The sequence below is a fragment of the Paenibacillus xanthanilyticus genome (assembly GCF_042682185.1).
Lineage (GTDB): Bacteria > Bacillota > Bacilli > Paenibacillales > Paenibacillaceae > Paenibacillus_Z > Paenibacillus_Z xanthanilyticus.
This window is the reverse complement of sequence record NZ_JBHUHA010000002.1, coordinates 2,220,001-2,274,658: the sequence shown is the minus strand read 5'-3', so window position 1 is coordinate 2,274,658 and position 54,658 is coordinate 2,220,001. Positions and strand designations below refer to the sequence as shown.

The window sequence follows — 54,658 nt, the reverse complement described above, 5'->3', positions numbered from 1 at the left end:
TCATCGGCGCAGGCGGCGCGGAAGGCGCAATCGACGCATCCAACATCCTAAAGCCATCCCTGGCTCGCGGCGAGCTGCAGTGCATCGGGGCGACGACATTGGATGAGTATCGCAAATATATCGAGAAGGACGCTGCGCTGGAGCGCCGTTTCCAACCGATTACGGTCGACCAGCCATCGCCGGAAGAAGCTATTCAAATTTTGACCGGCTTGCGTGACCGTTACGAAGCGCATCACCGCGTGAAAATCACGGACGACGCAATCGAAGCGGCGGTCAAATTGTCCGACCGTTACATCACGGACCGTTTCCTGCCGGACAAAGCGATCGACCTGATTGACGAGGCTTCCTCCAAAGTAAGACTGAAAACTTATACTGTACCGCCTAACCTCAAGCAGCTGGAGAACCGTCTGGAGGATATCCGCAAGGAGAAAGACTCCGCGGTGCAAAGCCAGGAGTTCGAAAAAGCAGCGGCGCTGCGTGATACGGAACAGAAGCTTCGTGAAGAACTGGATGTAACGCGCAACCAGTGGAAAGAAAAGCAAGGCCGCACCGATTCTGAGGTAACGCCTGAAGATATCGCGCAAGTCGTGGCAAGCTGGACGGGTGTGCCGGTCAGCAAGCTGGCGGAGGAAGAAACCGAGCGTCTGCTCAAAATGGAGGATATCCTCCACGATCGCGTTATCGGTCAGACAGATGCCGTCAAAGCGGTTGCGCGCGCGATCCGTCGCGCCCGCGCCGGTCTGAAGGATCCGAAGCGCCCAATTGGGTCGTTCATCTTCTTGGGTCCAACAGGCGTTGGTAAAACCGAGCTTGCCCGCGCGCTTGCGGAAGCCATGTTCGGCGACGAGAATGCGGTTATCCGTATCGATATGTCCGAGTACATGGAGAAGCATTCCACGTCCCGTCTGGTTGGTGCGCCTCCGGGATATGTCGGTTACGAAGAAGGCGGCCAGCTGACCGAGAAAGTGCGCCGCAAACCGTATTCGGTCGTCCTCCTCGATGAGATCGAGAAGGCGCATCCGGAAGTGTTCAACATCCTGCTTCAGGTGCTCGAAGACGGCCGCTTGACCGATTCCAAAGGCCGCGTCGTCGACTTCCGCAATACGCTTATCATCATGACGTCCAACGTCGGGGCGGATCAAATCAAACGCAATTCGTCGCTCGGCTTTACGGCCGTGCACGATGCGGGCCGCGATTTCTCCCAGATGCGGGAAAAGGTCATGGGCGAGCTGAAGAAAAGCTTCCGTCCGGAGTTCCTGAACCGGATCGACGAGACGATCGTGTTCCATTCGCTGGAGCAAGAGCATATCGCCGAGATCGTCACGCTCATGTCCGAGGAGCTTCGCAAGCGTCTGCGCGAGCAGGAAGTCGACTTCACGCTGACGGATGCGGCGAAGGCGTTCCTAGCGAAGGAAGGCTTCGATCCTGCGTATGGCGCGCGTCCGCTGCGCCGCGCGATTCAGAAGCATATCGAGGACCGTCTGTCCGAAGATCTGCTGCTCGGCAAAATCAGCAAGGGCGACACGCTCGTCATCGACGAGAAGGACGGCCAATTGACCGTCACGCATACGACGCCTGCGCAAGAAGAGCCGGCAACGAAATAAGAACGCACGAAGAGGACTCTCCCGCTCCAAGCGGGGAGAGTCCTTTTTGCGTTTTTTGCGTTAAATTGGATCAACTGATAAACTGGTACGGGACGGGAACGTATGATCGTGCCCTCTGTATATGAATCGAAGTTTAATGCGAACCGTAATAAAAAGTAGCACCATGGTTGCATCCAATGGTAAACTTTGAGATGTACCCTTGCACATGAGAAGGAGCCGAAAATGGCAAAACTTAAAGTGAAATTCGCTTGTACCGACTGTGGAACAGAGTCGCCGAAGTGGCTGGGCAAATGCCCGGGCTGCGGCGCTTGGAACACGATGGTGGAAGAGAAAGAAACGGTCGTCAAGACGCAGGGCATGGGCTCTTCGCTCATTCAGACGAAAGAAAAGCCGCGTCCCATCATACACATAGAAAGCGGGCAGGAGCCCCGAATCGAGACCCGGCTGCAGGAGCTGAACCGCGTCCTTGGCGGCGGCGTCGTGCCGGGATCGCTTATTCTGGTCGGCGGAGATCCGGGCATCGGCAAATCGACGCTGCTGCTCCAGACCTCCCACGCGTTAGCCTCTAAAGGATTGAAAGTGCTTTACATTTCGGGCGAGGAATCCGTACGCCAAACGAGACTGCGCGCGGATCGTCTCGGCGCGCTTACCGATAAGCTGTACGTGCTGTGCGAAACCAACATGGATCAAGTGAACGAAGCGATTGAGGCGGTGGCACCCGACTTTCTCGTCATCGACTCCATCCAGACGGTGTACGACCCGACCGTACAGTCCGCGCCGGGAAGCGTATCGCAGGTGAGAGAGTGCACGGCGCATTTTATGCGGGTCGCGAAAATTAAAGGCATCGCTACCGTCCTCGTCGGCCATGTGACCAAAGAAGGAGCGATCGCCGGACCGCGGCTGCTCGAGCATATGGTAGACTGCGTTCTTTATTTCGAGGGCGAGCGCCATCACAGCTATCGGCTGCTGCGCGCCGTGAAGAACCGTTTCGGTTCTACGAACGAAATCGGCATTTTCGAAATGGGCGAATCCGGTCTCCGCGAAGTAAGCAATCCGTCAGAGCTGTTCTTGTCGGAGCGGCCGCTTGGCGTATCGGGATCGACGGTCGTAGCGAGCATGGAAGGCACCCGTCCCGTATTGGTTGAGCTGCAGGCGTTGGTCGCGACTACGAATTTTCCGTCGCCTCGCCGGATGTCCACGGGCATTGACCATAATCGAATGGCGCTCATTATTGCGGTGTTGGAGAAACGGATGGGCATGTTTTTGCAGACGCAAGACGCTTACCTGAACGTAGCCGGCGGCGTGAAGCTCGATGAACCGGCGGTGGATTTGGCCGCAGCCGTTAGCATCGCTTCCAGCTTCCGCGATGCGCCGACAAGGCCGTACGACGTGATTTTCGGCGAGATCGGATTGACGGGCGAAGTCAGGGCGGTGGCGCGAGCCGAGCAGCGGGTGAAGGAAGCGCATAAGTTAGGATTCAAACGTGTAATCATGCCGGAGAAAAGCCTTAAAGGCTGGAGTCCGCCGTCCGGCATTGAAATTATCGGCGTCGAAACGGTTTCGGATGCGCTGAAGGCAGCGCTTGGGTAGAGGGGGCAAATAATGAGGGAGCCGAGTCAACAGGAAATAATGAACCAGCTGCTGCAGATGGTTGCACCCGGCACGGCATTTCGGGACGGGTTGGAGAATGTGCTTCGGGCGAAGACAGGCGCGCTCATTGTCGTCGGGTATAGTCCGGAGGTGATGGAAGTCGTCGATGGCGGCTTTTCGATCAATTGCGATTTCTCCCCGAACTATTTGTACGAACTGGCGAAGATGGACGGCGCGATCATCCTCAGCGAGGATCGCAAACGGATTCTATATGCGAACACGCAGCTGATCCCGGACAGCTCGATATCGTCGAGCGAGACGGGCATTCGGCACCGGACGGCAGAGCGGGTGGCCAAGCAGACGGGGAAGCTGGTTGTATCGATCTCCCAGCGGCGCAACGTTATTACGCTCTATCAAGGACAATTGCGCTATTCGCTGAAGGAAATGGGCGTTATTTTGACGAAGGCGAATCAGGCGATTCAGACGCTGGAGAAATATAAGGCCGTGCTCAGTCAATCGTTCACGAACCTGTCGGCCTCCGAGTTTGAAGAGCTCGTCACGCTGCAAGAGGTTGCCCATGTCATTAAACGGGTAGAAATGGTTATCCGGGTCAAGATGGAAATCAAACGCTATGTGAATGAGCTGGGGACGGAAGGCAGACTGATCTCCATGCAGATGGAGGAACTTGTCGGCGGTGTTGAGGAAGAATTGTGGTTTCTGCTGAAGGACTATGCCAAGGAAGCCAGCGAGGACCGAATCCGGGACATTCGCAATAGCATCCGCAAGCTGACGAGCGAGGATTTGCTGGATGTGCCGCCAATCATCAAGCTGCTTGGTTACGCCGGAACCGGGGCAGAGGACATGTTGGCACCGCGCGGGTATCGATTGCTGAGCAAAATTCCGCGGCTGCCGTCGGTTATTATGAACAACCTGGTGGAACACTTTGAACATCTCCCGCACGTCCTGATGGCGACGATCGAGGAGTTGGACGCTGTAGACGGGATCGGCGAGGTTCGCGCCCGCGCGATCAAAGAAGGACTCAAGCGGATACAAGAGCAGATGTTCATTGACAGGCAAATTTAAATCCCATACAATGTGAAGATGCGCCATAATGGTTGGATTTTACAGGTGAATAGACGCGAGCGTTTGTTCACTTTTGGGGCATAGTAAAGATGAGGTGGAGCATAATGTTTACGAAATCGATACCGAGTCTTTTCACCGTGGCGAATTTGTTTCTAGGCATCGTCGCGATTATCCTCATCTTCCCGGAGAATGCGCGGTACGATTTGGCTGCGATGATGGTCATCATCGCCATGCTCATGGACGGGGTAGACGGACGGGTCGCCCGCGCGTTGAACGCGCAGAGCGAATTCGGCAAAGAACTCGATTCCTTATCCGATGTTATATCATTCGGCGTAGCGCCGGCTTTCATTATGTACAGCGTAGCCTTTCAGGAATTAAGCGCGGCACCGGCTTGGATCATCACCGCGTTGTTCCCGATCTGCGGCGCGCTCCGCCTGGCTCGCTTTAACGTCATCACCAGTCACGCGGGTTACTTTATCGGTCTTCCGATCCCTGCGGCGGGCGGCGTACTCGCGACGCTCGCGCTGTTTCACAAAGAGATCCCGGTCGTCGTGCTCATGGTTAGTACGCTCGTGTTGTCGTTCCTGATGGTCAGCACGGTGAAGTATCCGAATTTCAAGAAGGTGGGCATCCCCCGCAATGCGGTTTGGGTCGTACCGATCGTCGTGCTGATCTCGGTCGGATTAGCGCTCTGGCTGCCGCAGCATTTATCCAAAATCATATTCGTGCCGCTCGTGCTCTACGCGCTGTACGGCCTAAAAAAAAACGTTGATCGCCGCCTCCCTTGGCGAAGTCGCAAACAACGCAAAGAAGCGCAGGAAGACGTTCAGTCGGAACACAGCGCTTAAGCGAACGTGGATCAACGGTTTACAACCCGGACATAGTCGAACCGCCCTGCTCATCCTGAAGGATGAAGCAAGGCGGTTCTTTGCGTTGCGACAAGATCAACGTGACCTTCTTATCATGAGTCCGGTAGATGTAGAAGAAAGGATCGGGTAAAGCTTAGGTTAAATTGAACAAGCCCAGCGTGGCGCATTTGTTCGATTCGTGCGACACGACTTCGTCGAGCTTGATGTCCAGCAAGTTGCACATGGCGGACATGTAGAACAGATTGCGGCCGAGCTCGTTCTTGATGGCGTCCTTGCAATGCTCGCACAGCTCGCCGGAAATATGGTGATGCAGCTTCGTCTTTGCCTGTTCCAAATTGACGTCGTCGGGATATTCCTGTTTGCGCGCGTTCAACTCGATACATCCACATTCGGTTACGGATTTCGCAACGGCACGGTTAACGGCCGCGCCGGATTGGCCGTACTTCGATAACACATCCAGCAAGCTCCGGTGCCGCAGCAGAAGTTCGGATACTTGCTGCTGAAATTGCTCCAGCGTCGGGGTGCTCATCGATTCCACCTCATTTCGGGATTGGCAGTGCTCCCCTCTATTATAAGGCCCGCGAGCAGTCATTTCAAAAGACTTTTATCACGTTGACTTTCCTCCAAAAAGTGTAAGTCGCCTACGGTTAACCTGAGAAATATTGGCGCATAATTGTAATGGAGGTGGATTCATGTGATGAAAAGAATTATTCAAACCCTTGGCTTGGTGTTCGGCGCAATGGCCGGAGCACAAACGTATGGGTGGATGAATGCGGGCGCGGTGTGGGCTTCCCAATCTTACGGCATGCTCCAACGGTCCGGAAGTTATTATTTGAATGCCGGCATCGGCGCGTTGTGCGGTCTTGTCTTGGCAACCATGCTGTCGGGCACGATTATTCGATTGGTGGAACGGGGTGCGGAGCGGACGTCTTCGCTGCCGATGGGACAGCTTCTCTCCGGCGGGGCTGGACTTGCAGGGGGACTTGCATTGTCGGCGTTGATTTACCCGGCCGTATCGGGCTTGTCTGGCATCGGGCTATTCATACCGGTATGCATGACGTTATTCTTCGGTTACTTCGGCTTGCGGATTGGACTGAGCAAACAAGCGGAGCTGGAAGCGGGCGTAGGGGCTTTGCTTGCGCAGCGCGCAAAAGCTTCGGATCCAAGCGAGGACAGCACCTACGAGGAACATAAAATTTTGGATACAAGCGTCATCATCGACGGCCGGATCGCCGATATCTGCAAAACCGGTTTCATCGAAGGGACGCTCGTTATCCCGGAGTTCGTCTTGGAAGAACTGCAGCATATCGCGGATTCATCGGATTTGCTCAAGCGCAACCGGGGACGGCGAGGCTTGGACATTTTGAATAAAATCCAGAAGGAACTCGACGTCAAGGTGCTGATTTACGAGGGCGATATGGAAGATGGCGAGGTCGACAGCAAGCTCGTTAAGCTGGCGAAGGCGCTCCACGGTAAAGTCGTGACCAATGACTTCAACTTGAACAAAGTGTGCGAGCTCCAAGGCGTATCGGTGCTGAACATCAACGATTTGGCCAATGCGGTCAAGCCGGTCGTGCTGCCGGGCGAAGAGATCGTCGTACAGGTGATCAAGGATGGCAAGGAGCACGGCCAAGGCGTTGCGTATCTGGACGACGGTACGATGATCGTCGTCGAAGGCGGCCGCGACTTCATCGGCACGACGATGGAAGTGCTCGTGACGAGCGTACTGCAGACGTCGGCGGGACGGATGATATTTGCGAAGCCGAAATTGTTGGAAAAAGCGCTGTAACACGGTATGATAGTAATCGTGCGATGCTGTACGTGAGGCATGGCAAGTTTACAGCGAGGCGGTTGAAGGGAATGCCGGTAACGAAGGCGCAATGGGGCGTCGTCATCGTGGCTGCGGGTCGCGGCACGCGGATGGGGACCAAAGAGAGCAAGCAATACTTGCTGCTGCAGGACAAGCCGGTGCTTGTACATACGATGGAGCTGTTCCAAGGCATGGACGAGATCGCGGAGATCGTGCTGGTCGTCGGCGGCGATGACGTATCCCGCTGCGAGGCGTTCGCGAACGAGTATGCGCTCTCGAAGGTAAAGGCGGTCGTGCAGGGCGGAAGCGAACGTCAGCATTCGGTGCTGCGCGGCTTGCGCGCTATCGGGACGGAATGGGTCATGGTGCATGACGGCGTAAGACCGCTCGTCACCGCCGAAGCGGTGCGCCGGTGCATGCGCGAGGCGGAGCGCTCCGAGGCTTCCGTGCTGGCCGTTCCCGTTAAAGATACGATCAAACAAGTCAATGAAGCCGGCGTGATCACGGCGACGCCGGACCGGAGAAGCTTGTGGGCGATTCAAACGCCGCAAGCTTTTCGGCATGTACGGCTCGTGGAAGCGCACGAGCGCGCGGAGGCGGATGGCTTCGTCGGCACGGACGACGCGGTCGTGGTGGAACGGTATGGCGGCATAGCGGTCACGGTGGCGGAAGGCGAGTACACGAACATTAAGATTACGACGCCGGAGGATTTGCCGTATGCGTCTTTCCTGCTTGGCCAGCGGGGCTAAGCGGAACGATAGGAAGCGGGAACAGCCGCGCCAGCTTATAACGGTATAAGGGAGAGGACGAACATGATTCGAGTGGGACAAGGCTTTGACGTGCATCAATTAGTAGAGGGGCGTCCGTGCATTATCGGCGGCGTCACGATTCCGTATGAAAAAGGGCTGCTCGGTCACTCTGACGCGGACGTGCTGCTGCATGCGATCAGCGATGCGGTGCTCGGCGCGCTGGGCTTGGGCGATATCGGCAAGCATTTCCCGGATACGGACGAAGCGTTCAAGGACGCGGACAGCTTGAAGCTGCTCCAACATGTGTGGAGCTTGGCGAAAGAGAAGGGCTACAAGCTCGGGAACATCGATTCGACGATCATCGCGCAGCGTCCGAAAATGGCGCCGTATATTCCGCAGATGGCTCAGGTCATCGCCGATGCCCTCGAGGCGGAGGATCTCTCTCAGGTGAACGTCAAAGCGACGACGACCGAGCAGCTCGGCTTCACCGGACGAGGTGAAGGGATCGCCGCGCAGTCGGTTGTCTGCCTTGTGAAGAGTGTGCTATGATCGTGGGATAAAATGAGGTAGAAACGAAAAGGAGCTTGAGCGCGATGTCTGATCAAATTCGGGTGCGTTACGCGCCGTCGCCGACGGGGCATTTGCATATCGGCAACGCAAGAACGGCCTTATTCAACTATTTGTTCGCCCGCAGCCGCGGCGGCAAGTTCATCATACGGATTGAAGATACCGACCTGAAGCGCAATATCGCAGGCGGCGAAGAGAGCCAGCTGACTTATCTGAAATGGCTTGGCATCGACTGGGACGAGAGCGTCGATATCGGCGGCGGTTATGGACCGTACCGCCAGACAGAGCGTCTGGACATTTATAAGGAATATTGGCAGGACCTGCTTGATCGCGGCTTGGCGTACAAGTGCTACATGACCGAGGAAGAGCTGGAGCGGGAGTTCGAAGAACAGAAAGCGCGCGGCGAAATGCCGGGCTATTCCGGCGCGCATCGCAATCTGACGGACGAACAGCGTCAGGCGTTCGAAGCCGAAGGCCGCGTGCCGACGATCCGGTTCCGCATCCCGACAGGCCGTACATACACGTGGGACGACATGGTTAAAGGAACGATCAGCATCGAAGCCGAAGGAACGAACGATTTCGTCATCGTGAAGCGCGACGGCATCCCGACGTATAACTTCGCCGTGGCGGTGGACGATCATCTGATGGCGATCAGCCACGTGCTCCGCGGAGAGGACCATATCTCCAATACGCCGCGTCAGCTGATGATCTACGAAGCGCTCGGCTGGGAGCCGCCGCTGTTCGGCCATATGACGCTCATCGTCAACGAGAACCGCAAGAAGCTCAGCAAACGCGACGAGTCGATTATCCAATTCATCGAGCAGTACGATTCGCTTGGCTACTTGCCGGAAGCGATGTTCAATTTCATTACACTGCTCGGCTGGTCGCCGGAAGGCGAACAGGAGATCTTCACCCGCGAGGAACTCATCCAAGCATTCGATCCTTCCCGCCTGTCGAAGAGTCCGGCCGTGTTCGATACGAACAAGCTTAGCTGGATGAACAACGAATATCTCAAGAAACTCGAACTGTCGCGTGTGGTCGACCTTTGTCTGCCGCATCTGCAGAAGGCTGGCCGTTTGCCGGAGCAGCTCGAGCAAGAGCAACGCGAATGGGCTAGCGCGCTGATTGCGCTGTACCAGGACAAGCTGCGTTCGGGCTCCGATATTGTACCGCTCACCGAACTGTTCTTCCAGCCGCAGGCAGTCGACGAGGAAGAGGCGAAGACGGTTCTGGCGGAGGAGCAAGTGCCGGCGGTGCTGCGCGCGTTCGCGGAGCAAGTCGCGGCCATCGAAGTCTTTAACGCGGAATCGATCAAGGCGGCGATCAAGGCAGTCCAACAGTCGACCGGCTTTAAAGGCAAGCAGCTGTTCATGCCGATTCGCGCCGCGCTGACTGGACAGACGCATGGGCCGGACCTCAACGAGACGATCGCCCTGCTTGGCCAAGCCAAGGTGCAGACTCGTCTTCAAGCCAGACTGTAAGCTTATTAGGGAGCGCTGGCCCTTGTGTAAGAGGGAGGTGCTCCCTTAATTTTTGTTGCAGGCCTTCTATAGAGGGGAGAAGCCGGACGCTCCGCTCACTGGATCTTCCGTGGCTAAACCTTACCCACTTGTCAGGCGGAAGCGCCTCCGCTATACTTGAGATACTTATTTCTTATCGGTTAATGGCATTGAACAGGAAGTTCATTTCGTGAAAGCAAGATTTCGCACAGAGAGGGCGACCTTTCGCATGGAGCCGCTGCCTGGTTATTTGGCGGTCCGTCCGAATGGCTGGGAGTCGGCCGGGAATCTGGAGATGAACATTGCGCCTGGGAGCCGCGCGTTCCGATCCGGTCCGTCCATGTGACGGCAGGGGTAGGGGGTGCCGTCCGTCCGCGTTAAGGACATGAAGAAGGAGACCTGCGCCCCCGAAGCGCGGCGATCCAAGCAGAGTGGAACCGCGTGCTACGCCTCTGCAGCCTTAACGGGCTGCGGAGGCTTTTTTGCATCGTAAGAGACGTACTTCCCGGATTACAGCCTCGCGTACATCTTAATCGTGGCGAGGATGTTGGACCAGGGGATCGTCGTGCTTCAAGCGGTCACGTTGGAGAGGAGCTAACCGCCATGTTTCGCCAGATGAGAATCGATATTGAGACGGTGCTGGATAACGATCCCGCAGCCCGAAGCAAGTTTGAAGTGATCTTTACCTATTCGGGTCTGCATGCGATATGGGCGCATCGCGTCGCGCATAAGCTGTATAAGCGCAAATGGTATACGCTGTCCAGAATCGTATCGCAGGTGAGCCGCTTTTTTACGGGAATCGAAATCCACCCCGGCGCGCGCATCGGCAGTCGGTTGTTTATCGACCATGGCATGGGGGTCGTGATCGGAGAGACTTGTGAGATCGGCGACAACGTCGTCATCTATCAAGGCGTTACGCTGGGCGGTACGGGCAAGGAACGCGGCAAGCGACACCCGACGATCGGCAATAACGTCGTCATCGGTTCAGGTTCGAAGGTTCTTGGATCGTTCACTGTTGGCGATAATGTAAATATCGGGTCTAACGCGGTCGTGCTTCGTCCTGTGCCTTCTAACAGTACCGTCGTGGGCAATCCGGGGCGGGTCGTCAAACGCAACGGCGAGCGGGTCGGCGATCGTCTGGATCATACGCAGCTGCCCGATCCGGTCATCGAGATGCTTCGCGACATGCAGCGCCAAATCGACGATTTGAAATCCGAGCTTCGCGCCGAACGGGCGTTAAGACGGAGCAGCACCAATCCAGAATTAATACCTGAAGGAGAACCTACGCTATGAGCTTGCACATTTACAATACGATGACGCGCGAGAAGGAAGAGTTCGAGCCTCTCGTCCCCGGCAAGGTGAACATGTACGTCTGCGGCCCGACCGTGTACGACTACATCCATATCGGCAACGCGCGTCCGGCGATTTTCTTCGATGTCGTCCGTCGTTACTTGGAGTCTTCCGGCTACGAAGTGAACTATATCGTCAACTTCACGGACGTGGACGATAAACTGATTCGCAAGGCCGAGCAGATGGGGACGACGGTTCCCGACGTGGCGGAGCGATTCATCGCGGCCTTCAAAGAAAACATCGCCGGCATGGGCGTGCACGAAGCATCGCGCAACCCGCGCGTAACGGAGCATATCCCGGAAATTCTCTCGTTTATCGAGGAACTGGAGCGCAAAGGCTATGCGTACGAAAGCGGCGGCGACGTTTATTTTCGGACGAACAAATTCGCTGAATACGGGAAGCTGTCGGGACAGAATATCGAAGAGCTTCAGCTCGGCATCCGGATTGAAGTGGATGAGCGCAAAGAAAATGGTCAGGATTTCGTGCTCTGGAAAGCGGCGAAACCGGGCGAAATCGCTTGGGATAGCCCTTGGGGACCGGGGCGTCCGGGCTGGCACATCGAATGCTCCGCTATGGCTCGCAAGTACTTGGGCGATACCCTCGACATTCATGGCGGGGGGCAAGACTTGCAATTCCCGCATCACGAATGCGAAGTAGCCCAGTCGGAGGCGTTGACCGGCCAACCGTTCGCACGCTACTGGATGCATAACGGCTATATTAATATCAACAACGAGAAGATGTCGAAGTCGCTTGGCAACGGGATTACCGTCAACGAGCTGCTGAAGCGGGTCAAACCCGCAGCCATCCGCTACTTTATGCTGTCGTCCCACTATCGCAATCCGCTTAACTTCAACGACGAGACAATCGCGCAGGCGGAGAATAGCGTAGAACGCTTTGCCAACGGTTACGGCAATTTGAAGCACCGTCTTCAAGTAGCCGGCGACGTAGCGGACGAGGATTTCGGCATGATCGAGGAGCGGGTCGAGACGATCATAGCGCAGTTCCGCGCCAAGATGGACGACGATTTCAATACGCCGGACGCGATCACGGCGATGTTCGAGCTGGTCAGCGAGGCGAATCAGTACCTGCAGCGCCCGGTCGTGACCGCGCAGACGTTGAATATTTTCTTGGCGGCGTTCGAAGTGATCGACGACGTGATCGGACTGTTGCCGGGCGAGACGGAAGACGGATTGCTGGATGATGAGATCGACGCTTTAATCGTCGAGCGGACGGAAGCGCGCAAGTCCAAGAACTGGGCGCGCGCGGACGAGATTCGCGATTTACTGGCGGAGCAAGGCATCGTGCTGGAAGATACGCCGCAAGGGATACGGTGGAAACGCAAATGAACAAATGGAATGAAGAGACCGTGGTTTCCGAGGCGGTACGGGCCGAGGATGGTTTGTGGATGCACGAGCCGTCCAAGACGCCTCAACTTTTGAACCCGGTCGTGCTGGCTTACATGGGCGACGCGGTTTTCGAGATGATGGTGAGGCAATTCTTGATCGCGCAAGCCAATCACAAGCCGAACCATTTGCACAAACAAGCGACCCGCTATGTATCGGCGAAAGCCCAGCGACAGCTGTTAGAGCGTTGGGCACCTCTGCTGACGGAGGAAGAGGCGGACATCGTGCGCAGGGGACGCAACACTAAGTCCGGCACGCCGCCGAAGAACGCCGATCCGGCCGATTACCGGCAGGCCACGGCGCTCGAATGTTTGGTCGGGTATTTGTATTACGGGAGACAAGTGGAACGTTTGCGGGAATTAATGACCGTCGCGTTCGAGACGAACGAAGGTTAAGTGCTTCGCATTAGGAGGATACATCAATGACGGAACGGGACGACGCGCAGCAAGAATGGATCGCGGGGAAGCACCCAGTTATGGAGGCGCTGCGGTCAGGGCGCGAAATCAATAAAATTTGGATTGCCGAACAAGCGCAAAAAGGCGCCGGCGCGATTATCGCGGAAGCGAAAAAAGCGGGCATCATCGTGCAGATGGTCGACAAACGCAAGCTCGATCAAATGGTCGAAGGCGTGCCGCACCAAGGGATCGTCGCACAGGCGGCGGCATACCGCTATTTTGAGCTGGACGAGCTGATCGCCCGCGCGAAAGAAAGCGGGGAGACGCCATTTTTCTTGCTGCTCGACGAGATCGAGGATCCGCATAATCTCGGCTCAATCTTAAGAACGGCGGAATGCACGGGCGTACATGGCGTAATTATACCAAAGCGCCGTTCGGCGTCATTGACCGCAACGGTTGCCAAAACCTCCGCAGGCGCGGTCGAATACGTGCCGGTGGCCCGCGTGACGAACTTGGCGCAGACGATCGACCGGTTGAAGGAAGAGGGCATCTGGATCGCGGGGACGGATTTGCAAGCCGAGCAGGATGTGTACCGCTCCAATTTCGATTTGCCGCTCGGCATCGTAATCGGCAACGAAGCGAAGGGGATCGGACGCCTTATTCGCGAGAAATGCGATTTTCTCGTGAAGCTGCCGATGCACGGCCAGCTTAATTCATTGAACGCGTCGGTCGCAGCTGGCGTTCTCATGTACGAAGTGGTGCGGCAGCGGCGGAAGGGCTAATGAAACGGCGCGACGACGTCCTGCTTGTGGACGGTTACAACATGATCGGCGCGTGGCCGGTGCTGGCCCGGTTGAAAGACGACAATCTGGAGGATGCCCGGGACAAGCTGCTTGATATGCTCGCCGATTACCAAGGTTATACCGGCATGGAGATTGTCGTGGTGTTCGACGCCCATCAAGTGCCAGGTTCGGGGGCCATGTTCAAGCAGCACCGCGTCACGGTCGTATATACGAAGGAGAAAGAAACCGCCGATGCTTGCATTGAGCGGCTTGCGGTCGAGAAGGCGAAGCGAAGCCGTAATTTGTTCGTCGCGACGTCGGATCTGGTCGAGCAGCACGTGGCGTTCGGCAAGGGAGCGCTTCGCATTTCGGCAAGGGAGCTGCTAACGGACGTGCAGCAGAACCGCAAGTCGATCGAGAAGGCGCTGGAGCGGCCGCTGTCCAACCACCGGAACGAACTGGACAATGCCTTGAGTTTAGATGTGAGGATGAAATTGGAGCGGATGCGCAGAGGCGAGTCATAGCGCGAATTTTGCTTTATTGCGTCGCGAGTGTTAATTATGTTGACATCAGCAGGCGGAAAATGCCATTTTTTCTATATAAATATAGTGTATCGCCTCTCAAATTCGTTGACGCTCTAAGATTGCATCATGTATACTGAAACTATGTCTTTAGACAGGTACGTGTGTAATCGTCTTTTATCGATTGGTCTTGCCAAGCCGCTCTGTTACGGGTTGATTGGCCGATTCCGTCATCCTCATTACTTTACTAATGCACGCCTTTCGAACCGGAGGGATTGTTCGTGAGCATCGACCTCAAAGAGTGGAAAACGCTGGACTATGACTGCAGAACGGACGAGGACGTAGTAGAGGCGGTTCGTGAAGGTGATGGCGAAGCGCTCGAATATTTGATCAACAAATATAAGAATTTCGTCCGGGCTAAAGCACGCTCCTACTTCCTCATCGGGGCCGACCGCGAAGATATCGTGCAGGAAGGCATGATTGGCCTTTACAAGGCGATCAGGGATTTTAAAGGAGACAAGCTGGCGTCATTCAAGGCTTTTGCCGAGCTGTGCATCACCAGACAGATTATTACGGCAATCAAGACCGCGACCCGTCAGAAGCACATCCCGCTTAATTCTTACGTTTCGCTGGACAAGCCGATCTATGACGAGGATTCCGACCGGACATTGCTTGATGTCATCTGCGGAACTAGAGTTTCCGATCCAGAAGAACTCATCATTAACCAGGAAGAGTTCGTCGGGTTGGAAGACAAAATGTCCGAGATCCTAAGCGACCTCGAGCGCAAAGTGCTCATGCTTTACTTGGACGGACGCTCCTATCAGGAAATCGCGGTTGATTTGGATCGTCATGTGAAATCGATCGACAATGCCCTGCAGCGCGTCAAACGCAAGTTGGAACGTTATTTGGAAGTTCGCAATATCGGAGGCTAAACGCCATTATCCCTGGAGCGCCAATCGGTGCTCCTTTTATTTTGGGCCATTCGCAGGTTTGAATTACCTCAATTTGGACGATACTGACGAGTGCCAATCGGTGAATAGGGGAATCGCGTGAAAAGGCGGAAGAATAAAGGGTTTAAGGGTGATTGCGAGCACGCCTCGGGGGCCGTGGAGCGCGCGATTCGATAGGAGTTTATCATTGACACTGCTATATCGCTTGTGATAAAGTGTTTTGAGTAGCCCTAAATAGAGGTGTTTATTTATGGTGGGCTTTGAATCACCTTGTCGAATCGGTATGATTCTTGCTTTATCGCATAAAGAAAGCATCGAATTTAGGTTCGCGTAACGGCTTTCTTTCCCGATGATAAACCTACCTTGTCGTCGCGATCGTAATGGTCACGATATGGGGTTTATGTGAATTGCTAGCTCAGGAGGTGTACCAGAATGCGGGTTATTATTACGTTGGCTTGCACAAGCTGCAAACAAAGAAACTATGCGAGCTCCAAAAACAAACGCAATCATCCGGACCGCATCGAGATGAAGAAGTTTTGCAAGTTTTGTAACGAGCATACTCCTCATCGCGAAACGAGATAGGATCTGGAGGTGTTGACATGGCATTTCTGGCTAAGATGAAGCAAAGCTTCGGGTCGACGTTCTCCTTCTTCTCCGACAGCTACGCAGAACTTAAGAAAGTTCGCTGGCCAAGCCGTAAAGAGCTGACAAGCTATACGCTCGTCGTGCTTTTCACGATCGTGGTGATAACAGTTTACTTCTGGGTTCTTGACATCGGGATCTCCGAATTGGTCGAACTGATTGTGTAAGAAGAGTCAGAAGGTGGCTTGTTATGGAAAAGAGATGGTATGTAGTTCATACTTACTCCGGCTATGAGAACAAGGTTAAAGCGAATTTGGAACGTCGTGTCGAATCGATGGGCATGGAGGACAAGATTTTCCGCGTGCTCGTGCCAATGGAAGAAGAAGTGGTGAACAAAGACGGGAAGAAGAAGACCGTCATGCGTAAAGTTTACCCCGGCTACGTCCTTGTCGAGATGATTCAGACGGATGATTCGTGGTATGTTGTTCGGAATACGCCGGGCGTGACCGGATTCGTCGGTTCGACTGGTTCGGGCTCAAAGCCGACTCCGTTGCTGCCAGATGAAGTGGATCAGATCCTCAAGCATATGGGCATGGAAGAGCCGAAGCCGAAGATCGAGTTCGAACTGAAAGAAACGGTTCGCGTTATGGTAGGTCCATTCGCCAACTTCGTTGGAACGGTGGAAGAGATTTTGATCGACAAGAGCAAACTCAAGGTTCATGTCAACATGTTCGGCAGGGAAACGCCGCTTGAGCTGGACTATACTCAAGTGGAGAAGGTATAATATCAAGTTTGTAGGTCGTCTACATAGGCGTCTTGCGTTTGAGGTTTACCGTTCTTGCTGCGGTTGATTATTTGTTGGAGGAGGTGTACAACATGGCAAAGAAAGTCATCAAGTTGGTCAAACTGCAAGTACCAGCAGGTAAAGCGAACCCGGCACCGCCGATCGGTCCTGCGCTTGGTCAAGCAGGCGTTAACATCATGGCGTTCTGTAAAGAATTCAACGCGCGTACAGCTGATCAAGCTGGCCTGATCATTCCGGTCGTTATCACTGTATTCGAGGATCGTTCCTTTACGTTCGAAACGAAAACGCCTCCGGCTGCCGTTCTCCTTCGCGTTGCCGCGAAAATCGAGAAAGGTTCCGGCGAACCAAACAAGAAGAAAGTTGCTACCGTTAAGCGTGCGCAAGTTCGTGAAATCGCGGAGCAAAAAATGCCTGACCTTAACGCAGCTTCCGTTGAATCGGCAATGCGTATGATCGAGGGCACTGCGCGCAGTATGGGCGTTGTCATCGAAGACTAATTCTTCGAAGGCAGTTCATGGGCATGCATAAGGCACGCCAGAGTGCGTTGCCTGCCGCGCGAGCGGCAAGTGGGAGGATCTCCGCAACATGGGAGCTTTTCCGTTAAAACCACATAAGGAGGAGAACTTCAAATGGCTAAACACGGCAAGAAATACAACGAAGCTGCTAAGCTCATCAATGGCGAAGCAACTTATGAAGCAGCAGAAGCGATTGAACTCGTGAAAAAAGCCGCGACTGCAAAGTTCGACGAAACGGTCGAAGTTGCTGTTCGTCTGGGCGTTGATCCGAAGAAACAAGACCAAGCCGTTCGTGGCGTCGTCGTACTTCCACACGGAACTGGTAAAACGAAGCGCGTTCTCGTTTTCGCGAAAGGCGAAAAAGCCAAAGAAGCGGAAGCGGCAGGCGCAGATTATGTTGGCGATGCTGACGTAATCAACAAAATCCAACAAGGCTGGTTCGAATTCGACGTTTGCGTCGCAACTCCGGACATGATGGCTGAAGTTGGTAAACTCGGACGTATTCTCGGTGGTAAAGGTCTCATGCCGAACCCTAAAGCGGGTACAGTAACGTTTGACGTTACGAAGGCTGTTCAAGAGATCAAAGCCGGTAAAATCGAGTACCGTCTCGACCGCGCAGGTCAAATCCACGCTCCAATCGGTAAAGTATCGTTCGACGCAGAGAAGCTTGGCGATAACCTCAAAGCGCTTATCGACGCTCTGAACCGTGCTAAACCGGCTGCGGCTAAAGGGGTTTACCTGAAAAACATTGCAGTATCCTCGACAATGGGACCAAGCGCTCGCGTGAACGCGGCAGCATTCCGTTAAGAGATACCGCTACTCAACATTCGAATATGCATACCGTAGACAGTAGGTGCCTATTGCAGGCTTAATTTCCTACCGAGGTGTTATGATAAAGCGTTTGTATTGGATTTGGATCGCAAGATTCGAATGCAGTGAACAGACCGTCATGGCCTTCGCTACTTGCTAGAAGCGAAGGCCTTTCTCATGCATCGAGGAAGAAGGAATTTGTCGCTACACGGGATGCCTCACAATCTTACAGGAGGTGTACAGTTTGGCAAACGCAAAGATCATCCAAGGCAAACAACAAGCCGTTGATGAGATTACGTCGAAACTGCGCGAGAGCGCTGCTACTGTAGTAGCAGACTACCGCGGTCTGAACGTTGCGCAAGTAACCGAGCTCCGTAAACAGCTGCGCGAAGCAGGCGTTGAGTTTCAAGTCCTGAAAAACTCGCTTGTTCGCCGCGCGACTGCAAATGCAGAGCTGACGCAACTGGATGACGTTCTGACGGGTCCAACAGCTGTCGCGTTTAGTAAAGACGATGCCGTAGCACCGGCAAAAATCTTGAACGACTTCGCGAAAAAGAACGACGCGCTGAAACTGAAAGGTGGCGTAGTAGAAGGAGCTATCTACAACGCAGACCAAATCAAAGCACTGGCAGAACTTCCTTCCCGCGAAGGCTTGCTCTCCATGCTCCTCAGCGTACTCCAAGCGCCTATGCGCAACTTCGCCCTTGCGGTTAAAGCTGTCGCAGAGCAAAAAGAAGCTTAAGCAACGCATGCAATGCCAAGGCAGCAGTGCTGCGGCATAAACCAAAAATAAACCAATCTATGGAGGTTCAACCATGAGCAAAGAGCAAATCCTTGAAGCCATCAAAGGCATGAACGTTCTTGAACTGAACGATCTCGTTAAAGCAATCGAAGAAGAATTCGGCGTTACAGCTGCTGCACCAGTAGCAGTAGTAGCAGGCGGCGCAGCTGCAGTTGAAGAGCAAACTGAGTTCGACGTTATCCTCAACAACGCTGGCGCTTCCAAAATCAACGTTATCAAAGTCGTTCGCGAAATTACAGGTCTCGGCCTGAAAGAAGCGAAAGACCTGGTAGACAACGCTCCTAAAGCGCTGAAAGAAAAAGTAAGCAAAGAAGAAGCAGAAGCTGTTAAAGCGAAACTCGAAGAAGCAGGCGCTTCCGTAGAAGTGAAGTAATAACACGCCAACGCGTACGGTCGAACCCCTTGAAGCGATTGCTTCAGGGGGTTCGCTTTATTGCAACGGTCATGGCTATAAACGTTCGCCATACCGGTTAATTGACAGCGCTGCTACGACGAACGTTTATCGTGTTGAATGACTAAAGGATGTGGAGGGCAGCTCGTGGCAGATCATTATTATGAGAAGGCGCCGACGGCCAAACATGATCGACAAATGCACGAAACCGTTCTGCGCGGACAGAAGTTTCGTTTCATGACGGATGCTGGCGTATTTTCGAAGACGGGGATCGATTACGGGAGCCGCGTCTTGATCGATAACGTTGAAGTGCCGGCGAACGCAGAAGTGCTAGATGTCGGCTGTGGGTATGGACCGATCGGGCTTACGATGGCAAGACTTGTGAATCAAGGGCATGTCACGATGGTCGACATCAACGAGCGCGCAATCGAGCTGGCGTCGGAAAATGCTAAGATTAACGAAATATCGAACGTAACGATTGTTCAAAGCGATGTGTTTGAAGCTGTGCGGGACCGGAAGTTCGATATCATCGTTACCAATCCGCCGATTCGAGCAGGCAAAGCAATCGTGCATCGGATCTTGGAGGAAGGCGCCGAGTTGTTGAAGCCTGGCGGCTCGATGTGGGTCGTAATCCAGAAGAAACAAGGAGCTCCATCGGCGGAAGCAAAGCTGGAGACGGTATTCGGCAATGTCGAAGAAGTGACCAAAGATAAGGGATACCGAATATTAAAAGCGGTTAAGGAATAAAAGTGCTGCTGGTATCAAGTTGACTTGATTTTGTCGATGTGGTATCATTATAAAATGTCAGTATAAAATGGGCTCAATCTCTTTAGTTAACTAAAATGTCAAGCGGAAATTTTGATGAATAGATTTCTTGCTAATGACGTATAATGTTTACATTTTGGGCAAAATTACTTGATAAGAGACTTTCGCGCTTGTGCGGAAGAGGACTGACGGAAGCACGCTCTTTTTTCGAAATTTCGATAAGGGCTTTTCTTTATTGGATCAGAATTTGCATGCTGCACATCGTTTCCGGCAAAGGGTAAAGCTCGCGGCGCGTTGAACTGCGAGGAATTACGCATGCCGGAAATATGTCGCGTTCATTTCTGTGAAGTAGACATGAGGGGTGAGGTTAAGTTGGCAGGACAACTTGTTCAGTATGGTCGGCGCACGCGCAGAAGCTATGCTCGTATCAGCGAAGTGCTCGAAGTTCCGAACCTGATTGAAATCCAACAAAAATCGTACGAAAAGTTTTTGGAGAAGGACTTGCTTGAGCTTTTCCAAGACATTTCGCCGATTCAGGATTTTACAGGCAACCTGATGCTCGAGTTTATCGACTATTCGCTTGGCGAACCAAAATACTCCGTCGATGAATCAAAAGAACGCGACGTTACTTACGCGGCTCCGCTGCGTGTCAAAGTTCGGCTGATTAACAAAGAAACGGGCGAAGTCAAAGAGCAAGAAGTGTTCATGGGCGATTTTCCGCTGATGACCGAAACCGGAACTTTTATCATCAATGGTGCGGAACGGGTTATCGTCAGCCAATTGGTTCGCTCGCCTAGCGTATACTTCAGCACGAAACTGGACAAAAACGGCAAGCGTGCATATGGCGCTACTGTTATTCCTAACCGTGGCGCATGGCTGGAACTCGAGACCGATGCTAAAGACATTATCTATGTTCGTATTGACCGTACGCGCAAAATTCCGGTGACGGTACTGCTTCGTGCGCTTGGTTTCGGTACGGATGCGGAGATTCTGGATCTGCTCGGTCATGACGAATATATCCGCAACACGCTCGACAAAGACAATACCGACTCTACGGAGAAAGCGCTCATCGAGATCTATGAACGTCTCCGTCCGGGTGAACCGCCAACGCTCGATAACGCGAAGAGCTTGCTCGTCGCGCGCTTCTTCGACCCGAAGCGGTACGATCTCGCGAATGTCGGTCGTTATAAAATAAACAAAAAGCTGCACATCAAAAACCGTTTGTTCAACCAACGTTTGGCTGAGACGCTTGTGGATCCGTCCACGGGCGAAATCCTCGCCGAAGCTGGTCAAATGATCGATCGCCGTTTGCTGGATGAAATTCTTCCGTACCTGGAGAACAACGTAGGGTTTAAGACCTATCACGTTGCGAACGGCGTTCTGGATGCGGATAGTATTCCACTGCAAACAATCAACGTATTCTCTCCGGTCGAGGATGGCAAAGTGACGAAAGTCATTGCAAACGGAATGATCGACAAAAGCGTGAAGCATATCACGCCAGCGGACATTATTGCCTCGATCAATTATTTCATTAACCTGCTGCATGGCATCGGCAGCACGGACGATATCGACCACCTTGGTAACCGTCGTCTGCGCTCGGTAGGCGAATTGCTGCAGAACCAATTCCGGATCGGCTTGTCCCGTATGGAACGCGTCGTACGCGAGCGCATGTCCATTCAGGATGCGAATGCAATCACGCCGCAAGCGTTGATCAACATTCGTCCGGTTATCGCATCGATTAAAGAGTTCTTCGGCTCCTCCCAGCTTTCGCAGTTCATGGACCAAACGAACCCGCTCGCAGAACTGACGCACAAACGTCGTCTTTCCGCGCTCGGCCCAGGCGGTCTGACACGCGAACGCGCGGGCATGGAAGTTCGAGACGTCCACCATTCGCACTATGGCCGGATGTGTCCGATCGAGACGCCGGAGGGACCGAACATCGGTTTGATCAACTCCCTGTCGACGTTTGCACGGATCAACGAATACGGCTTTATCGAAGCGCCTTACCGGTGGGTCGATCCGAAGACGAGTATCGTAACCGAACAGATCGCGTATCTGACGGCGGATGAAGAAGATAACTACGTTGTCGCGCAAGCGAATGCGAAGTTGACCGAAGAGGGCAAATTCGCGGAAGATATGGTTATCGTTCGATATAACAAGCAAGCCGATAACATCCTGACCATGCCGAGCGATCGTGTCGACTACATGGACGTATCGCCGAAGCAGGTCGTGTCGGTTGCAACGGCGCTCATTCCGTTCCTCGAGAATGACGACTCCAACCGCGCGCTCATGGGTTCGAACATGCAGCGGCAAGCGGTGCCGCTTCTCATTCCGAAGGCGCCGTTTGTTGGTACGGGTATGGAGCACAAGTCGGCGAAGGACTCAGGCGTATGCGTCGTGGCTAAACATGACGGCGTCATTGAGCGCGTCACGGCGAACGAAATTTGGCTGCGTCGCATGGAGCTCGTCGACGGCAAGCCGGTAACGGGTGATCTTGTCAAGCACAAGCTTCACAAGTTCATGCGTTCCAACCAAGGGACGTGCATCAACCAGCGTCCGATCTGCCAGAAGGGCGAGATCGTCAAGAAAGGCGATATTCTCGCGGATGGTCCTTCCACGGAGAAAGGCGAATTGGCGCTGGGCCGCAACGTCGTCGTTGCCTTCATGACATGGGAAGGCTACAACTACGAGGATGCGATCCTGCTGAGCGAGAAACTCGTGAAGGAAGACGTGTATACGTCCATCCACATCGAGGAGTACGAATCCGAAGCTCGTGATACGAAGCTCGGACCGGAAGAAATTACGCGCGACATTCCGAACGTCGGCGAAGAAGCGCTCCGCAATCTTGACGAGCGCGGCATCATTCGCGTCGGTGCGGAGATCAGCGCAGGAGATATTCTCGTCGGCAAAGTAACGCCGAAAGGCGTAACGGAACTGACGGCGGAAGAGCGTCTTCTCCACGCGATCTTCGGTGAGAAAGCGCGCGAAGTGCGCGACACGAGCTTGCGCGTACCACACGGTACGGACGGTATCGTCGTCGACGTGAAAGTGTTTACCCGTGAGAATGGCGATGAGCTGCCTCCAGGCGTAAATCAACTCGTTCGTTGTTATATCGCCCAGAAGCGTAAAATCTCCGAAGGCGACAAAATGGCCGGACGTCACGGTAACAAGGGTGTCATCGCGCGCATTTTGCCGGAAGAGGATATGCCGTTCCTGCCGGATGGCACGCCAGTTGAAGTCGTGCTTAACCCGCTGGGCGTACCATCTCGGATGAACATCGGTCAGGTGCTCGAGGTTCACTTGGGCATGGCGTGCAAATACCTCGGTTTCCACGCGGCAACGCCGGTTTTCGACGGCGCGCGCGAGTACGACGTATTTGATACGATGGAAGAAGCCGGCATGCAGCGCAATGGCAAAACGGTTCTCTACGATGGACGTACGGGCGAAGAATTCGAACGCGAAGTAACCGTAGGCGTCATGTATATGATCAAACTGGCGCACATGGTCGACGATAAAATCCATGCTCGTTCGACAGGCCCTTACTCGCTCGTTACGCAGCAGCCGCTGGGTGGTAAAGCGCAGTTCGGCGGTCAGCGTTTCGGCGAGATGGAAGTTTGGGCGCTTGAAGCATATGGCGCGGCATACACCCTGCAAGAGATTCTTACCGTCAAATCCGACGACGTCGTCGGCCGGGTGAAGACGTACGAATCGATTGTCAAAGGGGAGAACGTGCCTGAGCCTGGTGTACCGGAGTCGTTCAAAGTTTTGATCAAGGAGCTTCAATCGCTCGGTATGGACGTCAAAATCCTGACCGAAAACGAAGAAGAGATCGAAATGAAAGAGATCGACGACGAGGATGACGGCCAAAGCGACAAGCTGAACCTCAACCTTGAAGGCGCCGAAGTCGGAGCCGAGTAATCAATCGTTTGAACAACGCCGAGCCTCTTGCGGGAGGCGAGAAGATCCGTGATTTGATGCAGATCAGATCACGGATTTTTCCGGCATTACAGTATAACGCCTTTCAATCATCGCTTGTCTGCAACAAGTGAACCATAACGAAGGAGGGTTGCTCCTTGTTGGACGTGAACAACTTCGAGTACATGAAAATCGGATTGGCGTCTCCGGACAAAATCCGTTCCTGGTCCCGCGGTGAAGTCAAGAAGCCCGAGACGATCAACTATAGGACGCTGAAACCAGAGAAGGAAGGCCTGTTTTGCGAGAAAATTTTCGGGCCGACGAAGGACTGGGAGTGTCATTGCGGCAAATACAAACGCGTGCGCTATAAAGGCGTCGTGTGCGATCGCTGCGGCGTCGAGGTTACTCGCGCGAAAGTTCGTCGCGAACGCATGGGCCATATTGAACTGGCAGCGCCGGTTTCGCACATCTGGTATTTCAAAGGCATCCCAAGCCGCATGGGCCTGGCGCTCGACATGTCGCCTCGTTCGCTTGAGGAGATCATCTATTTTGCATCCTATGTGGTGACGGATCCAGGTGATACGCCGCTCGAGAAGAAACAGCTCCTCTCCGAGAAAGAATACCGCAGCTACCGTGAGAAATACGGCTACGGGTTCCAAGCTGGCATGGGTGCGGAAGCCGTCAAGAAGCTTCTTCAAGACATCGACGTTGAACGCGAACTGGAGACGCTCAAAGAAGATCTTCGTACCGCGCAAGGCCAGCGTCGTAACCGTGCGATCAAGCGTCTGGAAGTCATCGAGGCATTCCGCAACTCCGGTAACATGCCGGAATGGATGATTCTCGACGTGCTGCCGGTCATTCCGCCGGAGCTTCGCCCAATGGTGCAGCTGGATGGCGGCCGTTTCGCAACGTCCGACTTGAACGACCTGTACCGCCGCGTCATCAATCGCAACAACCGTTTGAAGCGTCTGCTCGATCTGGGCGCGCCTGACATCATTGTGCAGAACGAGAAGCGGATGCTCCAAGAAGCTGTCGACGCTTTGATCGACAATGGTCGTCGCGGCCGTCCGGTCACAGGTCCGGGTAACCGTCCGCTCAAATCCCTCAGCCACATGCTGAAGGGTAAGCAAGGCCGTTTCCGTCAGAACTTGCTCGGTAAGCGCGTTGACTATTCCGGCCGTTCCGTTATCGTCGTCGGACCAAGCTTGAAGATGTACCAATGCGGTCTTCCGAAAGAAATGGCGCTTGAGCTGTTCAAGCCGTTCGTCATGAAAGAGCTGGTCAACAAAGGGCTGGCGCACAACATCAAGAGCGCTAAGCGCAAGGTTGAACGTGTCAGCGCGGAAGTATGGGACGTTCTTGAAGAAGTCATTAAAGAACACCCAGTTCTACTTAACCGTGCCCCTACGCTTCACCGTCTCGGCATCCAGGCGTTCGAACCGATTCTGGTCGAAGGGCGCGCGATCAAGCTTCACCCGCTCGTCTGTACGGCTTACAACGCCGACTTCGACGGTGACCAGATGGCCGTTCACGTTCCTTTGTCCGCCGAAGCGCAAGCGGAAGCCCGTCTGCTTATGCTCGCCTCCGGCAATATCTTGAACCCGAAAGACGGTAAGCCTGTCGTAACGCCGTCTCAGGATATGGTTCTCGGCAGCTACTATCTGACGATGGACAACAAGGAAGCCAAAGGCAGCGGTTCCGTGTTTGCGACCGTCAACGAGGCGATTTCCGCTTACCAGCGTGGTATCGTATCGCTGCATGCTCGCGTATTCGTACCGGTGCGCGTGCTGAAGAAGCAGACATTTACGGAGCAACAGCAGAGCTCGCTGATCAGCACGACGGTCGGTAAGATCATTTTCAATGAAATTTACCCGGATACCTTCCCGTATATTAACGAAGCGACCAAGTTTAACCTGCTTCACGGTACGCCGGACAAATATTTCGTGTACGAAAAAGGTACCGATCTGCAGAAGTTCATGAACGACCTGCCAATCGCGCCTGCAGTGGGTAAGGACTACCTGGGCAACATCATTGCCGAAGTCTTCCGTATTTACCACACGACGCTTACGGCTGTAACTCTTGACCGGATCAAGCAACTCGGCTTTACGTATTCGACGCGTGCGGGGATTACGATCGCCGTCTCCGACGTTATCGTACCGCCAGAGAAATTCGAGGTTCTCAAAGAATCTGAAGAGAAGGTCAAAGTCGTCACGAACCAGTACCGCCGTGGTCTGATTACGAACGAAGAACGCTACGACCGCGTTATCGGCATCTGGGGTCAAACGAAGGACCGCATTACGGATATCCTCATGAAATCGATGGACCGCTACAACTCCATCATGCTCATGGTTGACTCCAAAGCGCGGGGTAACAAATCGCAGATTACGCAGCTCGGCGGCATGCGGGGCCTCATGGCCAACCCATCCGGTCGGATTATCGAGTTGCCAATCAAATCGAACTTCCGCGAAGGTCTGACGGTCTTGGAGTACTACATCTCCACGCACGGTGCCCGTAAAGGTCTCGCCGATACGGCGCTTCGTACCGCGGACTCGGGTTACTTGACCCGTCGTCTCGTCGACGTCGCGCAGGATGTTATCGTGCGCGAAGACGATTGCGGCACCGACAAAGGCTTCGCGGTTAGCCGCATTCAAGACGGCAAAGAAGTCATTGAGGATCTGTATGACCGTATCGAAGGTCGTTACTCGTTCGAGACGGTTCGTCATCCGCAGACGGGCGAAGTTATCGTTAGCCGCAGCGAATTGATCGATTCCAACAAAGCGGAAGCGATTATCGCCGCAGGTATCGAGCGTCTTCAAATCCGTTCGGTACTCAGCTGCCGCGCGCGTCATGGCGTATGTAAGAAGTGCTACGGCCGCAACTTGGCAACCGGCAAATTCGTCGAGATCGGTGAAGCGGTCGGCATCATCGCGGCGCAATCGATCGGCGAGCCGGGAACCCAGCTCACGATGCGTACATTCCATACCGGCGGCGTTGCCGGCGACGATATCACGCAAGGTTTGCCGCGTATCCAAGAGCTTTTCGAAGCCCGTAACCCGAAAGGTCAAGCGATCATTACCGAGTTTGACGGCGTCGTCAAAGACATCCGTGAAGCGAAGGACCGTCGCGAGATCGAAGTGCAAGGCGAAGCGGAGAGCAAAGTCTATGCGGTCACCTACGGTTCCCGAATTCGCGTCGTCAAAGGTCAGCACCTAGAAGCTGGTGACGAGCTGACGGACGGTTCGATCGATCCGAAAGAAATGCTGCGCATCAAAGGCATCCGCGGCGTGCAGAACTATATCCTTCAAGAGGTTCAGCGCGTTTACCGGAACCAAGGCGTAGAAATCAACGACAAGCACGTCGAAGTCATGATCAAGCAGATGCTTCGCAAAATCCGCATCGTTGATGCGGGCGATACGCCGCTTCTGCCGGGCTCTTTCGTCGACATGCACGAATACGAATCGGCTAACCGTGATGCGATCCTGTCCGGCCAGGAGCCGGCTGTTGCTAAGCCGGTACTGCTCGGTATCACCAAAGCGTCGCTGGAGACCGACTCCTTCTTGTCCGCGGCTTCCTTCCAAGAGACGACTCGCGTACTTACGGACGCGGCGATCAAAGGCAAGGTTGACCAACTTCTCGGCTTGAAAGAGAACGTCATCATCGGTAAACTGATTCCTGCAGGTACGGGCATGAACCGTTATCGCAGTATCCGGTTTGCTGGCATGGAAGACGAGACAGAAGGTTTGGACGACACGCTGGAGACCGAAGCGGTTTCGGTTGAGTCTTAAGCATAGCTGTTTAACTTAAGGGAACTGAATTGACAGGAAGAGCGTGCCGGCCGCACATGAGATCCAGTCCGTCCGGCCGCTCTTTGGCCTGTCATTCGTAACGCTAGCGATTGCAAAACAGGCTTGAAAGAATAATATATCTGAACAAGCTTGACATACGACTGGGCGTAATGCTAATATGTCGTAGTGTGCCATTTTGCATGACCCCTGTAAGAGCAACCAACCGTATAATCGTCGCCTTAGCTGGTATCGAGAGGATTGGAAGGAAGGGACCGCATGCAATATATCATTGGCAGTAAACAGACGACGAAGATGGTCGAGCAGCGCAAGGCTATCGAAGTCTACGTTGCGCAAGACGCGGATCCACGAATGAAGGACAGCATTGTCCGACTTTGCGAAACGGCGGGTGTGCCGATTACCTGGGTCGATACGATGAAAGGTCTCGGGGAAACCTGTGGCATTGAAGTCGGGGCTGCTATGGCGGCTGTAATACCGGAAATCGAATAAAGAACTTTCGTTTTTACTGGGTGAGAGTCTGGTAGAAACTTTCGTTTGCTTCTTTATGAACCGCCTGGGTCTGTGGGCTTAAAATAAAGCCGAAGTTTTTCTTGTTTTAATTATGGGAAGGAGGTGGCAGCATGCCAACAATTAACCAGCTGGTACGCAAAGGCCGTCAAGCGAAAGTAGTGAAATCGAAATCGCCGGCATTGCAAAGAGGATTTAACGCACTGAAACGGGAAGCTACCGACATCAGCGCTCCGCAAAAACGCGGTGTTTGCACACGTGTAGGTACGATGACGCCGAAAAAACCGAACTCCGCATTGCGGAAATACGCTCGTGTTCGTCTGACGAACCGCGTTGAGGTTACGGCTTACATCCCAGGTATCGGACACAACCTGCAAGAACACAGCGTTGTACTGATCCGCGGTGGCCGCGTTAAGGACCTTCCGGGTGTACGTTACCATATCGTTCGCGGTGCGCTCGATACTGCAGGCGTAAACAACCGGAAACAAGCTCGTTCCAAATACGGTACGAAGCGTCCTAAAGTTAAGAAGTAAGATATGACCCCCATGGGGTATCGCAATACCGAACGAAGTGAATAATTGAGAAAGGGGGGCACCCTCATGCCACGCAAAGGTCCAGTACCTAAACGTGACGTTCTGCCGGATCCGCTGTACAATAGCAAACTCGTAACTCGTTTGATCAACCGTATCATGATCGACGGCAAGCGCGGCGTTGCCCAAACGATCCTGTACGATGCGTTCACCCTGATTAACGAGCGCACGGGTAAAGATCCGATGGAAGTATTTGAAACAGCGATCAAAAACATCATGCCAGTTCTGGAAGTTAAAGCCCGCCGTGTCGGCGGTTCGAACTACCAGGTACCGGTTGAAGTAAAACCAGAACGTCGTACTACTCTTGGTCTCCGTTGGCTCGTGAACTACTCGCGTAACCGCGGCGAGAAAACAATGGTAGAGCGTCTGGCAGCTGAAATCATCGATGCATCGAACAACACCGGCGCATCCGTGAAGAAGCGCGAAGACACGCACAAAATGGCGGACGCGAACAGAGCATTCGCTCACTACCGCTGGTAGGATCGAGACAGGATACGCCGCTTAGCGTGAGCGTATCTTGCTTATGATTCGCATAATCGAAAGGAGACGAGATCATGGCAAGAGAGTTCTCCTTGAAAGATACACGTAATATCGGGATCATGGCGCATATCGATGCTGGTAAAACGACTACGACCGAGCGGATCCTGTTCTACACAGGCCGTACCCACAAAATCGGCGAGGTGCACGAAGGTGCAGCGACGATGGACTGGATGGAGCAGGAACAAGAGCGCGGCATCACGATTACGTCTGCCGCGACGACTGCTCAATGGAAGGGTCACCGCATCAATATCATCGACACCCCGGGGCACGTTGACTTCACCGTTGAAGTTGAACGTTCCCTGCGTGTATTGGACGGGGCTGTAGGGGTTTTCAGTGCAAAAGAAGGCGTTGAGCCTCAGTCCGAAACCGTATGGCGTCAAGCGGATCGCTACGGCGTTCCACGGATCGCATACGTCAACAAAATGGACATCATCGGTGCAGACTTCCTGAATGTCGTAAAAGACATGCGCGAGCGTCTGCAAGCGAATGCTGTCGCAATCCAACTGCCTATCGGTGCTGAGAACGAATTCGTAGGCGTAATCGACATCGTTGAACGTGTTGCTTACGTGTACAAAGACGATCTGGGCAAAGACCCGGTTAAAGGCGAAATTCCTGCGGATCTGGCTGACAAAGTCGAAGAACTCCGTTTGGAATTGGTAGAGAAAGTTGCAGAACTGGATGAAGAGCTGATGATGAAATACCTGGAAGGTGAAGAAATCACGATTCCAGAAATCAAAGCTGCACTGCGCAAAGGCGTAGTTGAAGTTAAGATCTTCCCAGTTGTTGCAGGCTCCTCGTACCGCAACAAAGGCGTTCAGCTTATGCTCGACGCGGTTGTAGATTACCTGCCGGCACCAATCGACGTTCCAGATATCAAGGGTACCCTTGAAGATGGCACGGAGACGACGCGCAAATCGGCAGACGATCAACCGTTCTCGGCGCTGGCGTTCAAAATCATGACTGACCCGTTTGTCGGTAAGTTGACGTTCTTCCGCGTGTATTCCGGCGTCTTGAGCTCCGGTTCGTACGTATTGAACTCGACGAAAGGCAAGCGCGAGCGTATCGGTCGTATCCTTCAGATGCACGCGAACAGCCGTCAAGAGATCAGCGATGTTTACTCCGGTGATATCGCAGCTGCCGTAGGCCTGAAAGATACAACGACGGGCGACACGCTTTGCGACGAGAAAAACCCGGTTATCCTTGAGTCCATGAACTTCCCTGAGCCGGTTATCCAGCTCGCGGTAGAGCCTAAGACGAAAGCTGACCAGGACAAAATGGGTATCGCGCTGCAAAAACTGTCTGAAGAGGATCCGACATTCCGTGCGCACACGGACGAAGAGACTGGCCAGACGATCATTGCAGGCATGGGCGAGCTCCACTTGGAAATCCTCGTTGACCGCATGCTTCGCGAATTCAAAGTCGAAACAAACGTCGGTAAACCGCAAGTTGCTTACCGTGAGACGTTTAAACAGGCTGCGAAAGTCGAAGGTAAGTTCGTTCGCCAATCCGGCGGCCGTGGCCAGTTTGGTCACTGTTGGGTTGAGTTCGAGCCACTCGAGGCTGGCGAAGGCTTCAAATTCGAGAACAAAGTCGTTGGTGGTTCGATTCCACGTGAATACATTGCTCCAATCCAAGCTGGTATTGAAGAGTCGATGAAGAACGGCGTCCTTGCAGGATTCCCGCTCGTTGACATCAAAGCAACGGTATTCGACGGTTCCTACCATGACGTTGACTCCTCGGAGATGGCGTTCAAAATCGCAGGTTCGATGGCGCTTAAAGCAGCAAAGGACAAATGTGCTCCTGTACTGCTTGAGCCAATCATGAAAGTTGAAGTTAGCGTTCCAGAAGAGTATATGGGCGACGTAATGGGTATGCTTAGCTCCCGTCGTGGCCGCATCGAAGGCTCGGATACAAAGCATGGTTCGTTGATCGTTCGTGCTAAGGTACCTCTTGCCGAGATGTTCGGTTACTCGACGACGCTTCGTTCCGGTACGCAAGGCCGTGGCGTATTCTCCATGGAGCTTTCGCACTATGAAGAAGTACCACGTTCGATCTCCGAAGAGATCATCAGCAAGTCCAAAGGCAACGCGTAAGCGTAGCGACTTAGACTAGCCGTATCATAAGTTGTCCTTTGGTCGGAAGGTGGACTGACCTTAACCGGCAGCCGACTCCGACCGCTAAACATATAAAACAATTCCGTTTTATTAAGGAGGAAACAGTTCAATGGCTAAGGCTAAATTTGAACGTAATAAACCGCACGTTAACATCGGTACTATCGGTCACGTCGACCATGGTAAAACAACTCTGACTGCTGCCATCACGACGGTTCTTTCCAAGAAATACGGCGGTGCAGCAATCGCATTCGACCAAATCGACAAAGCGCCAGAAGAGCGCGAGCGCGGTATCACGATCTCCACAGCACACGTTGAGTACGAGACGCCTAACCGTCACTATGCTCACGTTGACTGCCCAGGCCACGCCGACTATGTTAAAAACATGATCACCGGCGCAGCACAAATGGACGGCGCGATCCTCGTTGTATCCGCAGCTGACGGTCCAATGCCACAAACGCGCGAGCACATCCTGCTCTCCCGCCAAGTAGGCGTACCTTACATCGTCGTATTCCTGAACAAATGCGACATGGTTGAAGACGAAGAGCTCCTCGAGCTGGTTGAGATGGAAGTTCGCGACCTTCTTAACGAGTATGAGTTCCCAGGCGACGACACGCCAATCATCCGTGGTGCAGCTCGTGAAGCGCTGCAAAACCCAGATGGTCCTTGGGCTGACAAAATCGTTGAACTGTTCGAGCAAGTTGACACGTACATCCCAACTCCAGAGCGTGACGTTGACAAGCCTTTCCTTATGCCTGTCGAGGACGTATTCACGATCACTGGCCGTGGTACGGTAGCAACTGGCCGCGTTGAGCGTGGTGTGGTTAAAGTCGGCGACGAGGTAGAAATCGTTGGTCTGGCTGAAGAAACTCGTAAATCCGTATGTACGGGCGTTGAGATGTTCCGTAAACTGCTTGACTCCGCTCAAGCTGGCGACAACATCGGCGCACTGCTTCGTGGCGTTGACCGTAAAGACATCGAGCGTGGTCAAGTTTTGGCTAAGCCAAACTCCGTTAAACCACACACGAACTTCACGGCTCAAATCTACGTTCTGACAAAAGAAGAGGGTGGCCGTCACAAGCCTTTCTTCACAGGCTACCGTCCACAGTTCTACTTCCGTACAACTGACGTTACGGGCATCATCAACCTGCCAGAAGGCACAGAGATGGTTATGCCAGGCGACAACATCACAGTAACGGTAGAAATGATCTCGCCAATCGCGATCGAAGAAGGTACTCGCTTCGCAATCCGCGAAGGCGGCCGTACTGTAGGCGCTGGCGCAGTAGCAACGATCCAAAAATAAGCAATAGCAGCTTAGGCTGCTATTGAGGAGGCCCTCACTTCGGTGAGGGTCTTTTTATGTGGAAAACAAAGGAAGGGACGTTTAGCTAGCGCAGTTGAGGTCAACAATGGTATGATGGTTAAATGTGAGTTTCTTCTATGAGAATAGAAGGAGAACTTACCCCTTTTTAAGGACAGCAAAGGACGACAAACCATCATAGCCCGTAAAGGTCAGAAAATACACGGCAGCCCAACATTTTTGTTGCATTTGCCCTAGAGATTAGATATAATATTTTCTGTTGGTCTGTGACGTTGCGATGATGTGAGAGGTTGTTGACACACCCGGCTCCTTTGCCATGAGGAGCGTGTCGAGTTTTTCTCACGGAGTATGTCCGATACTAAATTGGGCGATAGAAGGAGGGAACTACAATGGCAAAGCAAAAGATTCGTATTCGCTTGAAAGCATACGATCACAGAATTCTTGATCAATCCGCAGAGAAAATTGTGGAAACTGCGAAACGTTCCGGTGCAGGCGTGTCGGGTCCGATTCCGCTTCCGACTGAGAAGCAAATCATCACCATTCTGCGTGCGGTACACAAGTACAAGGATTCTCGGGAACAATTCGAAATGCGCACACACAAGCGTCTGATCGATATTGTTAACCCAACGCCGCAAACGGTTGATGCACTGATGCGTCTCGATCTGCCATCCGGTGTAGATATCGAAATTAAGCTGTAAAGCATAACGGAAACAGGATAAGAAAAGAGGTGTCAACATGAAAGGTATCTTAGGGAAAAAACTCGGCATGACGCAAGTGTTTACGCCTGAAGGCAACGTAATCCCGGTAACGGTAATCGAAGCTGGCCCGAACGTCGTCCTGCAAAAGAAAGACCAAGAGAACGATGGCTACGAAGCGATCCAACTCGGCTTCTCCGATAAGAAAGAGAAGAATGCAACAAAACCGGCTATCGGCCATGCGAAAAAGGCTGGTACGGCTCCTAAGCGCTACGTTCGCGAAATTCGCGGAATTAATCTCGGTGAGTATGAAGTTGGCCAAGTGATCAAGGCTGACCTGTTCGCAGAGGGCGAATTTGTTGACGTAACGGCAGTATCCAAAGGTAAAGGCTTCCAAGGTAACATCAAACGTTGGGGTCAAAGCCGCGGTCCTATGGCGCACGGCTCGCGTTACCACCGTGGTCCGGGTTCGATGGGTTCGATTCAAGCGAACCGCGTTCCTAAAGGCAAACATCTTCCAGGCCACATGGGTCACGAAACAGTTACAATTCAGAACCTGCAAGTTGTACGCGTTGACGCTGAGCGTAACGTACTGCTCGTAAAAGGTTCCGTACCAGGCGCGAAAAACAGCTTGGTTAAAGTGAAAATCACGGTGAAGAAATAATCGTTCTGAAGAAAGGAGGAACTAGCAATGCCAACAGTAGAAGTATTGAATGTGAGCGGCTCTAAGGTGGGCGAGCTCGAGCTGGCAGAAGGCGTATTCGGAATTCAACCGAACGTACACGTTCTGCACAGCGCGGTTCTGCTTCAGCAAGCTGCTGAACGTCAAGGGACACATAAGACGAAAGGGCGCTCCGAAGTTCGTGGCGGCGGCCGTAAACCTTGGAAACAAAAAGGTACGGGTCGTGCACGTCAAGGTAGCATTCGTTCGCCGCAATGGGTTGGCGGCGGTACTGTATTTGGCCCGGTGCCACGTACTTACGGCTTCAAGCTTCCTAAGAAAGTTCGCCGTCTGGCGATTAAATCCGCTCTCTCTTCCAAAGTGATTGCGAACGACATCATCGTTTTGGATCAACTTACGCTGGCTTCGCCGAAGACGAAAGAATTCGCAGCCATCCTGAACAACCTGAAAGTTGCACGCAAGGCGCTTGTTGTAACGGCTAACTACGAAGATAACGTAGCATTGTCCGCACGCAACATCCCGGGTGTTAAGTTTGTAGCAGCTGACGGCATTAATGTTCTGGACGTACTGGTTCACGATAAGCTCATCATCACTAAAGAGGCTGTAGCGAAAGTACAGGAGGTGCTTGCGTAATGAAGGATCCACGCGATATTATCAAGCGCCCGATTATTACGGAGCAAACAAGCGACTTTATGGCGAATAAGCGTTACGTCTTCGAAGTGGATATCCGTGCGAACAAAACGGAAATCAAAGAAGCCGTTCAACAAATCTTCAAAGTAAAAGTCTCGAGCGTTAACACGCTGCGTATGCCGGCTAAACCGAAGCGTTATGGCCGCCACAGCGGATATACATCCGAATGGAAAAAAGCGATCGTTCAACTGTCCGCGGACAGCAACGAGCTTGAGTTTTTTGAATCGGTATAAGGAATTAGGCGGAGCGCGTTAGCGCATCGGCCGCCTGGTCCCTTAAGACAACGGTAAGGAGGGAATCGAAGTGCCAGTTAAGAAGTATAAACCGACTTCCCCGGCCCGCCGTGCAATGTCCGTCTCGACGTTCGAAGAGATCACGACAAGCACACCGGAGAAATCGCTTCTTGCGCCGCTTTTCAAAAAAGCAGGTCGCAATAACCAAGGCAAAATTACGGTTCGCCATCATGGTGGCGGCCACAAACGTAAATATCGGATTATCGACTTCAAACGTAACAAGGACGGTATCGTAGGTAACGTCGCGACGATCGAATACGATCCGAACCGTACGTCCAACATCGCGCTGATCCACTATGTGGATGGCGAGAAGCGCTACATCATCGCTCCTAAAGGTTTGAAAGTTGGCGATCAAATCGTATCCGGCGTAGGCGCTGACATCAAAATCGGCAACACGCTCCCACTGGAAAACATTCCGGTTGGTACGGTAATCCACAACATCGAACTGAAACCTGGCAAAGGTGGTCAGCTGGTACGCGCAGCGGGTACGGAAGCTCAGCTTCTTGGTAAAGAATCCGAGTACGTATCGATCCGTCTTTCCTCCGGCGAAGTTCGTCGCATTCTGAAGAAGTGCCGCGCAACAATCGGTTCTGTTGGCAACGAAGATCACGAGCTCGTGAAAATCGGTAAAGCCGGCCGTTCCCGTTGGTTGGGCAAACGTCCTGAAGTTCGCGGCGTCGTCATGAACCCGAACGATCACCCACACGGTGGTGGTGAAGGCCGTGCTCCTATCGGACGCAAATCGCCTATGTCGCCTTGGGGCAAACCGACTCTCGGCTACAAAACGCGCAAGAAGAAAAAAGCATCGAGCCAATACATTATTCGTCGTCGCACGAAGTAATCATTGCTTTGAAGCTGCCGCGTGACGCAGGTTACGCAATCGTCTCTTGAAGGGAGGACAAACCATGGGTCGCAGTTTGAAGAAAGGTCCGTTTATCGACGGCTACCTGCTCAAAAAAGTTGAGGTTCTCAACGAAACAAACAAGAAAGTTGTTGTGAAGACTTGGTCCCGTCGTTCGACGATTTTCCCGCAATTCATCGGACACACGTTCGCGGTTTATGATGGCCGTAAACACGTGCCGGTTTATGTGACGGAAGATATGGTTGGCCACAAACTCGGTGAGTTCGCGCCAACGCGTTCGTACAAAGGCCACGGCAACGACGACAAGAAAACGGGCCGTCGTTAATCGGCAGCCCTCTACTTAAGTTTTGATGAACGAGAGGAGGTCCTACCATGTCACAAGCTAAAGCGCATGCTAACAACGTTCGCATTGCACCGCGCAAAGCCCAACTCGTTGTTGACTTGATTCGCGGCAAGAAAGTAGGCGAAGCGATCGCAATTCTGCGTCACACGCCGAAAGCTGCTTCCCCAATCGTTGAGAAGCTGCTGAACTCCGCAATCGCTAACGCTGAGCACAACCACCAGCTGGACGCGAACAAATTGGTTGTCGAGCAAGTGTTCGTTAACCAAGGTCCTACGATGAAACGTTTCCGTCCGCGCGCTATGGGTCGTGCTAGCCGGATCAACAAAAGAACTAGCCACATTACACTAGTGGTATCCGAAAAATAAGGAGGGAAAACGTGTGGGTCAAAAGGTAAATCCCGTCGGTCTTCGTATCGGTGTTATCCGTGACTGGGAATCCAAATGGTACGCAGGCAAGGACTTCGGCGATCTGCTCATGGAAGACGTAAAAATCCGTGAGTACCTGAAGAACAAACTGAAAGACGCAGCTGTATCCCGCTTTGAAATCGAGCGTGCAGCTAACCGCGTTAACGTAACGATTCATACTGCGAAACCGGGTATGGTAATCGGTAAAGGCGGTTCCGAGGTTGAAAATCTTCGTACGGAACTTGCTAAAATCTCCAAAGGCAAAAAGATTCACATCAACATTTCCGAGATCAAACATCCGGAACTCGATGCGATTCTCGTAGCTGAAAGCATTGCACAACAACTTGAGCGTCGTATTTCGTTCCGTCGCGCGATGAAACAATCGATTCAACGGACAATTCGCTCGGGTGCAAAAGGGATCAAAACATCGGTCAGCGGTCGTCTGGGCGGTGCGGAGATCGCACGTACGGAAGGTTACAGCGAAGGTACAGTACCGCTTCATACGCTGCGCGCAGATATCGACTACGGCACAGCAGAAGCGCATACGACTTACGGCCGCATTGGCGTAAAAGTATGGATCTATCGCGGTGAAATCCTTCCGTCGAAGAAGAAAGCAGCAGCTCCCCAGGAAGGAGGCAACTAAACCATGTTGGTACCAAAACGCGTCAAACACCGTAAACAACAACGCGGTAACATGAGAGGTCGCGCTAAAGGCGGCACTGAAGTAGCCTTCGGCGAATACGGCCTGCAAGCTATGGAACCAGGCTGGATCACGAACCGTCAAATCGAATCCGCTCGTATCGCGATGACACGTTACATCCGTCGTGGCGGTAAAGTTTGGATCAAAATCTTCCCACACAAACCAATCACTCAAAAGCCTCTCGAAGTGCGGATGGGTAGCGGTAAAGGTAACGTGGAGAAGTGGGTTTCCGTCGTAAAACCAGGCAAGATCATGTTCGAACTTGCTGGCGTTTCCGAGGAAATCGCACGTGAAGCAATGCGTCTTGCTGCTCACAAACTGCCGGTAAAAACGAAGTTCGTGAAACGCGAAGAAGTGGGTGGTGAAGCAAATGAAAGCTAGTGAATTTCGCAACCTGACCTCTGCTGAGATCGAACAAAAAGTCGCTGGTTTTAAAGAAGAGCTCTTCAACCTTCGTTTTCAATTGGCCACCGGTCAACTGGACAACCCGCAGCGCATCAGCGCCGTACGTAAGGAAATTGCTCGTGCTAAAACCGTTCTGCGTGAAAGAGAACTTGGAATCACCAGCTAAGGGCCGATTCTCAAGTGATAATAGCGTGACCGCCTAAGGAAGGAGGAAGAACATGAGCGAACGTAATGCCCGCAAAGTTCAGGTCGGTAAAGTAGTTAGTGACAAAATGGACAAAACGATCGTAGTTGCTGTTGAAACATACAAAAAGCACGATCTGTACCATAAACGCATTAAGTACACGAAGAAATTCAAAGCGCATGACGAGAATAACCAAGCTAAAATTGGTGACACGGTGAAAATCATGGAAACTCGTCCGCTTTCGAAAGACAAACGGTTCCGCCTGGTCGAAATCGTTGAAGAAGCAGTAATTCTTTAAGATGCTTGATCGTAAGCATTTTCCCGAAAGGAGGACGTTAAAATGATTCAACCATTTACGCGTTTGGCCGTCGCTGACAACTCCGGTGCGAAGGAACTGATGTGTATCCGTGTACTGGGTGGTACGGGACGTCGTGTTGGCCATATCGGTGATCTGATCGTTTGCTCCGTCAAACAAGCAACACCAGGCGGCGTTGTCAAAAAGGGCGACGTAGTTAAGGCGGTTATCGTTCGTACGAAGCGTGCAGTACGTCGTAAAGACGGTTCGTACATTGCGTTCGACGAGAATGCAGCCGTAATCGTTAAAGAAGATAAGAGCCCACGTGGTACTCGTATTTTCGGACCAGTTGCCCGCGAGCTTCGCGATCGCGACTTCATGAAAATCGTATCCCTTGCTCCGGAAGTTATCTAATAGCACGAATTAAGCTTGCTGAAGGCAAGCATGCAGGAGGTGTAACTCATGCCACGTTTGAAAAAAGTGTTGGAATCCCACAACAATAAACTGCACGTGAAAAAAGACGATACCGTTATCGTCATCACGGGTAAAGACAAAGGCAAAAAAGGCCGCGTCATCGCAGCTTATCCACGTGAGAACCGTGTACTCGTTGAAGGCGTTAATCTGGTGAAGAAGCACTCGCGTCCGTCCCAAGCGAATCCGCAAGGCGGCATTATCGAGCAAGAAGCACCGATCCACGTATCGAACGTTATGCACGTTGATCCAAAGAGCGGCAAAGTAACCCGTATCGGTTACAAAGTGCTCGAGAACGGCAAAAAAGTCCGCGTAGCGAAAGCTTCCGGCGAGATCATCGACTAATTGATCGCTTAAAGAAAGGAGGACCACTTTAAGATGGCAATCAGAATGAAAGAGCGTTACCTGAACGACATCACTCCTGCTCTCATGCAGAAGTTCAACTATACAACGGTTATGCAAGTGCCGAAGATTGAGAAAGTCGTTATCAACATGGGTGTTGGTGAGGCCGTTTCGAACTCCAAAGTACTTGACGTAGCAGTTGAAGACCTTCGTCTGATCTCCGGTCAAAAACCGGTCATCACGCGTGCTAAAAAATCGATCGCAGGCTTTAAGCTTCGCGAAAACATGCCAATCGGGGTTAAAGTAACGCTGCGCGGCGAGCGCATGTACTACTTCCTCGATAAACTTTTCAACGTTTCGCTTCCACGCGTTCGCGACTTCCGCGGCGTATCGACGAAAGCGTTCGACGGTCGCGGCAACTACACGCTTGGCCTTAAAGAACAATTGATCTTCCCAGAGATCGAGTACGATAAGGTTGACAAAGTACGCGGTATGGACGTCGTCATCGTCACGACGGCAAAAACGGACGAAGAAGCTCGTGAGCTGCTGACCCAATTGGGCATGCCGTTTGCGAAGTAATCCACAGGAGGTGTAATACCAAGTGGCAAAAACTTCGATGAAAGTGAAGCAGCAACGTACCCCTAAATTCAAAGTGCGTGCTTACACGCGCTGCGAGCGTTGCGGCCGTCCACATTCCGTTTTGCAAAAGTTTAAAATTTGCCGGATTTGTTTCCGTGAATTAGCATACAAAGGCCAGATCCCTGGCGTTAAAAAAGCAAGCTGGTAATCAGCCTAGTACGGGAAGGAGGTACAATCAATGGTTATGTCTGATCCAATCGCAGATATGCTGACACGCATTCGTAACGCGAACGTTGTCCGTCACGAAACTGTGGAAATGCCGGCTTCGAAAGTAAAGAAGCAAATCGCCGAGATCTTGAAGCGCGAGGGCTTTATCCGCGATGCCGAGTATATCGAAGATAACAAGCAAGGGATTATCCGTATTTTCCTGAAATACGGCGCTAACCAAGAACGCGTAATCACGGGGCTGAAGCGTATCAGCAAACCGGGCCTGCGTGTTTACACGAAAAGCAACGAAGTTCCTCGTGTCCTTGGCGGTTTGGGAGTAGCTATCATTTCTACGTCCCAAGGCGTTATGACCGACAAAGAAGCTCGCCAAGTGAAATCCGGCGGCGAAGTTCTCTGCTACGTTTGGTAATTGACTGCACAACGATTGGAGGTGTAACAAATGTCTCGTATTGGCCGCAAACCGATCCAAGTACCAGGTGGCGTTAACATCGACTTGGACAACAGCGTTATTACAGTTAAAGGACCGAAAGGTACGCTTAGCCGTAACATCCACAAAGACATGAGCGTGGTTGTTGAAGAGAGCGTGATCAACATCGTTCGTCCTTCCGACAATAAATTGCATCGTTCCCTTCACGGTACGACGCGCAGCGTAATCGCGAACATGGTGACTGGTGTAACTGATGGTTTCTCCAAGAACCTTGAACTCGTAGGCGTTGGTTACCGTGCTAGTAAGTCCGGTGACAAAATCGTACTGAACGTTGGTTACTCCCATCCGGTAGAAATCACGCCGGAAAGCGGAATCGAGTTCGAAGTTCCTTCGAACACGAAAATCATCGTTAAAGGTATCGACAAAGAGCTCGTTGGCGCAACGGCTGCAAAAATCCGTTCCGTACGCGAACCAGAGCCGTATAAAGGCAAAGGTATCAAGTATGAAGGCGAGCGCATCCTTCGTAAAGAAGGTAAAGCTGGTAAGAAGAAATAAGAAGCGTTCCCTTTGGGCGCTTGACCGGATAGCTTCATAATCCATACAAGAAAGGAGTGTCTTCGAATGATCACTAAAGGCGATAAAAACAAAGCTCGTTTGAAACGTCACCTGCGTGTTCGTAAGAAAATCAGCGGTACGGCTGCACGTCCTCGTCTGTCCGTATTCCGTTCCTCCAAGCACATCTACGCTCAATTGATCGACGATGTGGCAGGCGTAACGATTGCAGCAGCATCGACGCTCGACAAAGAGATCACGGAAATCGGCAACGGCGGCAACGTGGAAGCAGCTCGCAAAATCGGCGAACTGATCGCGAACCGTGCGAAAGCTAAAGGCGTAGAGCACGTTGTATTCGACCGCGGAGGATACCTGTACCATGGCCGTATCCAAGCGCTCGCTGATGCAGCTCGCGAAAACGGTCTTCAATTCTGATTCACATTTCTTATTAAGGAGGTAAGACGACTTGCGTATAGATCCGAATGCGTTAGAACTTACTGAAAAAGTAGTTCAAATCAACCGCGTAGCGAAAGTTGTAAAAGGCGGACGCCGTTTCAGCTTCAGCGCGCTTGTAGTAGTCGGCGACGGTAAAGGTACTGTCGGCGCAGGCATCGGTAAAGCCGGCGAGGTTCCTGAAGCGATCCGCAAAGGCATCGAAGATGCGAAGAAAAACCTGATCCAGATCCCGCTTGTTAACACCACGATTCCTCACCAAGTGCTCGGACATTTCGGCGCAGGACGCGTGCTTCTCAAACCGGCATCTGAAGGTACCGGTGTGATTGCGGGTGGTCCTGTTCGTGCTGTTCTCGAGCTTGCAGGTGTAGGCGATATTCTTACGAAATCGCTTGGCTCTTCCAACTCCATGAACATGGTAAACGCAACACTGGAAGGTCTGTCCCGCCTCAAGCGTGCAGAAGATGTTGCTAAACTGCGTGGAAAAACTGTACAAGAGCTTCGGGGTTAAGGAGGGGAATACGATGGCAAAACTGCAAATCACCCTCGTTCGCAGCCTGATCGGCCGTAACGAGAAGCAACGCGCAACGGTCAACACGCTTGGCCTTCGCAAGCTTCATCAATCGGTTGTCCATGATGACAGCCCGGCCATTCGCGGCATGGTGAACCATGTAAGCCACTTGGTTAAAGTAGAAGAAGTACAAGCATAATTAATCGCGTCAGCGATGCTTGAAGCGATGCTTTTTTATGGGAGAGCAGCGCACTAACAATGCAGCTGTACCGAAGGCGTCCCACGCCTTAAGGCAGATTGCGGCGTAAAAATGAAGGAGGTGCAACGTACGATGAAATTGCATGAGCTGAAACCAGCGGAAGGTTCGCGTAAAGAAGGCTTCCGTAAAGGTCGCGGTATCGGTAGCGGCAACGGTAAAACAGCAGGTAAAGGCCATAAAGGTCAAAACGCTCGTTCCGGTGGCGGTGTCCGTCCAGGATTCGAGGGTGGTCAAAACCCGTTGTACCGTCGTTTGCCTAAACGCGGATTCAACAACCCATTCCGTAAAGAGTATGCGATTGTGAACATCGAAGAGCTGAACAGCTTCGCAGCAGGAACGGAAGTAACGCCTGAACTGCTTCTGGAGCAAGGTATCGTTAAAAACCCACAGAGCGGAATCAAAGTTTTGGGTAACGGCGAGATCACTGTACAGCTTACGGTGAAAGCAAACAAGTTCTCTCAATCTGCGGTAGAGAAAATCCAGGCTGCCGGCGGTAAAACCGAGGTGATCTAATTGTTCAAGACCGTGTCCAACATTTGGAAAGTTGAAGATCTCCGTAGCCGGATCCTGTTCACTTTGTTTATCCTGTTGATTTACCGTATCGGTTCTTTCATACCGGTTCCGGGCGTCAACACGGATGTATTCAAAGAATCAGGTAACAGCGGTACGGATCTCTTCGGACTGCTCAATACGTTTTCCGGCGGCGCGCTCTTCCAATTCTCGATCTTCGCGATTGGAATCATGCCGTACATCACGGCGTCGATCATCGTACAGCTGCTGTCGATGGACGTCATCCCGAAATTCGCCGAATGGGCGAAAGAAGGAGAAAACGGAAAACGCAAGCTTGCGCAAATTACGCGTTATGGCACTGTTGTACTCGGTCTGATTCAAGGCTTCGGTACGGCAGTTGGCTTTAACCGTCGATACGGTTTAGAAATGATCCCAGGTGCGACGTTCACGGATTATCTGACCATTGCGATCATCCTGACGGCGGGCACGGCTTTTCTTATGTGGCTTGGCGAGCAAATTACGGAGCGCGGCATTGGCAACGGGATCTCGATCCTCATCTTTGCCGGTATCGTGGCTGCGATCCCAGGACACATCCGTACGCTCTACCAGACCCAAATCGCCGACCTGCCTAGCGACCAGCTGTTCTGGGGTATCCTGAAACTTGTCCTGATTGTCATCGCGGTCGTCGTGATGATCGTCTGCGTTATCTTCGTTCAACAAGGTATCCGCAAGATTCCGGTCCAGTATGCGAAGCGCGTGGTAGGCCGCAAAATGTACGGTGGTCAATCGACTCACATTCCGCTCAAAGTAAACGGAGCAGGCGTTATCCCGGTCATTTTCGCGGTATCGCTTCTCATGTTCCCGGTTACGATTGCGCAGTTTTGGTCGACACAGTCTTGGGCTGACTGGATCATCAATCACATGATGTACGACAAACCGCTTGGTATGGTGCTTTACATCATACTGATTATCGGTTTTACGTTCTTCTACACCTTCGTGCAGATCAATCCGGTTCAAATGGCGGATCAAATGAAGAAGAATGGCGGTTATATCCCGGGCATTCGTCCAGGCAAACCAACCTCCTCTTACATTACCCGCGTAATGTCCCGGATTACGCTTAGCGGCGCTATCTTCCTGGCCATTATCTCGATTACGCCGGTTGTTTTCGGCAAAATCGCGGGTCTTGACCAGTCGATTCAGCTGGGCGGCACTTCGCTCTTGATCGTCATCGGCGTCGCGCTCGACACGATGAAGCAGATCGAGACTCAATTGATCAAACGCCACTACAAAGGGTTTATCAATAAATAACGATAGGTTCGGATTCGGGCTTCCGCGCGCGCTTCGTCGTTGTGTCGGAACCCTTCTGCGGCCTATTGGCGTAAAGCGAGGAAGGCGCTAATGAACATCTTATTCATGGGTCCTCCGGGCGCAGGTAAAGGCACGCAGGCCGAGCGGATCGTCGATACGTTTAACGTACCGCATATTTCGACCGGTGATGCTTTTCGCTTGGCAATGAAACAAGGAACACCGCTTGGCCAAAAAGCAAAAGAGTTTGTTGATCAGGGCTTGCTCGTGCCAGACGAGATAACGAACGGCATCGTTCGCGACCGTCTTCTGGTGGAAGACTGCAACAACGGCTTTTTGCTCGACGGATTCCCTCGTACGCTGCAACAAGCGGAAGCGCTGGACGGAATGCTGGCCGAGATGGGGCGCAGCATTGACCATGTCGTGAACTTGAAAGTTGATCGCGGTCTGCTGCTTGCGCGTCTGACCGGTCGTCGCATTTGCAAATCCTGTGGCGCAACTTACCACGTAATGTTCAACCCGCCGAAACAAGAAGGCGTATGCGATAAATGCGGCGGCGAGCTGTATCAGCGGTCAGACGATACGGAAGCCAAAGTTGGAACGCGTCTTGACGAATACATCTCGAAGACGGCACCGCTGCTCGACTACTACTCGGGCAAAGGAACGCTTCGCGAAGTAGACGGCGAGAAAGAAATCGATGATGTTACTGCAGAAATCGTAAGCTGCTTGCGAGGATCTGCCGAATGATCATTTGCAAGTCCGATGCGGAATTGCGTTATATGAGGGAAGCTGGACGTATTGTCGCGGATACGCATCGTTTGCTGAAACAAGCGATTCGGCCGGGCATTACGACGCTGGAGCTCGATGGGATCGCGGAAGCGTACATTCGCAGCCAAGGCGCAACGCCTTCTTTCAAAGGTTACAATCAATTCCCTGGAAGTATTTGCGCTTCTGTTAATGAAGAGCTGGTTCACGGCATTCCTGGACCGCGCAAGCTAAACGATGGCGACATCATCAGCATTGATATCGGCGCGCAGTACGAAGGCTACCACGGCGATTCCGCCTGGACTTACGGGGTCGGCGATATTAGTGAAGAGAATCGGCGCTTGCTGGAAGTGACGGAACGGTCGCTTTATGCAGGACTCGAGCTTGTCAAGCCGGATGTCCGGCTGTTTACGGTTTCGCACGCGATTCAGAACGTCATTGAATCTGCTGGTTTCTCGGTCGTTCGCGAGTATGTCGGTCATGGCATTGGCGCAAGCCTCCATGAGGAGCCGCAAATTCCGAACTACGGTACGCCGGATCGCGGCCCGCGCCTGAAGCCAGGCATGGTGTTGGCGATCGAGCCGATGGTCAACATTGGCGAACGGTACGTACGAACCTTGGAAGATAATTGGACAGTTGTTACGCAGGATGGTTCTTGGTGTGCGCATTTCGAGCATACAGTAGCTGTTACGGCGGATGGCTGCGAAATTTTGACGCTAGGGCGGGAGCAAGCAGAGTGAGTGGAACTGAACACGTGCCAGAGATTGGCCGGATCGTCAAGGTGACAAGCGGGAAAGACGAAGGCGGTTATGCCGTCATCGTCGGTATCGTCGATGAACGGTTCGTTCTTGTTGCCGATGGCGCAAAGCGGCGCTTTGATGGGCCGAAAAAGAAGAACGTGATGCATCTTCTGATGCAGCCGGTCGTCAGCGTGGAAGTTGCGGACAGTATGCGGGAAACCGGTCGTGTGACCAACGCCAAGCTGCGTTACGCAATTCAGAAGTATGCGCAAGGGAAAGGAGAATGACTGTGGCCAAGGAAGACGTGATCGAAGTCGAAGGTACGGTCGTCGAGCCGCTACCCAACGCTATGTTTAAGGTGGAGCTGGAGAACGGACACCAAATTCTCGCCCATGTATCGGGCAAGCTCAGAATGCACTTCATCCGCATTTTGACCGGAGATAAGGTTGTTATTCAGCTGTCGCCATACGATTTGTCCAGAGGACGAATTACCTATCGGAAGTAGACCTTCTAAGAGCGGGTCTTCTGACGAAGAACTCGGGAGGTAATCACAATGAAGGTTAGACCATCGGTCAAGCCAATCTGCGAAAAATGCAAAGTCATTCGTCGCAAAGGCAATGTTATGGTGATTTGTGAAAATCCGAAACATAAACAAAAACAAGGATAAGGGAGGGATAACTGTACATGGCACGTATTGCTGGTGTAGACTTACCGCGTGACAAACGCGTAGTCATCGCTTTGACGTATATCTTCGGTATCGGCAACACGACTGCTCAACGGATCCTGAGCGAAACAGGAATCAACGAGAGCACGCGCGTTCGCGATCTGACGGAAGACGAAGTAAGCAAACTTCGCGAAACGATCGACAAGTCCGTTAAAGTGGAAGGCGACCTGCGTCGCGAAATTTCCCTGAACATCAAACGTTTGATCGAGATCGGCTGCTACCGTGGCGTTCGCCATCGCCGTGGCCTGCCTGTTCGTGGTCAACGCACGAAAACCAATGCTCGTACGCGTAAAGGTCCTCGCCGGACTGTAGCGAACAAGAAGAAGTAATAAGGGGGGATAACTGAAATGGCAAAACCGAAAAAAGTGGTTCGTACCAAACGTCGCGACCGCAAAAATATTGAGTCGGGCGTCGCGCACATCCGTTCGACGTTCAACAATACGATCGTCACGATCACGGATCCGCACGGTAATGCGATCTCCTGGGCAAGCTCCGGCAACCTTGGTTTCAAAGGTTCCCGTAAGAGCACGCCATTCGCGGCCCAAATGGCTGCTGAATCCGCAGCGAAAGCGGCAATGGAGCATGGCATGAAAGCGGTAGAAGTCATGGTTAAAGGTCCGGGCGCTGGCCGTGAAGCAGCAATCCGTTCGCTTCAAGCAGCAGGTCTCGAAGTTAACCTCATTAAAGACGTCACGCCAGTTCCGCATAACGGATGCCGTCCGCCGAAACGTCGTCGCGTATAGTCTGCTTTCATGTGGTATCAAATTCCTGCAACTTGTGAATAATGGTTGTGAAGGTTTGCCATACTACATGATTTACGACAAAGCGACCATGGTAACGGAGCGACGTTTTGAAGGAGGGTATATAAGTGATTGAGATCGAAAAGCCGAAAATCGAAACCGTAGAGCTGAGCGAGGATGGCACGTACGGACGTTTCGTTGTCGAACCGCTGGAGCGCGGATACGGCACGACGCTCGGGAACTCGCTGCGCCGAATCCTGTTGTCGTCGCTGCCTGGTGCAGCTGTCACCTCGGTTCAAATCGACGGTGTACTGCATGAATTCTCGACGGTTCCTGGTGTGTTTGAGGACGTTACTGAAATCATTCTCAACCTGAAGAGTCTATCGCTCAAGATCCACTCTGATGAGGAGAAGGTTCTGGAGATTGACGCTGAAGGCGAAGGTAACGTAACGGCGGGGGATATTCGGGCCGACAGTGATGTCGAGATCTTGAACCCTGATCTTCATATCGCAACCTTGGCCTCCGGTGCTCGGCTCCATGCGCGGGTTTTCGCCAATAGAGGACGTGGGTACGTACAATCGGTCCGCAACAAGCGGGAAGATCAACCGATCGGTGTCATTCCGATCGACTCGATCTATACACCGATTACGCGCGTGAACTACAGCGTCGAAAATACCCGTGTTGGTCAAGTGACCAACTACGACAAGCTTACGCTTGAAGTATGGACCGACGGCAGCATTCGGCCGGAAGAGGCTGTTAGCCTCGGGGCGAAAATTCTTACCGAACATCTCGACCTGTTCGTTGGTCTGACCGACGAGGCGAAAGACGCCGAAATCATGGTGGAGAAGGAAGAAGACAAGAAAGAGAAAGTCCTCGAGATGACGATCGAGGAACTGGATCTTTCGGTCCGTTCGTACAACTGTTTGAAACGCGCGGGCATCAATACCGTTCAAGAGCTCATCACGAAAACCGAAGAGGACATGATGAAGGTACGTAACCTTGGTCGCAAGTCGCTCGAGGAAGTTCAAGAGAAGCTCGAAGAACTCGGTCTTGGCCTTCGCATGGAAGAATAGCACCACGTATGACTAGAACGCGGGCGTTCAGCCTGCGATGTGAGATTTGCGCGTGCAAATCTTTAGAAGGAGGGGAAAATCGATGGCATATTCTAAGTTGAGCCGTGACGCTAGTTCGCGTAAAGCACTGTTCCGCGACCTCGTCACCGACTTGTTCCTGTATGAGCGCATCCAAACGACGGAAGCGAAAGCAAAAGAACTTCGTCCAATCGCGGAGAAACTGATCACGCTGGCAAAGCGTGGCGATCTTCACGCTCGTCGTCAAGTAGCAGCTTTCGTTCGTCGCGAGTCGATCAACGGTGAGCAAGACGCAATCCAAAAGCTGTTCTCCGAACTGGCCACCCGTTACTCGGAACGTGCGGGCGGATACACGCGGATTCTGAAGCTGGGACCACGCCGTGGCGACGCTGCGCCTATGGTATATTTGGAACTGGTGGATCGTGCGTAAATGAGAAAGGGTGGACCTTGCGGCCACCTTTTTTTGTTGCCAACGCGGTAAGCCGATGAATCGGAAAGGAGGGGCAGGATGAAAAACGTCAGAATGACCGTAGCCTATGACGGAACGCAGTATCATGGCTTTCAAACGCAGCCGAGCGGAAATACGATTCAAGACCAACTGGAAGCCGGAATCCGCATGTTGACGGGCGAGGAGATCCGGATTCATGGATCCGGGAGAACGGATGCTGGCGTCCATGCAAGGGCGCAAGTATTCAATTTTCACACGGAATCGCGAATCCCGATCGACCGTTGGGCGATTGCATTGAATGCCAGGCTGCCGGATGATATCGTGATCCAATGCGCGGAAGAAGTGCCGGAAGATTTCCATGCGCGGTTTTCTGCCAAGCGTAAGACATACCGGTATGCTATCGATACAAACAAATTTCCGAATGTGTTCACGCGCCATTACCGGTTTCATCATCATGCCCCTCTGGACGTGGCGGCTATGCGAGAGGGACTTGCCGCGCTTGTAGGCGAGCATGACTTTACGTCGTTCGCATCACCGCAATCGACGCAGCTCAGTCACGTTCGTACGATCTACGAGGCGTCCATCGTACAGAATCAAGACGGGCTTGACCTATTTGTCACCGGTAATGGTTTTCTGTATAACATGGTGCGGATCATTGCAGGTACGGCGATCTGGATCGGGGAAGGGAAAATGTCGGCAAGCGATATTCCCGCTATATTAGCGGCTTGCGACCGGACGAAAGCAGGTCCGACGGCCATGGCGCATGGCCTTATGTTGTGGCATGTGGAATACCCGGAATAGTTGCTTTAATATCGGTGAATTTTGCTTGCACATGCAGCCTGGTTATAGTAGAATATAACTTGTGCTTTCTAAGTGGCTCTCCCACAGCCCCGACTTAGATCGCCGCCTGTAAGACCTAACCAATAGCTAATAAACGTCGAGACGTTCACGTTTCTACGATACATGAGAATGAATTGTGATATGAACAAGGAGGATCATCCATGCGCACCACCTTTATGGCTAAGCCGAATGAAGTAGAACGCAAATGGTACGTCATCGATGCAGAAGGCAAAACGCTTGGCCGTCTGGCAAGCGAGGCTGCAAGCCTGATTCGCGGTAAACACAAGCCGCAATTCACGCCGCACGTTGACACTGGCGATTTCGTCATCGTAATCAATGCAGAGAAAGTTGTCCTGACGGGCAAGAAGCTGCAAAACAAAATGTACTACCGTCACTCCATGTATCCAGGCGGTTTGAGAGTAACATCCGCTGCGGATATGCTTAATAAGCACCCAGAACGCGTTCTTGAGTTCGCGATCCACGGCATGCTTCCTAAGAACCGCCTCGGCGACAAAATGAAGCTGAAGCTCAAAGTTTACGCAGGTTCGGAACACCCGCATCAAGCACAAAACCCGGAAGTTTACGAACTTCGCGGCTAATTAGAGGGAGGACAGTTTCATGGCTCAAGTACAATACTATGGAACCGGTCGTCGTAAACACTCCGTGGCACGTGTACGCCTTGTGCCGGGTGAAGGACGCATCGTAATCAATAAGCGTGACCTGAACGAATACTTTGGTCTCGAAACACTCAAACTGATCGTTAAGCAACCGCTCGCGCTGACTGAAACAGCAAGCAAATACGATGTAATCGTAATTGCACACGGCGGCGGCATTTCCGGTCAAGCTGGCGCAATTCGCCACGGTATCTCCCGTGCTCTGCTTAAAGCAGACCCTGAGTTCCGCGGTTCCCTGAAGCGCGCAGGCTTCCTGACTCGTGACCCACGTATGAAAGAACGTAAGAAGTACGGCCTCAAAGCAGCTCGTCGTGCTCCTCAGTTCTCAAAACGTTAATATTTATTTGGACAAGGCCTACTCTGTAACAGGAGTGGGCCTTTTTCATATATTGGCGGATATAAGCATTGAACAATAGAGCGATTGGACGTATAATCAAAGCAATAATTGATCAACTTACTTGGAATTCAAATAATGGAGGTACAAGCGATGAACCTTTTCGAAAAGGAAGCGCTCGTAAAGCAGAAAGCCGAAGAGCTGGAAAATGCGTCCCCCCAGGCGATCTTGCAATATGCAGTAGAGACGTTCCCGAATATCACATTCGCGTGCAGCTTTGGCGCGGAAGATGTCGTACTTGTTGATATGTTGCAGAAGATCAGCCCGAAGACGGATATCTTCTATTTGGATACGGATTTTCATTTCAAAGAAACCTACGAGACGCGCGACAAAATGATCGAGCGGTACGGGTTGAAATTCGTGGAAGTCAAACCAGCGATTACGCCGGAAGAACAAGCGGAGCTGCATGGTCCGGAGTTGTGGAAATCGGATGCGACGGCTTGCTGCAACATTCGTAAAGTAGAACCGCTGACAAGAATTCTTTCGAAATACGAAGCATGGATTACAGGTATTCGCCGCGATCAGGCGCCTACGCGCGCGAACGCGAAGAAGGTCGAATACGACACGAAATTCGGCCTTATTAAATTCAATCCGCTTGCGAGCTGGACGAACGATGACGTATGGAATTACATCCGGGAGAACAACGTAATATACAATCCGCTGCATGACAACAACTACCCAAGCATCGGTTGCGAATATTGCACGCGTCAGGTAATGCCGGGTGAAGATCCTCGTGCAGGACGTTGGTCAGGTCAAGAGAAAACGGAATGCGGCCTGCACAAATAAGAGCGCGACGAATGCATGAGCAGCATTTTGCCTCACGGCGGCGTACTGGACGGCGTATGTCCGCCACCGGAATTCTCTTGGACGGAAATAACCACAATTCTCATTGAAGGCATGTACGTACAGCCTGCTAATGTATAAGGTATAACTGACCACCTCGTCCCATATAGTGATAAGGAGTACAAGGCTGCATAGCCGGAACTTCTTATTGCTTGGGATCGGGGTGGTTTTGTTATGAAGCGCGGGATACGGAACCGGTTTGTGGTGTGGATAACTTACCGGGGCGCGGTACGGGTAGGGCTTGGCATGGTCGCGGTGCTGCTTACCGTCATTTTGCTATCCCAAGATGTACCTTCGACGCGCACATGGACGTATTGGACGATGCCGTTATCGGGAAAAACGATCGTGCTCGATGCGGGTCACGGTGGCGTGGATGGCGGAGCGGTTAGCAAACAAGGCGACATTGAGAAGGACCTGAACCTCGCGATTTCGCTGCAGCTACGGGATTATTTGCAGCAGGCGGGGGCGATCGTCCACATGACGCGCGAAGACGATCATGACTTGGCGGGCGAGGACACAAAGAAGATAAGCAGACGGAAGACGGAAGACCTCGTGAGACGCGCTCAATTCGTCAAGGAGCAGGGGGCGGATTTGTTCGTGACCATTCATATGAATAGCATTCCGTCGCCGAAGTGGTCGGGGGCGCAGACGTTCTATTACCCCAATCTGCCCGAGAACGAAAGGCTTGCGGCGCTAATTCAGGACGAGATCCGGCGGAATCTAGAGAATACCCAGCGGCTTGCGGCCAAGAAGAACGACATTTATTTGCTGAAGGCGATGGATTCCATTCCGACCGCGCTCATTGAAGTCGGATTTTTATCCAACCCGGGAGAAGCCGCGCTGTTGGCGGATGCCGATTACCAGAAGAAAGTAGCCGCGTCGATCTACCAAGGAATCCTTCGTTATAGCGCGGGGGAGAAATGGGGCTCGGCGGCTCCGGCCAAGCCAGGGGCTTAATGCCCGTGCTCTTGGAAGCCCTTTAAACTATGGTATAATAACCTTACGTACATAAATCATAACCAGCAGCACGAGCGCATCAGCCGGAAGAGGAGACGAATGCAAACATGTTGACACGTGAGGATATTATGCGAACAGCCGAGCAGGTGGCAGCCAATGCGACTGGCGGCGCGCCGATCGGGATTCGGGATGTAGTCGTGAAAGAAAATAACGTTCAGCTTACGGTACTCGGTGCAAGCGAAGAAACCCGACAGACGCTGGAGGCGAGTCTGCAAGCCGCCTTGAAAGAGCTGGGAGCGGCATCCGTTCATTTCCGGTTCAAGGGTGGGGATACGGCAGAAGGGAGCTCGACCGCCTCCTCTGGAGGCGCTAGCGCTGCGTCAAGCGCACCTGGACAGACGGAGCCGGTTCGCGGGCATGCGGCAGGCATGGAATCGCACAAGCTGCTGAACGAGCGCAGCGGCGTACATTTCATTGCGGTGGCCAGCGGCAAGGGCGGCGTAGGCAAATCAACCGTCACGGTTAATTTGGCTGTAGCGCTTGCGCGTCGAGGCAAACGGGTGGGCATTATCGATGCGGACATTTACGGATTCAGCGTGCCGGACATGATGGGCATCGAAGAACGGCCGGCGGTCGTGAACGAACGCGTCATTCCGATCGAGAAGTTCGGCGTCAAAGTCATGTCGATGGGCTTTTTCGTGGAAGACAACGCGCCAATTGTATGGCGAGGACCGATGCTGGGCAAAATGCTGCGTAATTTCTTTGCTGAGATCGAATGGGGAGAGGTCGACTACATTCTGCTCGACTTGCCGCCAGGTACGGGAGACGTTGCGCTGGATGTGCATCAGATGATTCCACAGAGCAAAGAAATCATCGTGACGACGCCTCATGCGACGGCAGCGTTCGTTGCGGCACGCGCAGGCGCAATGGCCATTAAGACAGAGCACGAAATCATCGGCGTCGTGGAGAACATGAGCTATTACATTACGAAGAGCGGTGAGCATGAATACGTCTTCGGCAAAGGCGGCGGGGCGCGTCTGGCCGAATCGCTGAATGCCGAATTAATGGCTCAAATCCCGCTCGGCGCGCCGGATAACCACGTGTCAGAATCTGATTTTTCGCCCTCCGTCTACAAAGAAGACACCACGACAGGGCAGCTGTATTTGGAAGTCGCGGACCGCGTAATCGCGAAATGCGAAGCGTAGGCAGCCTAACGGCGCGCTCATCGCAGAACATACTCTCATAGTTACATAAAGAAGGCCCGCAGCTGGCATAGATGACAAACCGCATGTTCATCATCTATGTTAGCGCGGGCTTTTTCTTTACGAGGATCCGCCTTCCCCCGATTCGCCCATCCCTTCGGACTCGCCGGATTCGCCGCCTCCGCCTTCCTCTTCGCCTCCGCCTTCTTCGGCCGCTTTCTCTTCTTCGCCGCCGCCTCCAGCTTTCTCCAACTTCTCATTCGGCTTCACTTTCAGTTCTTCTTGTACCGCCTTCTTCAACAAATCAAGGATTTCTAACCGATAAATCGGGCTTTGCATCGATTCCTGCATGATCGTGGTAATTTGCTTGCGATACTGCGTGCTGTTCATCACTTCGAGGATCATCTTCTCCATCTCGGGATTTTTCAGCACTTTAATTAAATCTGCCTGGTAAGAAGGATCTTTAATTAAATCTTTGTGAAGCTGTTTGTTTTGCTTGTTCACCGCTTTGGCGAATTCGCCGGCGAATCGCGGGTCGGTCATGAGCTGTTCGATGACTTTGTAATAGTCAGGCGAGACCAGCGTCTCTTTTACGGCAAGCCGGACGTTCTCCTGGTCCTGCACAGTCAACAGCTTTGAGGTAAGTCCATTATTGCCCGTCGTGTTGACGGCGGATTCCTGCAGTGCCTTTTGGGCGTCTTCCGTTTTTAAGATATCAATGACCATCGACTTCATGTCCTTATAGCTCATCGAGTCGCTGGCCGAGCTTTGCGGCTCAGAACCGCAGGCGGCTAACATGAGCGTCGTCATCACGCACAGCGTGAGCCAAACTATTCGTTTGCGCATTCAACAAGCGTCTCCCTTCTGCGTAGGGGTAAGGATGGATGGGCTTATTATGCGACATTGTTCGACGGAATATCATACTCGCGGCGTAGCTTTTTAAAGCGAACATGGTAAAATAAAGCGTACGTGCATCTTCATCCCGTATAGGCGAAACAATGGCAACGTCAGGGCGGTTGATCCGTATCAGTCTTTGGGACATAGGACGAATTTTCGTATAGGAGTGACAGAAAGTGACACTGCGCAAAATGTGGTTTTTGCTGTGGAGCACCACCTTGATCGGAGCGGGCATAACGGTCGTGGTCGGCTCGATCATGCAGATGTTTGACCATGACTTCGGGTTCATGGATATGAAATCAACCGGCTTTAACATGTTAAACATGGCACTGGCGGGCTTGCTGTTCGGCGTCTTTAGCCAGTTGGGATTTTTCGCGTATCTGACCATTAACTACTTGGCGCTTGGCATGCTGCGGAAGAAGTACCTGTGGAATACCCTGCAGGCATATTGCACGTTGTTCGCAGTGGGGGGACTGGGCTATAAATTGTACGGCACAAGCGAGCTCCATCAGAACAACTGGTTC

At 52.7% G+C, this 54,658-nt stretch carries 70 protein-coding genes and 1 other annotated feature (2 of these 71 running past the window's edge); of the genes, 68 read left to right on the top strand and 2 right to left on the bottom strand.

Annotation, left to right across the window (positions count from 1 at the left end; genetic code table 11):
- The 4 genes from clpC to pssA form a co-directional block, all read left to right on the top strand.
- Positions 1–1,604 carry the 3' portion of an ATP-dependent protease ATP-binding subunit ClpC gene (gene clpC / locus ACFSKT_RS27625; protein ID WP_377716863.1) on the top strand. 850 nt of this gene lie to the left of the window's left edge, so the window shows 1,604 of its 2,454 coding nt (coding positions 851–2,454); its start codon lies off the left edge, out of view; it ends in the stop codon at positions 1,602–1,604.
- Positions 1,605–1,826: 222 nt separating this feature from the next.
- Complete coding sequence (gene radA / locus ACFSKT_RS27620; RefSeq protein WP_377716865.1) at positions 1,827–3,194, top strand: DNA repair protein RadA; 1,368 nt, start codon at positions 1,827–1,829, stop codon at positions 3,192–3,194.
- A gap of 12 nt (positions 3,195–3,206) precedes the next feature.
- Complete coding sequence (gene disA, locus ACFSKT_RS27615; protein WP_377716867.1) at positions 3,207–4,277, top strand: DNA integrity scanning diadenylate cyclase DisA; 1,071 nt, start codon at positions 3,207–3,209, stop codon at positions 4,275–4,277.
- 104 nt (positions 4,278–4,381) lie between these two features.
- Positions 4,382–5,125, top strand: a complete 744-nt coding sequence (gene pssA, locus ACFSKT_RS27610) for a CDP-diacylglycerol--serine O-phosphatidyltransferase (RefSeq protein ID WP_377716868.1) — start codon at positions 4,382–4,384, stop codon at positions 5,123–5,125.
- A gap of 154 nt (positions 5,126–5,279) precedes the next feature.
- On the opposite strand, the gene ACFSKT_RS27605 is transcribed toward pssA, so the two are convergent.
- A complete protein-coding gene (locus tag ACFSKT_RS27605; RefSeq protein ID WP_377716870.1) occupies positions 5,280–5,675 on the bottom strand; it encodes a nucleoside triphosphate pyrophosphohydrolase family protein in 396 nt (131 codons plus the stop codon).
- Positions 5,676–5,843: 168 nt separating this feature from the next.
- Between ACFSKT_RS27605 and ACFSKT_RS27600 the strand changes: the two genes are divergently transcribed.
- The 63 genes from ACFSKT_RS27600 (at position 5,844) to ACFSKT_RS27290 (ending at position 53,240) form a co-directional block, all read left to right on the top strand.
- Positions 5,844–6,935, top strand: coding sequence for a PIN/TRAM domain-containing protein (locus ACFSKT_RS27600; protein ID WP_377716871.1), 1,092 nt, complete (start codon positions 5,844–5,846; stop codon positions 6,933–6,935).
- A gap of 71 nt (positions 6,936–7,006) precedes the next feature.
- Positions 7,007–7,705: a 2-C-methyl-D-erythritol 4-phosphate cytidylyltransferase gene (ispD, locus tag ACFSKT_RS27595; protein ID WP_377716873.1), complete on the top strand. Its 699-nt coding sequence runs from the start codon at positions 7,007–7,009 to the stop codon at positions 7,703–7,705.
- Positions 7,706–7,768: 63 nt separating this feature from the next.
- Complete coding sequence (gene ispF, locus ACFSKT_RS27590; protein WP_377716875.1) at positions 7,769–8,254, top strand: 2-C-methyl-D-erythritol 2,4-cyclodiphosphate synthase; 486 nt, start codon at positions 7,769–7,771, stop codon at positions 8,252–8,254.
- A 44-nt stretch (positions 8,255–8,298) separates the two neighbouring features.
- Positions 8,299–9,753 (top strand): glutamate--tRNA ligase, encoded by a 1,455-nt coding sequence (gltX, locus tag ACFSKT_RS27585; RefSeq protein ID WP_377716877.1) that lies wholly within the window; start codon positions 8,299–8,301, stop codon positions 9,751–9,753.
- A gap of 208 nt (positions 9,754–9,961) precedes the next feature.
- Positions 9,962–10,117, top strand: a complete 156-nt coding sequence (locus ACFSKT_RS27580; protein ID WP_377716879.1) for a hypothetical protein — start codon at positions 9,962–9,964, stop codon at positions 10,115–10,117.
- A gap of 257 nt (positions 10,118–10,374) precedes the next feature.
- On the top strand, positions 10,375–11,064 hold the full coding sequence (cysE, locus tag ACFSKT_RS27575; protein ID WP_377716881.1) for a serine O-acetyltransferase: 690 nt from the start codon (positions 10,375–10,377) through the stop codon (positions 11,062–11,064).
- Positions 11,061–12,467, top strand: a complete 1,407-nt coding sequence (cysS, locus tag ACFSKT_RS27570; RefSeq protein ID WP_377716883.1) for a cysteine--tRNA ligase — start codon at positions 11,061–11,063, stop codon at positions 12,465–12,467. Before cysE ends, cysS begins: the two co-directional genes overlap by 4 nt.
- Positions 12,464–12,919 (top strand): Mini-ribonuclease 3, encoded by a 456-nt coding sequence (locus ACFSKT_RS27565; RefSeq protein ID WP_377716885.1) that lies wholly within the window; start codon positions 12,464–12,466, stop codon positions 12,917–12,919. The genes cysS and ACFSKT_RS27565 overlap by 4 nt, the downstream gene beginning before the upstream one ends.
- A gap of 26 nt (positions 12,920–12,945) precedes the next feature.
- Positions 12,946–13,701: a 23S rRNA (guanosine(2251)-2'-O)-methyltransferase RlmB gene (gene rlmB / locus ACFSKT_RS27560; RefSeq protein ID WP_377716887.1), complete on the top strand. Its 756-nt coding sequence runs from the start codon at positions 12,946–12,948 to the stop codon at positions 13,699–13,701.
- Positions 13,701–14,225 carry an NYN domain-containing protein gene (locus ACFSKT_RS27555; protein ID WP_377716889.1) on the top strand — a complete coding sequence of 175 codons (525 nt, stop codon included), beginning with the start codon at positions 13,701–13,703 and terminating at the stop codon, positions 14,223–14,225. Before rlmB ends, ACFSKT_RS27555 begins: the two co-directional genes overlap by 1 nt.
- A gap of 278 nt (positions 14,226–14,503) precedes the next feature.
- Positions 14,504–15,154, top strand: a complete 651-nt coding sequence (gene sigH, locus ACFSKT_RS27550) for an RNA polymerase sporulation sigma factor SigH (protein WP_148933608.1) — start codon at positions 14,504–14,506, stop codon at positions 15,152–15,154.
- A 450-nt stretch (positions 15,155–15,604) separates the two neighbouring features.
- The gene (gene rpmG / locus ACFSKT_RS27545) at positions 15,605–15,754 is read left to right on the top strand and encodes a 50S ribosomal protein L33 (RefSeq protein ID WP_148933609.1); all 150 of its coding nucleotides are present in this window, start codon (positions 15,605–15,607) and stop codon (positions 15,752–15,754) included.
- Positions 15,755–15,771: 17 nt separating this feature from the next.
- On the top strand, positions 15,772–15,981 hold the full coding sequence (gene secE, locus ACFSKT_RS27540; protein ID WP_377499888.1) for a preprotein translocase subunit SecE: 210 nt from the start codon (positions 15,772–15,774) through the stop codon (positions 15,979–15,981).
- Positions 15,982–16,004: 23 nt separating this feature from the next.
- A complete protein-coding gene (gene nusG, locus ACFSKT_RS27535; protein ID WP_148933611.1) occupies positions 16,005–16,538 on the top strand; it encodes a transcription termination/antitermination protein NusG in 534 nt (177 codons plus the stop codon).
- Positions 16,539–16,630: 92 nt separating this feature from the next.
- A complete protein-coding gene (gene rplK, locus ACFSKT_RS27530) occupies positions 16,631–17,056 on the top strand; it encodes a 50S ribosomal protein L11 (protein WP_377499883.1) in 426 nt (141 codons plus the stop codon).
- Between the two features lie 132 nt (positions 17,057–17,188).
- On the top strand, positions 17,189–17,881 hold the full coding sequence (gene rplA, locus ACFSKT_RS27525) for a 50S ribosomal protein L1 (protein WP_377716892.1): 693 nt from the start codon (positions 17,189–17,191) through the stop codon (positions 17,879–17,881).
- Between the two features lie 15 nt (positions 17,882–17,896).
- Positions 17,897–18,069: a sequence feature (ribosomal protein L10 leader region), on the top strand.
- A gap of 59 nt (positions 18,070–18,128) precedes the next feature.
- A complete protein-coding gene (gene rplJ / locus ACFSKT_RS27520) occupies positions 18,129–18,626 on the top strand; it encodes a 50S ribosomal protein L10 (RefSeq protein WP_377716894.1) in 498 nt (165 codons plus the stop codon).
- Between the two features lie 73 nt (positions 18,627–18,699).
- Positions 18,700–19,059 carry a 50S ribosomal protein L7/L12 gene (gene rplL / locus ACFSKT_RS27515; RefSeq protein WP_148933615.1) on the top strand — a complete coding sequence of 120 codons (360 nt, stop codon included), beginning with the start codon at positions 18,700–18,702 and terminating at the stop codon, positions 19,057–19,059.
- 165 nt (positions 19,060–19,224) lie between these two features.
- The gene (locus tag ACFSKT_RS27510) at positions 19,225–19,824 is read left to right on the top strand and encodes a class I SAM-dependent methyltransferase (RefSeq protein ID WP_377716895.1); all 600 of its coding nucleotides are present in this window, start codon (positions 19,225–19,227) and stop codon (positions 19,822–19,824) included.
- Positions 19,825–20,196: 372 nt separating this feature from the next.
- On the top strand, positions 20,197–23,760 hold the full coding sequence (gene rpoB, locus ACFSKT_RS27505) for a DNA-directed RNA polymerase subunit beta (RefSeq protein ID WP_377716896.1): 3,564 nt from the start codon (positions 20,197–20,199) through the stop codon (positions 23,758–23,760).
- 182 nt (positions 23,761–23,942) lie between these two features.
- On the top strand, positions 23,943–27,542 hold the full coding sequence (gene rpoC / locus ACFSKT_RS27500) for a DNA-directed RNA polymerase subunit beta' (protein ID WP_417629475.1): 3,600 nt from the start codon (positions 23,943–23,945) through the stop codon (positions 27,540–27,542).
- A 276-nt stretch (positions 27,543–27,818) separates the two neighbouring features.
- Entirely contained in the window at positions 27,819–28,049 is a 231-nt protein-coding gene (locus ACFSKT_RS27495) for a ribosomal L7Ae/L30e/S12e/Gadd45 family protein (RefSeq protein WP_377716898.1), read from the top strand.
- A gap of 131 nt (positions 28,050–28,180) precedes the next feature.
- Positions 28,181–28,600, top strand: a complete 420-nt coding sequence (gene rpsL, locus ACFSKT_RS27490) for a 30S ribosomal protein S12 (protein WP_377499869.1) — start codon at positions 28,181–28,183, stop codon at positions 28,598–28,600.
- Between the two features lie 66 nt (positions 28,601–28,666).
- The gene (gene rpsG / locus ACFSKT_RS27485; RefSeq protein ID WP_377716899.1) at positions 28,667–29,137 is read left to right on the top strand and encodes a 30S ribosomal protein S7; all 471 of its coding nucleotides are present in this window, start codon (positions 28,667–28,669) and stop codon (positions 29,135–29,137) included.
- 74 nt (positions 29,138–29,211) lie between these two features.
- A complete protein-coding gene (gene fusA / locus ACFSKT_RS27480; RefSeq protein ID WP_377716901.1) occupies positions 29,212–31,290 on the top strand; it encodes an elongation factor G in 2,079 nt (692 codons plus the stop codon).
- A gap of 130 nt (positions 31,291–31,420) precedes the next feature.
- On the top strand, positions 31,421–32,611 hold the full coding sequence (tuf, locus tag ACFSKT_RS27475; RefSeq protein WP_183604331.1) for an elongation factor Tu: 1,191 nt from the start codon (positions 31,421–31,423) through the stop codon (positions 32,609–32,611).
- 407 nt (positions 32,612–33,018) lie between these two features.
- Positions 33,019–33,327: a 30S ribosomal protein S10 gene (gene rpsJ, locus ACFSKT_RS27470; protein ID WP_005544556.1), complete on the top strand. Its 309-nt coding sequence runs from the start codon at positions 33,019–33,021 to the stop codon at positions 33,325–33,327.
- A 37-nt stretch (positions 33,328–33,364) separates the two neighbouring features.
- On the top strand, positions 33,365–33,988 hold the full coding sequence (rplC, locus tag ACFSKT_RS27465; RefSeq protein ID WP_377716904.1) for a 50S ribosomal protein L3: 624 nt from the start codon (positions 33,365–33,367) through the stop codon (positions 33,986–33,988).
- A 27-nt stretch (positions 33,989–34,015) separates the two neighbouring features.
- Positions 34,016–34,639 (top strand): 50S ribosomal protein L4, encoded by a 624-nt coding sequence (gene rplD / locus ACFSKT_RS27460; protein WP_377716906.1) that lies wholly within the window; start codon positions 34,016–34,018, stop codon positions 34,637–34,639.
- Positions 34,639–34,929, top strand: a complete 291-nt coding sequence (gene rplW, locus ACFSKT_RS27455) for a 50S ribosomal protein L23 (RefSeq protein WP_148933625.1) — start codon at positions 34,639–34,641, stop codon at positions 34,927–34,929. The genes rplD and rplW overlap by 1 nt, the downstream gene beginning before the upstream one ends.
- A gap of 70 nt (positions 34,930–34,999) precedes the next feature.
- On the top strand, positions 35,000–35,830 hold the full coding sequence (gene rplB / locus ACFSKT_RS27450) for a 50S ribosomal protein L2 (RefSeq protein ID WP_148933626.1): 831 nt from the start codon (positions 35,000–35,002) through the stop codon (positions 35,828–35,830).
- 64 nt (positions 35,831–35,894) lie between these two features.
- Positions 35,895–36,176 carry a 30S ribosomal protein S19 gene (gene rpsS / locus ACFSKT_RS27445; protein ID WP_148933627.1) on the top strand — a complete coding sequence of 94 codons (282 nt, stop codon included), beginning with the start codon at positions 35,895–35,897 and terminating at the stop codon, positions 36,174–36,176.
- 47 nt (positions 36,177–36,223) lie between these two features.
- Positions 36,224–36,559: a 50S ribosomal protein L22 gene (gene rplV, locus ACFSKT_RS27440; RefSeq protein ID WP_377499857.1), complete on the top strand. Its 336-nt coding sequence runs from the start codon at positions 36,224–36,226 to the stop codon at positions 36,557–36,559.
- A gap of 13 nt (positions 36,560–36,572) precedes the next feature.
- The gene (rpsC, locus tag ACFSKT_RS27435) at positions 36,573–37,241 is read left to right on the top strand and encodes a 30S ribosomal protein S3 (protein WP_148933629.1); all 669 of its coding nucleotides are present in this window, start codon (positions 36,573–36,575) and stop codon (positions 37,239–37,241) included.
- 3 nt (positions 37,242–37,244) lie between these two features.
- Positions 37,245–37,679, top strand: coding sequence for a 50S ribosomal protein L16 (gene rplP, locus ACFSKT_RS27430; protein WP_148933630.1), 435 nt, complete (start codon positions 37,245–37,247; stop codon positions 37,677–37,679).
- Positions 37,669–37,869 carry a 50S ribosomal protein L29 gene (gene rpmC / locus ACFSKT_RS27425; RefSeq protein ID WP_148933631.1) on the top strand — a complete coding sequence of 67 codons (201 nt, stop codon included), beginning with the start codon at positions 37,669–37,671 and terminating at the stop codon, positions 37,867–37,869. Before rplP ends, rpmC begins: the two co-directional genes overlap by 11 nt.
- Before the next feature lie 52 nt (positions 37,870–37,921).
- Positions 37,922–38,185, top strand: a complete 264-nt coding sequence (gene rpsQ, locus ACFSKT_RS27420) for a 30S ribosomal protein S17 (protein ID WP_377716911.1) — start codon at positions 37,922–37,924, stop codon at positions 38,183–38,185.
- Between the two features lie 42 nt (positions 38,186–38,227).
- Entirely contained in the window at positions 38,228–38,596 is a 369-nt protein-coding gene (gene rplN / locus ACFSKT_RS27415) for a 50S ribosomal protein L14 (protein ID WP_090583243.1), read from the top strand.
- A gap of 48 nt (positions 38,597–38,644) precedes the next feature.
- Positions 38,645–38,998, top strand: a complete 354-nt coding sequence (gene rplX, locus ACFSKT_RS27410; RefSeq protein ID WP_222871048.1) for a 50S ribosomal protein L24 — start codon at positions 38,645–38,647, stop codon at positions 38,996–38,998.
- A gap of 33 nt (positions 38,999–39,031) precedes the next feature.
- Positions 39,032–39,574, top strand: coding sequence for a 50S ribosomal protein L5 (gene rplE / locus ACFSKT_RS27405; RefSeq protein WP_377499851.1), 543 nt, complete (start codon positions 39,032–39,034; stop codon positions 39,572–39,574).
- Positions 39,575–39,596: 22 nt separating this feature from the next.
- Entirely contained in the window at positions 39,597–39,782 is a 186-nt protein-coding gene (locus ACFSKT_RS27400; RefSeq protein WP_013312154.1) for a type Z 30S ribosomal protein S14, read from the top strand.
- Between the two features lie 30 nt (positions 39,783–39,812).
- The gene (gene rpsH / locus ACFSKT_RS27395) at positions 39,813–40,211 is read left to right on the top strand and encodes a 30S ribosomal protein S8 (RefSeq protein ID WP_148933634.1); all 399 of its coding nucleotides are present in this window, start codon (positions 39,813–39,815) and stop codon (positions 40,209–40,211) included.
- 30 nt (positions 40,212–40,241) lie between these two features.
- On the top strand, positions 40,242–40,784 hold the full coding sequence (gene rplF, locus ACFSKT_RS27390; RefSeq protein WP_377716915.1) for a 50S ribosomal protein L6: 543 nt from the start codon (positions 40,242–40,244) through the stop codon (positions 40,782–40,784).
- 66 nt (positions 40,785–40,850) lie between these two features.
- Positions 40,851–41,216, top strand: a complete 366-nt coding sequence (gene rplR / locus ACFSKT_RS27385) for a 50S ribosomal protein L18 (protein WP_377716917.1) — start codon at positions 40,851–40,853, stop codon at positions 41,214–41,216.
- Positions 41,217–41,247: 31 nt separating this feature from the next.
- Positions 41,248–41,745: a 30S ribosomal protein S5 gene (gene rpsE / locus ACFSKT_RS27380; RefSeq protein ID WP_377716919.1), complete on the top strand. Its 498-nt coding sequence runs from the start codon at positions 41,248–41,250 to the stop codon at positions 41,743–41,745.
- A gap of 13 nt (positions 41,746–41,758) precedes the next feature.
- A complete protein-coding gene (rpmD, locus tag ACFSKT_RS27375) occupies positions 41,759–41,944 on the top strand; it encodes a 50S ribosomal protein L30 (RefSeq protein ID WP_377716921.1) in 186 nt (61 codons plus the stop codon).
- 132 nt (positions 41,945–42,076) lie between these two features.
- Positions 42,077–42,517: a 50S ribosomal protein L15 gene (rplO, locus tag ACFSKT_RS27370; RefSeq protein ID WP_148933639.1), complete on the top strand. Its 441-nt coding sequence runs from the start codon at positions 42,077–42,079 to the stop codon at positions 42,515–42,517.
- On the top strand, positions 42,518–43,822 hold the full coding sequence (gene secY / locus ACFSKT_RS27365) for a preprotein translocase subunit SecY (protein ID WP_377716923.1): 1,305 nt from the start codon (positions 42,518–42,520) through the stop codon (positions 43,820–43,822). It begins immediately after the preceding gene.
- 90 nt (positions 43,823–43,912) lie between these two features.
- Entirely contained in the window at positions 43,913–44,566 is a 654-nt protein-coding gene (locus tag ACFSKT_RS27360; protein WP_377716925.1) for an adenylate kinase, read from the top strand.
- Complete coding sequence (gene map, locus ACFSKT_RS27355) at positions 44,563–45,324, top strand: type I methionyl aminopeptidase (protein WP_377716927.1); 762 nt, start codon at positions 44,563–44,565, stop codon at positions 45,322–45,324. The genes ACFSKT_RS27360 and map overlap by 4 nt, the downstream gene beginning before the upstream one ends.
- A complete protein-coding gene (locus ACFSKT_RS27350; RefSeq protein WP_377716929.1) occupies positions 45,321–45,611 on the top strand; it encodes a hypothetical protein in 291 nt (96 codons plus the stop codon). Before map ends, ACFSKT_RS27350 begins: the two co-directional genes overlap by 4 nt.
- Before the next feature lie 2 nt (positions 45,612–45,613).
- The gene (gene infA, locus ACFSKT_RS27345; protein WP_006037922.1) at positions 45,614–45,829 is read left to right on the top strand and encodes a translation initiation factor IF-1; all 216 of its coding nucleotides are present in this window, start codon (positions 45,614–45,616) and stop codon (positions 45,827–45,829) included.
- A gap of 48 nt (positions 45,830–45,877) precedes the next feature.
- On the top strand, positions 45,878–45,991 hold the full coding sequence (rpmJ, locus tag ACFSKT_RS27340) for a 50S ribosomal protein L36 (protein WP_003333770.1): 114 nt from the start codon (positions 45,878–45,880) through the stop codon (positions 45,989–45,991).
- 17 nt (positions 45,992–46,008) lie between these two features.
- Positions 46,009–46,377, top strand: a complete 369-nt coding sequence (gene rpsM / locus ACFSKT_RS27335) for a 30S ribosomal protein S13 (RefSeq protein ID WP_377499831.1) — start codon at positions 46,009–46,011, stop codon at positions 46,375–46,377.
- A gap of 18 nt (positions 46,378–46,395) precedes the next feature.
- Entirely contained in the window at positions 46,396–46,791 is a 396-nt protein-coding gene (gene rpsK, locus ACFSKT_RS27330) for a 30S ribosomal protein S11 (protein WP_148933645.1), read from the top strand.
- 125 nt (positions 46,792–46,916) lie between these two features.
- On the top strand, positions 46,917–47,861 hold the full coding sequence (locus ACFSKT_RS27325) for a DNA-directed RNA polymerase subunit alpha (protein WP_148933646.1): 945 nt from the start codon (positions 46,917–46,919) through the stop codon (positions 47,859–47,861).
- A gap of 82 nt (positions 47,862–47,943) precedes the next feature.
- Positions 47,944–48,309 carry a 50S ribosomal protein L17 gene (gene rplQ / locus ACFSKT_RS27320; protein WP_148933647.1) on the top strand — a complete coding sequence of 122 codons (366 nt, stop codon included), beginning with the start codon at positions 47,944–47,946 and terminating at the stop codon, positions 48,307–48,309.
- A 78-nt stretch (positions 48,310–48,387) separates the two neighbouring features.
- Complete coding sequence (gene truA / locus ACFSKT_RS27315; protein WP_377716933.1) at positions 48,388–49,128, top strand: tRNA pseudouridine(38-40) synthase TruA; 741 nt, start codon at positions 48,388–48,390, stop codon at positions 49,126–49,128.
- Positions 49,129–49,328: 200 nt separating this feature from the next.
- Positions 49,329–49,766 carry a 50S ribosomal protein L13 gene (rplM, locus tag ACFSKT_RS27310; RefSeq protein ID WP_148933649.1) on the top strand — a complete coding sequence of 146 codons (438 nt, stop codon included), beginning with the start codon at positions 49,329–49,331 and terminating at the stop codon, positions 49,764–49,766.
- Between the two features lie 19 nt (positions 49,767–49,785).
- Positions 49,786–50,178 (top strand): 30S ribosomal protein S9, encoded by a 393-nt coding sequence (gene rpsI, locus ACFSKT_RS27305; RefSeq protein WP_377716936.1) that lies wholly within the window; start codon positions 49,786–49,788, stop codon positions 50,176–50,178.
- A 150-nt stretch (positions 50,179–50,328) separates the two neighbouring features.
- Positions 50,329–51,021 carry a phosphoadenylyl-sulfate reductase gene (locus tag ACFSKT_RS27300; protein WP_377716938.1) on the top strand — a complete coding sequence of 231 codons (693 nt, stop codon included), beginning with the start codon at positions 50,329–50,331 and terminating at the stop codon, positions 51,019–51,021.
- Between the two features lie 231 nt (positions 51,022–51,252).
- Complete coding sequence (gene cwlD, locus ACFSKT_RS27295; protein WP_377716940.1) at positions 51,253–52,035, top strand: N-acetylmuramoyl-L-alanine amidase CwlD; 783 nt, start codon at positions 51,253–51,255, stop codon at positions 52,033–52,035.
- Between the two features lie 107 nt (positions 52,036–52,142).
- Entirely contained in the window at positions 52,143–53,240 is a 1,098-nt protein-coding gene (locus ACFSKT_RS27290; RefSeq protein WP_377716942.1) for an Mrp/NBP35 family ATP-binding protein, read from the top strand.
- Positions 53,241–53,357: 117 nt separating this feature from the next.
- Here the strand turns inward: ACFSKT_RS27290 and gerD are convergent, their stop codons facing one another.
- Entirely contained in the window at positions 53,358–54,083 is a 726-nt protein-coding gene (gerD, locus tag ACFSKT_RS27285; RefSeq protein ID WP_377716944.1) for a spore germination lipoprotein GerD, read from the bottom strand.
- A gap of 227 nt (positions 54,084–54,310) precedes the next feature.
- Here gerD and ACFSKT_RS27280 point away from each other — a divergent pair, with 227 nt between their 5' ends.
- On the top strand, positions 54,311–54,658 hold the 5' portion of the coding sequence (locus ACFSKT_RS27280; RefSeq protein WP_377716946.1) for a KinB-signaling pathway activation protein. The gene runs 282 nt beyond the window's last position; the window shows 348 of its 630 coding nt (coding positions 1–348); its start codon is at positions 54,311–54,313; its stop codon lies beyond the right edge, outside the window.

What these genes read in the sequence shown, in the direction of transcription:
- rplW (WP_148933625.1), top strand. Translation starts at nt 34,639, where the DNA reads ATGAAGGATCCACGCGATATTATCAAGCGCCCGATTATTACGGAGCAA.
- rplX (WP_222871048.1), top strand. Translation starts at nt 38,645, where the DNA reads ATGCCACGTTTGAAAAAAGTGTTGGAATCCCACAACAATAAACTGCAC.
- ACFSKT_RS27300 (WP_377716938.1), top strand. Translation starts at nt 50,329, where the DNA reads ATGAACCTTTTCGAAAAGGAAGCGCTCGTAAAGCAGAAAGCCGAAGAG.
- rplO (WP_148933639.1), top strand. Translation starts at nt 42,077, where the DNA reads ATGAAATTGCATGAGCTGAAACCAGCGGAAGGTTCGCGTAAAGAAGGC.
- ACFSKT_RS27555 (WP_377716889.1), top strand. Translation starts at nt 13,701, where the DNA reads ATGAAACGGCGCGACGACGTCCTGCTTGTGGACGGTTACAACATGATC.
- rplF (WP_377716915.1), top strand. Translation starts at nt 40,242, where the DNA reads ATGTCTCGTATTGGCCGCAAACCGATCCAAGTACCAGGTGGCGTTAAC.
- rplV (WP_377499857.1), top strand. Translation starts at nt 36,224, where the DNA reads ATGTCACAAGCTAAAGCGCATGCTAACAACGTTCGCATTGCACCGCGC.
- truA (WP_377716933.1), top strand. Translation starts at nt 48,388, where the DNA reads ATGAAAAACGTCAGAATGACCGTAGCCTATGACGGAACGCAGTATCAT.
- map (WP_377716927.1), top strand. Translation starts at nt 44,563, where the DNA reads ATGATCATTTGCAAGTCCGATGCGGAATTGCGTTATATGAGGGAAGCT.
- rpsI (WP_377716936.1), top strand. Translation starts at nt 49,786, where the DNA reads ATGGCTCAAGTACAATACTATGGAACCGGTCGTCGTAAACACTCCGTG.
- rpoB (WP_377716896.1), top strand. Translation starts at nt 20,197, where the DNA reads ATGAGGGGTGAGGTTAAGTTGGCAGGACAACTTGTTCAGTATGGTCGG.
- ispF (WP_377716875.1), top strand. Translation starts at nt 7,769, where the DNA reads ATGATTCGAGTGGGACAAGGCTTTGACGTGCATCAATTAGTAGAGGGG.
- rpmD (WP_377716921.1), top strand. Translation starts at nt 41,759, where the DNA reads ATGGCAAAACTGCAAATCACCCTCGTTCGCAGCCTGATCGGCCGTAAC.
- rpsH (WP_148933634.1), top strand. Translation starts at nt 39,813, where the DNA reads ATGGTTATGTCTGATCCAATCGCAGATATGCTGACACGCATTCGTAAC.
- rpsK (WP_148933645.1), top strand. Translation starts at nt 46,396, where the DNA reads ATGGCAAAACCGAAAAAAGTGGTTCGTACCAAACGTCGCGACCGCAAA.
- ACFSKT_RS27600 (WP_377716871.1), top strand. Translation starts at nt 5,844, where the DNA reads ATGAAAAGAATTATTCAAACCCTTGGCTTGGTGTTCGGCGCAATGGCC.
- rpsJ (WP_005544556.1), top strand. Translation starts at nt 33,019, where the DNA reads ATGGCAAAGCAAAAGATTCGTATTCGCTTGAAAGCATACGATCACAGA.
- secE (WP_377499888.1), top strand. Translation starts at nt 15,772, where the DNA reads ATGGCATTTCTGGCTAAGATGAAGCAAAGCTTCGGGTCGACGTTCTCC.
- rplL (WP_148933615.1), top strand. Translation starts at nt 18,700, where the DNA reads ATGAGCAAAGAGCAAATCCTTGAAGCCATCAAAGGCATGAACGTTCTT.
- rplA (WP_377716892.1), top strand. Translation starts at nt 17,189, where the DNA reads ATGGCTAAACACGGCAAGAAATACAACGAAGCTGCTAAGCTCATCAAT.
- ACFSKT_RS27360 (WP_377716925.1), top strand. Translation starts at nt 43,913, where the DNA reads ATGAACATCTTATTCATGGGTCCTCCGGGCGCAGGTAAAGGCACGCAG.
- rpmG (WP_148933609.1), top strand. Translation starts at nt 15,605, where the DNA reads ATGCGGGTTATTATTACGTTGGCTTGCACAAGCTGCAAACAAAGAAAC.
- rlmB (WP_377716887.1), top strand. Translation starts at nt 12,946, where the DNA reads ATGACGGAACGGGACGACGCGCAGCAAGAATGGATCGCGGGGAAGCAC.
- cwlD (WP_377716940.1), top strand. Translation starts at nt 51,253, where the DNA reads ATGAAGCGCGGGATACGGAACCGGTTTGTGGTGTGGATAACTTACCGG.
- rpmC (WP_148933631.1), top strand. Translation starts at nt 37,669, where the DNA reads ATGAAAGCTAGTGAATTTCGCAACCTGACCTCTGCTGAGATCGAACAA.
- disA (WP_377716867.1), top strand. Translation starts at nt 3,207, where the DNA reads ATGAGGGAGCCGAGTCAACAGGAAATAATGAACCAGCTGCTGCAGATG.
- tuf (WP_183604331.1), top strand. Translation starts at nt 31,421, where the DNA reads ATGGCTAAGGCTAAATTTGAACGTAATAAACCGCACGTTAACATCGGT.
- rplK (WP_377499883.1), top strand. Translation starts at nt 16,631, where the DNA reads ATGGCAAAGAAAGTCATCAAGTTGGTCAAACTGCAAGTACCAGCAGGT.
- rpsM (WP_377499831.1), top strand. Translation starts at nt 46,009, where the DNA reads ATGGCACGTATTGCTGGTGTAGACTTACCGCGTGACAAACGCGTAGTC.
- rplR (WP_377716917.1), top strand. Translation starts at nt 40,851, where the DNA reads ATGATCACTAAAGGCGATAAAAACAAAGCTCGTTTGAAACGTCACCTG.
- ACFSKT_RS27495 (WP_377716898.1), top strand. Translation starts at nt 27,819, where the DNA reads ATGCAATATATCATTGGCAGTAAACAGACGACGAAGATGGTCGAGCAG.
- rplP (WP_148933630.1), top strand. Translation starts at nt 37,245, where the DNA reads ATGTTGGTACCAAAACGCGTCAAACACCGTAAACAACAACGCGGTAAC.
- rplQ (WP_148933647.1), top strand. Translation starts at nt 47,944, where the DNA reads ATGGCATATTCTAAGTTGAGCCGTGACGCTAGTTCGCGTAAAGCACTG.
- rplE (WP_377499851.1), top strand. Translation starts at nt 39,032, where the DNA reads ATGGCAATCAGAATGAAAGAGCGTTACCTGAACGACATCACTCCTGCT.
- gltX (WP_377716877.1), top strand. Translation starts at nt 8,299, where the DNA reads ATGTCTGATCAAATTCGGGTGCGTTACGCGCCGTCGCCGACGGGGCAT.
- rplN (WP_090583243.1), top strand. Translation starts at nt 38,228, where the DNA reads ATGATTCAACCATTTACGCGTTTGGCCGTCGCTGACAACTCCGGTGCG.
- cysE (WP_377716881.1), top strand. Translation starts at nt 10,375, where the DNA reads ATGTTTCGCCAGATGAGAATCGATATTGAGACGGTGCTGGATAACGAT.
- rpsL (WP_377499869.1), top strand. Translation starts at nt 28,181, where the DNA reads ATGCCAACAATTAACCAGCTGGTACGCAAAGGCCGTCAAGCGAAAGTA.
- ACFSKT_RS27605 (WP_377716870.1), bottom strand. Translation starts at nt 5,675, where the DNA reads ATGAGCACCCCGACGCTGGAGCAATTTCAGCAGCAAGTATCCGAACTT.
- fusA (WP_377716901.1), top strand. Translation starts at nt 29,212, where the DNA reads ATGGCAAGAGAGTTCTCCTTGAAAGATACACGTAATATCGGGATCATG.
- rpoC (WP_417629475.1), top strand. Translation starts at nt 23,943, where the DNA reads ATGAAAATCGGATTGGCGTCTCCGGACAAAATCCGTTCCTGGTCCCGC.
- rplM (WP_148933649.1), top strand. Translation starts at nt 49,329, where the DNA reads ATGCGCACCACCTTTATGGCTAAGCCGAATGAAGTAGAACGCAAATGG.
- pssA (WP_377716868.1), top strand. Translation starts at nt 4,382, where the DNA reads ATGTTTACGAAATCGATACCGAGTCTTTTCACCGTGGCGAATTTGTTT.
- gerD (WP_377716944.1), bottom strand. Translation starts at nt 54,083, where the DNA reads ATGCGCAAACGAATAGTTTGGCTCACGCTGTGCGTGATGACGACGCTC.
- ispD (WP_377716873.1), top strand. Translation starts at nt 7,007, where the DNA reads ATGCCGGTAACGAAGGCGCAATGGGGCGTCGTCATCGTGGCTGCGGGT.
- radA (WP_377716865.1), top strand. Translation starts at nt 1,827, where the DNA reads ATGGCAAAACTTAAAGTGAAATTCGCTTGTACCGACTGTGGAACAGAG.
- rpsS (WP_148933627.1), top strand. Translation starts at nt 35,895, where the DNA reads ATGGGTCGCAGTTTGAAGAAAGGTCCGTTTATCGACGGCTACCTGCTC.
- cysS (WP_377716883.1), top strand. Translation starts at nt 11,061, where the DNA reads ATGAGCTTGCACATTTACAATACGATGACGCGCGAGAAGGAAGAGTTC.
- rpmJ (WP_003333770.1), top strand. Translation starts at nt 45,878, where the DNA reads ATGAAGGTTAGACCATCGGTCAAGCCAATCTGCGAAAAATGCAAAGTC.
- rplC (WP_377716904.1), top strand. Translation starts at nt 33,365, where the DNA reads ATGAAAGGTATCTTAGGGAAAAAACTCGGCATGACGCAAGTGTTTACG.
- ACFSKT_RS27565 (WP_377716885.1), top strand. Translation starts at nt 12,464, where the DNA reads ATGAACAAATGGAATGAAGAGACCGTGGTTTCCGAGGCGGTACGGGCC.
- nusG (WP_148933611.1), top strand. Translation starts at nt 16,005, where the DNA reads ATGGAAAAGAGATGGTATGTAGTTCATACTTACTCCGGCTATGAGAAC.
- rplD (WP_377716906.1), top strand. Translation starts at nt 34,016, where the DNA reads ATGCCAACAGTAGAAGTATTGAATGTGAGCGGCTCTAAGGTGGGCGAG.
- ACFSKT_RS27290 (WP_377716942.1), top strand. Translation starts at nt 52,143, where the DNA reads ATGTTGACACGTGAGGATATTATGCGAACAGCCGAGCAGGTGGCAGCC.
- rpsG (WP_377716899.1), top strand. Translation starts at nt 28,667, where the DNA reads ATGCCACGCAAAGGTCCAGTACCTAAACGTGACGTTCTGCCGGATCCG.
- rpsQ (WP_377716911.1), top strand. Translation starts at nt 37,922, where the DNA reads ATGAGCGAACGTAATGCCCGCAAAGTTCAGGTCGGTAAAGTAGTTAGT.